Here is a 57,671-nt window from a genome sequence, read left to right on the forward strand (position 1 = left end):
GCTGGTGTCCTCTATCTCGTCATGATCCCGCTCTCCCGCCGGTCTTACTGGCGGCTGCGGCGTGAGGCAGAAGATGCGTGGGAGCCCGTGGGAGATGAACCACCCTCTGCCAGCTCCACCAACGCCTGAAGAATGGATGCGGGCGACGGCGGGCAGCCAGGAATGGACCCATAGACCCGGCTGAGCGCATGGAGGCCACCCAGCGTGGCGTATGTGTTCTTCCACAATCCACCATCATGGGCGCAGTCTCCCACAGCCACGAGGCTGCGTCCTGCGGGCATGGCCTCCCACGCACTGGCCAGATCGCCTGCGCAGGAGCGTGTTACAGAGCCGGTGACAAGGAGCCAGTCCGCATCCTCTGGATGCTGGACCCTCTGAAACCCGCTCCCTTCCAACGGGTAGGCGCTGCTTCCCAGAGACACCAGTTCCATCGCACAGCCTTCGCAGCTTCCCGCCTCAAGCGTGAACAGCCTGATGCGCCGCCCCTGCCGCCTCACGGGGCGGGGGCGCCATTTCTGTACATCCAGAAAAGCAAGCATCATGGTCAGGGGAGCTGACTGCATGGCAGATGTGATCCTCACAATGGGAACAAAACAGCAGAACCTGTAACAGAAGGTTCATGCCGGGCACTATATAGTGTCCCGGCCCAGAGTGAAGTACCCTCCCCCGCCATGCACCCACCATCCTCCTCACAGCACCCCCATCCCCGCAGAGCACTGCTCATCATCAACCCGACAGCGGGGCATCACTCTCCCCGGCGGCAGGCCGCCTTCGTGAAGCATCTGGAACAGGCCGGGCTGGACGTGCGTGTCATGGAAACCCGCTACCGAGGCCATGCTGCGGAGATCGTGAAAACCCACCTGCCAGAAACGGACCTCATCATTGCCGGTGGAGGGGATGGAACGATTGCCGAAATTGCCCACGCCATGCTGGGCCAGTCTTGCCCTCTGGCCCTCTGGCCCGTCGGATCAGCCAATGTGCTGGCACTGGAGCTGGGCGTCCCCTTCCATGACGCCGGCAACGCCACCCTGATCGCCAGCGGGCAGACCCGCACGCTCTGGCCGGGCTGGCTCACCACAGAAGGACAGGCCAGCCCAACCCTGTTCCTCCAGATGGTCGGGGTCGGCCCCGATGGCTGGGTGGTGCAGCAGCTCTCCACGGCCCTCAAGAAACGGATCGGCCGGGCCGCCTATGCCGTCACCGCCCTGCGCCTGCTGTCCACCTATCCCTTCCCCGCATTCGAGACAGACGTGGATGGCCGATGCTACCAGTCCCGCCTCACCATCATCTCCAAAGGGCGGCTTTATGGCGGTCCGTTCCGGCTGTTCCGCCACAACCACCATGAAGAGGCCGCCTTCTCCGTCTTCATGCTGCACCGGCTGCACCCGCTCTGCCTGCTGAAGCAGGCATGGGCTTTCCTCTGCCGGAACGACTGCACCACCCCGGCCTTTTCCTTCATCCGGGGACGGACCGTCACCTGCCCCGGCAGCCAGCCCGTTCCTGCCCAGAGTGATGGGGACTTCAGAGGAACAACGCCGCTCCACATCACCAGCGCACCAGCTCCCCTGACGGTCATCTGCCCGGCTAGAAATCAGCCCCCATCTGGAGAAAGAAACTTCTTCCGGCAATGTAGCCTGAATATTGGGAAAAGGCGGTATTGAAGGCCCCATCCGGCACGAAGGGCGGCCGACGGTTGAACAGGTTGCTGATGCCTCCCATCAGCTGGAACTGGTGCCACGTCCCTGACACCGTCACGTCATGCAGGATCGTTCCTCCCACGTGGGTTCGCCCGGATGTGGCCGGGTCAAGATCACGGTGCCCGTCATTCATCCTCATCCCGCTGATGAGGCGTGTCATCCAGATGAGGCTGACATGGTCATGCCGCCATGTCGTGCTGATGTAATGCTGCTCCCGTGGTCGGCCACTGCCATTCAGATAGAGCAGACGCCCCGTATAGTCCTGCCAGCTCCCGTTACGGGTCAGCTTCTGCCTGTAATTCAGAAGATACTGGGTGTTTTCATGAAGGCTCAGCTGGTCCCTGTCGCCCAGGGGCAGGCTGTAATGCAGGCTGAAATCCAGACCATCCGTCTTCAGGGCACCGACATTCTGCGGCAGGGCCTTGATGGCCGTGATCTGCCCGCTGCTGGAACGGGGCAGGATGGCACCACAGAAATCCGGCTCGCTGCCCGTGTAACATCCATCCAGAAGCGTCTGCGTGCTGAGGGTCGAGATCATGTCCCGCAGGCTGTAATGCCAGTAATCGACAGAGAGCCGCAACGCCCTGAGAGAGCGGGGCGTGATGTCCATGCCGACCGTTGCCGTACGTCCATATTCCGGCCCCAGCCGAGGATTGCCACCGGAGAGGGTCGGCAGCTGCCCGACCAGTGAAGAGGTGAAGCTGGCCGGGTTGATTCCTTCCTTCTGGCACCGTGCCTGCACCGCTCCCGCACGGCTGCCATAGCTTCCCACATGGGCGCAGGGATCGGATGCAGAAGCATAGCTCAATGTCTGGCCGCCATAGACATCATACAGCCCCGGCTGCCGGAACGAGGTGCCCAGCGTCCCCCGGAAGGCCACGTCCTGAACCGGTGCCCAGTGCAGGCCGGTCTTCCAGTTCAGCGGTGTTCCGTAATGGCTGTATGAAGAGACACGGCCCTGAAGGTCAACCGTCAGGTCCCGGGCCAGTGGCGCACGCCGCAGCAGGGGAAGCTGGATTTCTCCATAACCCTCCGAAACGGTGAACCCACCGCCCGTATAGGCCCCCGCCGCCCCTGTGGACGCCTCCTGCGCCACGAGGGCATCAGGGTGATAGCTCAGCTGCTCCCCCCTATGTTCCATGCCTGCCGCCACCCCGACCGGCCCGCCATACATCCACGGCAGGGCAAAGAGATGCGGGTTCCGCAGGCGCAGCATCGTGTCCCGCAGCTGATAGGTGGCCCGGTCCTTCTGGGTGAACCGGACATGATCCTTCGCCTGCTGGCTGTAGGGCGCAAAAGGATTCTGCAGCACGCAGCCCTGCGCCGCCTGGCATATGCCCGGGTCATAGACCACGGGACTGCGGGAATCCATCACATCCAGCTGTCTCGTCCCTGTCGTTTCCAGCAGGTTGCGGTAATTGATCATGTCCTGCGTGTGAGAGGACAGATGGCTGCGCCCGTAGGTATAGGAGAGGTCATAATCCCACCCGGCTCCCAGCTGTCCTTTCAGGCCGGGCAGGAAGGTCCATGTATCAGTGTTGATGTGATTGCGCCGTGGCCCGACATCTTCCATCCGCTTGATGATGGACGCATCCCGCTCCCACGGATTGTACGGACTGGCCGCCGGCAGCAGCCATGAAGACGGCAGTGTGGATGGCGGGACACTCCCCTGCACCGGCGCTGGCGACTGGGTCCGTTCCACGAGCGTATGGCTGTATCGCATGGTGCCATAGAGCGTCACGAACCGGGAAAACCGCTCATGGGCATCAAGAGAGGCCGTGCCGTCATCATGGCGGTTCATGATCGTGGAATAGCGGGCAAAATTGTACAGATCGTCCCTGGTGAAGCGGCGGAAGCCGCCCTGCCCGTCCGGCACCATCTTCTGCCCCGTCTGCGGATTGATGAGCACGCCGGAAGGAATGATGGACGACCCGTAACTGGGGCTGCCCGTGGCCGGATTGTCATTCTGTGGCAGGGCTGACCAGCTGCGGTCCCGGTTATAGATGGGGCCGGTCGTGCTGTAGCTGCCCGCCAGCGTGACGTTGCCCCGCCCCTCATCAAAATTCATGCCGTGATAGGCGGAGACCTCGCCACCCCGGGCATCCCCGGCCTGCGCAATGCTCCCCCGCATGGTGATGTTGCTGCCCGTGAGGTCGTGCCGCAGATGGATGTTGATGACCCCCGCCACGGCATCCGCCCCATACAGGCCGGACCCGCCATCCTTGAGAATTTCCACCTTCTCGATCTGCTGCAACGGGATGGTGTTGAGGTCTACACATTCGGACCCGGCATTGAGGGTCGCCCTGTGCCCGTCAATCAGCACAAGCACCCGCCCTTGCCCCAGATTCCGAAGGTCCGTGCAGGATGCCCCCTTGCCCCCGTTGGTCAGGCTGTTCGGCGAACCGGATGAGCCGATGGAAGGCATCCTTTGCAGATAGTCCCCCAGAGACGTCACGGCACTGCGCTGTATCTCCTTCCCCGTGATGGTCTGCACGGGATTGGGGGATGTCTTCCGCCCACCCTGAAGGTAAGACCCTGTGACCGTCAACTGCTCGATTGACTGGAAACGGGCCTGTGCTGCCTGATGTGCTGGTCCGTTGCCCCTGTTTCGAGAATGTTCTGGTGCTGAGGGAGTTTTCACCGTCCCGGCCGTCTCAGGCTCCGCCACTGGCGGTTGGGCCTGCGCGGGCAGCACCGTCAGGACCGGGCAGACCAGCCCTCCACCCAGCATGAGGGCAACGCCCTGTCTGATAAACCGCACAGCCCCTCACACAACGCATGATGAATCTTAAATCATATTTTATATGTTATAATATAACACCCTGACGGATACCAGAGCTTTTCAGGCAGGCCATCTCACAAGGCAACTCCGGCGGGCGACAGGCCCAGAGATACCAGCGCAAGCCCCAGCTGTTCCGGCTCATGCCCTTCCAGCACGGAACCCAGCACGGCCAGAAGAGGCACAAGCGGATCCCGTATCTGAACACTGGCCAACCGTCCCTCCTTCAGCACGACATGGTACCAGACATCTCCTCGGGCTCCCTCGGCCACGCCCAGCCCTTCATCAGTGCGGGGCATGGCCTGGCGCTCACTCTCCGCACCATAATCGGCGACAATACACTCCATGATTTTCAGGGCTTCCTGACTTTCTGCCAGACGCTGCCGACTGCGTGCCCAGGCATCCCCTTCATGACGCCCAGCCCCACCCATCGCCCGCGTGCGGACACCCTCATCCATGTAGCGCATGTCCAGATACCGCCCACTGGCCCGGCCAATCACCCCACCCAGCGCATAATCCCACGCCAGTTCTGTCGGCACGGTGGCTATGGTCTTCAACCGTCCATCCGACAAACGGGCCAGCTGTCTGATCTGCTCCAGCCGTGGGGCCACCCCCTGCACCACGGCCTGAACAAACGGAATCATCGCATCAACGCCACTGCTCCCCTCCAGCCTGATGCTGTCTGTCAGACGGCGGGACAGACCATGCGCCGTACAGAGGCCCGCAAGATGCTCCCGGGCATGGTCGCACAGGCTCGCCATCAGGCCAGCACCAGCCTGATGGGCCGTCTGCGCCAGATCAAACAGATGCAGCCCCAGCCGCTCCACCTCCAGCAAAATGAGCCGTCTGTCCCGCTCCCGTGGGTCTATCTGGCGATTTTCTGCCTGCTCCAGCGCCCGGACGAACGCCAGAGGATGGGCCACAAACCCACCTGCCGAAATCCGGGCCACCAGCGGCATGGCCTCCTGCGGTGTCAACCCGACCAGACGGGACAGGACACCACGATGGCCAGCCGCAATCTGCACCTCCACCTGCTGCATCACACCGTCGGCCAGCACATAATCCACACCCAGCAGGCCCGGTATGGCCGTACGGAAGGGCGCAATCCTGCACCGTGGCAAAGGCTGCCCCGTCCCCTCGCTGACAGGCAGGGGACGGGCAGACAATGGCGCCGCAAGGGACCAGCTGCCATCATCCAAAGCCGGACTGTCATCCAACGCAGACCAGGCCTCCACACCCCAGAGGTCCCTGGCCATACGCTCCCCCCACTGGGCCGCCGGGAAATACTGCGAGGCTGCCTGATAACGCCCCTGCACCACCGCTGTACTGAGCAGCAAAGGCTGCTCACCCTGTAACAGGAACAGGGCCGTGGCCCATTCCTCATCCGCCCAGAAACCCAGCAGGGACATCAGCCGGACATTCTGCTGCAACAGATGCAGCCAGCCCTCCGCCGTCACACGGTAATGAAACAGTCCGACACGCTCCCCTTCGGGCAAGACGACTGATCCTTCCGTCATGTTCAATGTCCTTTCAGGTCAGGCAAGGGAGGAACCAGCATGCCTCCCCAGACCAGCAGCGCAACGGCCAGCAGGACCAGAAGAACCAGCAGCAGAAGGAGCCCCCGCATCACCCAGCCACCACGCTGCCAAACGGCCAGAACACCCTGCGGCATGGTTTCCAGCTCCAGATGCCGGAATCCCAGCATCACACAGGCCAGCAGCCCAAGCAGGGCCGGCCAGCCCAGCAGCGGCGCCATGACAGCCAGTACGATCATGATGACGGGCAGGACCATCTGCACCGGCAGGGCAGCCACACCTCCCAGAAGCAGGCCATCACATCCCAGCCGCAGGGCCGTGGCGAGCAGGGCGCCCCCATAAAGCAGGAGAAGGCATGGCATCTGCCCTGTTCCCGCAGCCAGCACGCCCAAACCCGTCATCCATGAAAGAAGTGGAAAACTGCCCTGTCGCCCCAGAAACGTGCCTGCCAGAGCCAGCAGTCCAGCCACCACCATGAGGTGCCGCATGAAAGGGATCACGGCCAGCAACGCCATAAGAAACAGCGGAACAAAACGCAGCCCCGCATCCAGCAGGACCAGCTCTGCCCGGCTGGACACGGCACTCCCCAGCCCCGCCATCATGCACAACCCTGTCAGCGCCAGAACCTGCCCAACCTGGGCTGCACTCTCGCTGCTGGAAAACACACCCCCTCCCTGCATCACTGCAAAGCCAAGCCCCGCCAGTATCAGGCCACTCAGCCGCAGACGGGCCACCTCCCAGGCAGGCATGGCCCGCCGGGTTGCCCGGCCATCCCACCAAGCCAGCAGGACAGTCCCGGCACCATCAAAAAACAGGGCTGCCAGAGGGGGGCGCAGCAGAAGCCCCATAAACACGCAACCTGTTACCAGAAAGGGCAGATAGACGCTCATCCCTTCCCTGAAGGACGCCGTCCCCGTGATCGGTTCAGTTCTGCCCCGCAGAACAAAGAGCAGCGCCGGTACACAGGCCTCCATGGCCAGACAGACCTCCTGTCCCCACGTCATGCCGGACGAACAGCCCAACAGGGCCAGGCCACTGAGACCCAGCCCCAACCGTGCCATGAAGCTGGCCTGATCGGGCCGACGTGAAGCCCACAGGACCCAGACCACCAGAAACGGCCAGCACATCAGCCCGAACAGCACAGGAGACGCAAACAGTCCGGAAGAGAAAGACGCGGCAGCCAGCATCATCACCCTTCCTCCACCCGCAACCAGGCCAGCCGGGGCAGAAGCACAAGTGCCAGGAACACCATGACCGCCCAGAGTGCCACAGCCGTCACGAACAGCCCCCATGAAGGCAGGATGGCCGCCATCACCATGAGGCCATCCACAGCCATGATCAGCCCGCAGAACTGGGCCAGAGCCACACCACAGGCTGCTGCACACAAACCGGCCAGCACCAAACCGATGCCAAACGTCGGCACCAGTCCGAGACCTGCCCCAAAGAAAGCCAGAACAACCTGAAGGAGCAATGTCATCACGACAGGCAGCAAACCCCGCCCACTGGCAAGGAGACGCCCTTGCTGGCCAACAGCAAAATGCCGCACGAGCCCCCACAGAATCAGATTGAAAACCGGCAGCAGCAGGGCACAGAGACCTGCCAGCCCTCCCGTACCGGATGTCCCCGCAATGATGGCGCAGAACCCGCCATAAAGCGGCAGCCAGCGACCATCCCGCCCCAGCCTCAGCAGAACGAATACCAGTGCGCAGGCAAACCCGGCCATCATACGGCAAACCTCCCGGCAAGCGCCATCAACCCGGCCAGCCCCAGCAGAAGGGCCACAAACCGTCCATGCCGTCTCATGCCTGTCATCTGCCCCAGAGCTACCAGAACACTCCCCCCCACGAACCTGACAGACAGCCCGAGAACTCCCCCCGGCCCCTCCAGACCAAACAGGACAGGCAGCAGAAGATCCCCCAGAAGCAGCGACCAGCCAGCATGATACACGCCCACGATCACCTGTCGCTGATCCCGTGCCAACCGGCCAACCGGCTGGCCCCTCGCCACCATGTCATCAGCCAGTGTCTGGCGATCCGGCAGGGAGGTCGTCAGGGCCAGCGCCACGGCACAGCAGAGGGCTGTCCCAGCCAGACTGGACCCCGGTGCCGCCAGCAAAAGCTGCTGCACACCCCGCAGGCCGGTCACACCCGGAGCCGCCAGCACGATGAAGGATTCTGTCAGACAGAGGACCAGGCAGCAGCGTCCATGCATCCACCAGAGCGGCCCCGGGACAGCCCAGAAAGCGCCAGCCAGCAGAACACTCCCCATCAGCAACGGGTCCGCCAGCCATGCACCCATCACGGCACCGACATCCGGCATGACGATGGACAAACCGGCCAGACAGAGCAGCACCAGCAGCCCCAGAGCCAGCATCAGCCCATCCTCCAGCGGCAGGCCATGCCGCAGGGTCAGCCGCCAGAATGCAGCCATCCGGCCATATCTCTCCCGCAATGGTGCCACAGCCCTGCCAACCAGCAGGGCCGGAACATCCTCCCCCAGCCAGAACATTACCGGCAGGAGAAGCAGGATCACGGCCAGCTGAAGGCTCAGCTCCAGCAGAACACGAAGGCCAGAAAGCAGAACCATGCCCATCATTGCGCCAGCCCCATGACAACCAGCACACCCCCCAGAAAGACAAGCCAGAAAACTGCTTCCGGCTCCTGCACAGGGAGAAGGGACAGAATCTCCCTTGCGGAAAGACGAACACTGCGAACCTGCCGCTGCCCCCGCATCAACCACCGCCGCAGGCCCCGGGGACGGACAGGCTGTGCCTGCATGTAAGGCTGGAGACTACCCAGCATGGGGCTGCTCCCTCCATCCCGTTGCAGGCCAGCATCCGGCCCATCACGCCAGCGCCCACGGGACAGGCAGAACCAGAGAGGCAGCAGGCCCGCCCAGAACAGCGGCAGAGCCATCAGACTGCCATCACCACCGGACAGGCCATACAACCAGGCCGCCCAACCCGCACCATGGCCCGTCATCCAGCCTGCCACCATGCCACAGGCCGAAGGCAGCCCCATGGCCAGAAAGAGACCCCATATCCAGGACCGGCGGCGCTCCTCTGGCAGGACGGCCGCACCTTCACCCAGCAGCACCATGCCATCCCCACAGGCCAGCCCCATGATGGCCACCCCCAGCAAACAGCCCACCACGGTCCATCCTTCCGTACTGCTGCTCAACCCCAAAGCCGCATGAAGACCAACCCACCCTACGACAAATCCCGGCAACGGCGGAGCTGGCAACAGCAGCAGGGCCGCCCGGTGCCAGATCACAGCCAGAGACTGACAGACAAGGTCCAGCAGAAGCGCAAAAAGGGCACCCTCCACCCCAAGGTCCATGCCCTGTTGGCGTGAAATTTCCACAATGCCCAACAGAAGCACGGGCCGCACCAACCGACAGTGCCGATACAGGGAGAGCCGGTCCGGCCACGCCCCGGCCAGAAGACATACCCCCGCCAGACCGACAGCGGCCAGAACCCACCCCAGAGGATGCAGAGCAGCCAACCCATGTCCCAGCCCCAGCAGCAGGAACAGGGCGACCAGACGGGCCGCCCCATCGCTGCCGGCCCGGCCCGCAGCCCAGAGACAGACGGCCATCAACCCCACGCCCCCTGCCCCATCAGGCAGCAGACCATACCCAACCAGCGCCGGAATCCCCCAGACGGGCTGAAAAACGGTCCCTCCTCCCATGAGGGTGAGCGACACGGCCACCAGACAGGCCGCCGCCCCCACATGGTGCGAGACTGCCAGCGCCAGCATGGCCACGACCATGCCTGCCATGTGGCAGCCACCCCGCCGCCAGAGAGCCAGTGGCACGGAACGCCAGAGCCCGCTGACAAAAATGCGGACATGCCTCTCCCCACAGAGCAGCACGGCCATAAAAACCAGCAGACAGACCATGAAAGGGTCATGAAACGACATGTCCGGCTTTACCCTGCCCTTCTCCAACCTCTGGCGTCCTGCTGCCAGTATGTCAGGCGGTATCCGGCCTGTTTCATCTCTTTCCAGCGCAGACGGGCCTGCTGGACGGCGTCCCCGTCATGCCCGTTGAACAGGTCGAAAATCCTCCTGAACCCCGTCAGCGCCCCATCCCAGGCCCCATTCATGCGGAACAGGAAGGCGCCGCCATTGGGTAATTCATCACACGCTGTCAGCCAGACAGGCTGGCGGTCCGCATGACCCATCGCACGGCTGCCATGTGGCAGCCAGACACCGGCAGGCGTGGCCCACAGGGCCTCGTCCAGCATCTTGACCTGCCCGGCATCCTGACAGCGAATCACGGCACGCTCGCCAGCCTCAAGCGTCCGGTTCAGCAGGGCAGGCAGGGCGGCTTCAAAAGACGTCCGTGTCAGATGATAGAACCCCACCTGCACGTCCTGCGGCGGATACACCCTGCGCGTGACCAGCCCATCAGACGGCTCCTGCATGTCATGCCTCTTTCATGAAAAGCCCTTGCCGGTTTCCTTTCCCACAGGGGGGAAACCAGCAAGGGCCAGCCCGGACATGCCCCCCTGCGGGGACTGCCCGTCTCTCCATCCCTCAGTGCCGGGACGTTCTCTCCTGATGCAACCAGACAAACCGGTCCAGCAGCCGTACACCAAACCCACTGGCACCTTTAGGGGTAATGGCAGAAGCCTGCTCTGCCCACGCTGTGCCGGCGATATCCAGATGAGCCCAGGGTGTGTCCCCGACAAAACGCTTCAGGAATTCGGCTGCCAGAATGGAACTGCCCGGCCGTCCCCCGATATTCTTCATGTCGGCAATGTCGGAATCAATCCGGCGATTGTAAGAGGCCCCCATCGGCATGCGCCACAGGGTCTCACCGCTTTCCTCACCAGCCTGGGCCAACGCACTGGCAAGCTGGTCATCATTGCTGAACAGCCCAGCATGATCGCTGCCCAAAGCCACGACAATGGCCCCTGTCAGCGTGGCCAGATTGACCATCAGGGCCGGTTCAAAAGTCTGCCGTGTGTAGGACAGGAGATCCGCCAGAACGAGACGCCCTTCCGCATCAGTATTCAGCACCTCGATGGTCTGCCCGCTATGGCTTTTCACGATGTCACCCGGACGTTGGGCCGCCCCGGAAACCATGTTTTCCACAAGGCCGACAACACCCACGGCATTGACCGGTGCCTTCCGGCGAGCCAGAGCGCTCATCACGCCCACAACAGCGGCAGCACCGCCCATGTCCATCTTCATTTCATCCATGCCAGCAGCGGGCTTGATGGAAATGCCACCGGAATCAAAGGTCACACCCTTGCCGATGAAGGCCAGCGGCGCACTGTCAGTCCCGGCAGCCCCCCTATGCCGCATGATGACGGTGAAAGGCGGCTTCTCGCTGCCCTGCGCCACGCCCAGCAGGGCCCCAAAGCCAAGCTCTTCCATCCGGGCACGGTCCAGCACCTCGACCTCCAGCCCCAGAGATTCCAGCTCTTTGATGCGCTGTGCAAATTCCTCCGGGAAAAGGACATTGGCGGGCTCGTTGACGAGGTCTCGCGTCAGGAAAACACTTCTGCCAAGCCCTTCCAGCTCCTTCCAGCCTGCCCGGGCCTCTGCCAGCTGTCCAGCATCAGACAGGACCACATGCAGTGCCTGAAGGGCCGGTGTCCTGCTGCTTACCGTTCTGTAGCGGTCAAACCGATAGCTGCCCAGCTGGGCACCCAGGGCGATTTCCGCCGCCAGCGGCGCCTGCCCGGCTTCCAGCAGCAAGGCAGCGTCCTGCGCCTCGACACCGCTGGCCTTCAGCAGTTTCACAGCCTCACCCCCGGCACTCCGGGCCGCCGTCCCAGCACTCTGCGGCTCATCATCCGCCGGGGCGCAGCCCAGAAGGTGGAACTGCGCCACAGCCGCTGATGGAGCTGTCAGGCTGAGAGTCTGTCCGGCCTTGCCAGAGAAGTCCCGCAAGGAAACAGCACGGGACAGGGCACCGCCCAGGGCCTCATCATGCTGGCGGAACACGGCACCCTGTGCAAACTCCGCTCCATGACAGAGCAGAACAGCGGAAAGGCCATTACCATCTTCCGGGCGGGCTGCTGCTGTAAAAGAAATATCGATCATGATCATCCTGTTTCATTCTTCTGGCAGGCCCCACCTTCTGCAGGAACAGCATGGACCCTGCCCTCATCTGCAAAGAAAGCCACAGCCCCGGCCAGGACTGGCGGACCAGCCTCACATGAGCGTGACGGGATGGGACTTCCTCTTTTCAGTCCGCCCATCATAGCAGAGAAGAGGAGAAGTGACGAATGATCCATAATACGGTAACCTGTTGCCATGACTGTTTCCCCCGAGACCCTCCCACACGACCATGAGCTGCTGACGCTGGCTCTGGAAATTGCCACCGAAGCCGCCGGGATCGTAAGAGAGATCCGTGACCGTGGGTTCCAGACCGAGATCAAGGCCGATTCCTCGCCTGTCACGGAAGCAGACAAGGCATCGGAGCGCCACATCCTCGCCCGCCTGCGGGACGCCTGCCCGGCCATCCCCGCCATTGCGGAAGAGGAACATGCCGCAGGCATCCATGTCCCGGCGGGCAACAGCTACTGGCTGATTGATCCCCTTGATGGCACACGGGGGTTCGCCGCCGGAGGGGAAGATTTCACCATCAATATCGGGCTGATCCGCAACAACAGGCCCGTGCTGGGTGCCGTGGCCCTGCCCGCCAGACAGGGCGTGTATGGCGGGGGTATCGGGCAGGGAGCCTTCCAGCTGATCGGCACGCAGCGCCACCCCATCAGGACGACAGAGCCGGGACCGGATGGGCTGCGGGTTCTGACATCATCTCACCACACATCCGAGGCCCTGCTGAAAAAATGGCTGGCCGGGCGGCATGTCCAGTCCGTCACGCACATGGGGTCTGCCGCCAAGATCATCCTCATTGCCGAGGGCAAGGCTGATTTCTACCCCCGCTTCGGTCCGACCATGGAATGGGACACCGCTGCCCCGCAGGCCATCCTGGAAGCCGCAGGCGGGCACCTGCTGGACGATGCAGGCCAGACACTGCGCTACGGCAAAAAGGGCTGGCTCAACTCCCCCTTCTTCTGCACCGGCTATTCGCAGGACTGACCTTTCCCCCTCCCAACTCTCTCCCCCTCCCCGCTTCATCACCCGGTATCATCACCATGCCCCATACTGCCTCCTCCCATCACCGCACAGAACGGCTCGACCAGGACCATGATGGTATCCGGCGTGCAGCCCGGCTGCTCCGGCAGGGGGCTCTGGTCGCCTTCGGGACGGAAACGGTCTACGGGCTGGGAGGGCTGGCCACCTCACAGCGGACAGTGGAGCGTATCTTCAAGGCAAAGGGACGCCCATCCTTCAATCCCCTCATCAGTCATTTCGCTTCAGCTGATGCCGCCTTTGCCGAGGCCGACATGGCCATTCCCCTGCATGACATGGCCCGACGTCTGGCCCAGCGTTTCTGGCCCGGGCCGCTGACACTCATCCTGCCCCGCCATGCGAAGAGCCGTATTGCACAGGCGGTCACCGCAGGGTTGGAAACGCTGGCGGTCCGTGTTCCCAAAGGCCGTGCGGTGGAAGACCTGCTCCGCCTGGCCGGGACTCCCATTGCGGCTCCTTCCGCCAATCGTTCCGGCAGGGTCAGCCCTTCCACCGCACGTCACGTTCTGGACGAGCTGGAAGGCCGGATTGATGCCGTGCTGGACACGGGGCCCTGTGCCGTCGGGCTGGAAAGCACCGTGCTGGACCTCTCCGGGTCCCGCCCCATACTCCGCCGCCCCGGAGGCGTGACGCTGGAAGAGTTGCAGGAAATCTGCGGTCCCATCATTGTGGCCGACCATGCTAGCGCAGCTGATGGCACCAGCCACCCCAACGCCCCGGGGCAGCTCTCATCCCATTATGCACCGTCCCTGCCTGTCAGGCTGGATGCTACCCACGCCCAACCCGATGAGGCCTTCCTGACCTTTGGGGACACACAGGCTGAGACAGTTTCCTCCAGCCTCACCCTCAATCTCAGCCCCGATGGCAATGTGGAAGAAGCTGCCCGCCGCCTGTTTGCCAGCCTGCGCCAGCTGGACCAATCTGCCAGTCGGCAGGGACTGGCCGGCATAGCCGTGGCTCCCCTGCCGGATGCCGGGCTGGGCCGTGCCCTGAAAGACAGGCTGAAACGGGCGGCCGCTCCCCGCCCGACGGATTCTGCCGCTCCCCCAACCTGACATGGCCCGGCTCCTCCATGCAGGCAGGGGCGGGCGCCTCATAAAACCCGAAAGGCTCCTCCCCCTGCGGGAACGTTACATCCTCCAGCACCTGCTTCTGGGACTGGCCGCCCTGACGGGCGGAGCCACTGCCCTGATATGGCTGACCCAGTCGCTGCATTTCATCGGCATGATCGTCCAGCACGGTCTCTCCCTGCCAGCCTTCCTGCATCTGACCCTGCTGATGCTCCCCTCCTTCATCACCGTCATTCTGCCGGTGACCTGCTTCCTCGTCATTCTCTGGGTCTATCAGCGGCTGGACAGTGACCGGGAACTGACCATCCTCCAGGCTACCGGTCTGTCCCCTCTACGACTAGCCTGCCCCGGCCTGCTCTGCGCCGGTTTTGCCACTCTGACAGCTTATGGATTGAGCCTGTGGGGGGCACCTCTCGCCTATCATCACTTCCACCGGTATGAGCTGGAAATCCGCAACCGGGCGGCCGCCTTCCTGCTGGAAGAAGGGGTCTTCACCCCCATCTCGAAAGCCATGACCGTTTATGTCCGTGAACGCCGCAGCGATGACAGTTTTGGTGGTATCATGATTGAGGACAACCGGGTTCCGGCCAATCCCGTGACCATCCTTGCCGAGGATGGGCTGGCAGAGCCGCACGGCAATACGCTGCGCCTGATCCTGCATAACGGCTCCCGCCAGACACTCAACCGCCGGACCGGGGAACTGAGTACCCTGCTCTTCCAGCTTGAAACGCTGGATTTCGGCTCCCCACATGACCAGGCCCTCAACCCGGACGTGGCGGAACTGACCATGTCCCAGCTTTTCCACCCACAGGGCGATCTGTCCCCCCATGCACGCAACAAGCTGCTCATCGAAGGCTGGACACGCCTGACCGGCCCGCTGGCCTGCCTGTCCTACGGCATGATCGGACTGCTCTGCGTGCTGCGGGGGCGTTTCAGCCGCCATGGCAACATCATCCGGCCAACAGTGGCCATCCTGAGCGTCGTGGGGCTGATGATCCTGTCCCTGATGCTCAAGAATCTGGCGGAAAGAGACCCATCACTCGTGCCCCTGCTATGGACGGAGGTTCTGCTGCCCATTACCCTCGGGGGAGGGCTTCTGCTGTGGGATGCCACCCGCCGTTACAGGCTGTCCGCCACCCCTGTTCCCTCCCCGGCCTCCCGCTAGCCCGACACGACAGAGAGCGCTGCGCCCCCATGGTCCATTCCGGTTTCTCTTTCACTCTTGCCCGTTATGTCGGCCGCCGGTTCGTCATGACAACGTGCCTGACCCTATTGGCCCTGACCGGACTGATCTCCCTGTTTGACTTCATCGACCTCCTCCGTCGGGCTGCCGCCCATCCAGAGGCTGGCCTCATGCGCGTGCTGGAAATCACCGCCCTGCATGTGCCGTATTATGTGATCTATATCCTGCCCTTTGCCATATTGCTGGGGGGTGTGATCTGTTTCTCCCGTCTGGCCCGGTCTTCCGAACTTGTCGTAACCCGGGCGGCGGGAATATCCGCCTGGCAGGTTCTCACCAGCCCTGCGCTCTGTGCCGCGCTGATGGGACTTGCCGTCAGTGCCGGGCTGTCGCCCCTTTCCTCCTTCAGCTACGGGCTGGCGGCCCAGCTGGACAAGACATGGCTGCGGGGCCAGCACGACCATGACGGAACCCGTTTTTCCGATCTATGGATACGGGACCCCGGCAATCCGGCTGCCCATGGTGATGTCATTTTTCATATCGGCACACTCCAGCAGCAGGGCCGGACCCTGCGCGGGCAGGCCATCACCATCTTCCGGCTGGGTCATGACATGACACTCCAGCAGCGGATGGAAGTCTCCGAAGGTCTGCTTGCGGATGGCTTGTGGAGACTCCATGGCGTTCTTGTCCTTTCGGATGGCCATCCCCCACAATGGAAAAATGACAGCCTGTTCCCCTCCGGAATCACTGCGGAAACCTTAAAACAGCGCACCCTTCCGGCTGATGCCCTGTCCCTCTGGGCATTGCCCGGAGTGATTAAACTGTTGCGTCATTCCGGTTTTTCCACGATACCTTATCGTCTCCACTTTCAAGGGCTACTGGCCCTTCCTATGCTGGCCGTCACCATGACGCTTGTTTCCGCCGGTTTTTCCATGCGCCCAGCCGGGCGGGGCGGGATCATGCGCATGCTGGGCGTTGGTGTCACCGCTGGCTTTGCCCTTTTTGCTGTCTCCAAAATAGCCGAGCAGCTGGGAAAGTCTGGAGCTCTACCCCCGTTCCCTGCTGCATGGGGTCCGGCGGGTGCCGGTTTGTGTCTTGCCGCAGCCCTGCTGCTGCACTTGGAGGATGGCTGATGCCACTGTCTGATGACTTTCCATTCCGCGCTGGAAAGCCCCGGTCACTGCTTAGCCAGGCCCTTGCAGGAACAGCCCTGGGGGCCCTGCTTCAGGTCATTCCTGCCTCTGCCCAGCCCGCCCCGCAGACCACTCCCGACAGCACGGCAGCCATGGCGGGCACAGCTCCCCGGGCAAAAGCCCCGAAGAATGCCCGCACTCTGCCCTCCAGCCCGACGACGGACAGTTCAGCAGATGGGCGTGTTTCCAGCTCAGACCCGGTGACGTATCTGGCCGACCATGAAAGCTACGATAAAACCGGGCTGCTCATTCTGGAGGGGAATGTCCGCCTCTGGCAGGGCGAGCAGACCCTCCGGGCTGATACGGTCACCTACGACCGGGCAGCAGGCATCATCAGGGCCATCCATCATGTAGCCCTGACACAGCCTGACGGGACCATCGCCTACGCTGACCATGTCGAGCTGGCCCACGGCATGAAAGATGCTGTCAGCTCCTCCATGTATGTCCGCATGCCAGATGAGGCCAAACTCTCCAGCAGCGGCATGCGCCGGAGCAACAGCCGCGTGACGGATTTCGCCAACCCCGTCTATACGGCCTGTCCCGTCTGTGCGGCTCACCCCGAGCGCTCACCTGTCTGGGACATCAAGGCCCATGGCATGACGCAGGACAAGGACAACCAGAACATAGAGTTCGACCGGGCCTGGCTGCATGTCCTTGGTGTGCCGGTCTTCTATTTTCCTTATCTGCCTGTCACGGATCCCAGCTCACAACGCCACAGTGGCCTGCTGAATTTCAATGTCAAACCCCATGACCATTATCTGGGTACGGTCTTCAGCCTGCCCTATTACTGGGTCATTGACGGACATCAGGACGCCACCTTCACACCGCTGGTCTCCACCAAATCCGGCCCGCAGCTTTCCACCATCTACCGCAACCGCCTGAACAACGGTTATATCCGTTTTGAGGGCGGGGTGGCTGATGACACCCTGCGGGGACGGCCCTTCTACAACGCCTTTGGCGAGCTCAGCAACGGCGGGAAAGAACACGGCGCACAGGCCTATATCGCCAGCCGTGGCGAGTTCAATCTCTCTCCGCACTGGCGGGTTGGCTTCAATGCCAATCGTGCCACCTCAGCCAACTACATGCGCGACTACAGCCTGCCAGGCTATGGCAACGACACGCTCAATTCCAACGCCTATCTGGAAGGCTTCGGGGTCGGCTCCTATCTCCGGCTGGATACGCAGGTCTATCAGGGGCTGAACCAGGGGCTCATCAACAACAGGGACCTGCCCTATTCCCTGCCCCGCTTCACCTATGAGTTCCAGGGAGAGCCGGACCGGCTCGGCGGGCGGCTGAGCATCCACACGACCGATTTCGTGGTCCTGCGCGAGCGTGGTGCCAACGACCAGCGTGGCGAGCTTGCCCTCCAGTGGGACCGCCCATGGACCAACCGTTGGGGACAGCAATGGGTGCTGACCGCTCGTGTTGACTCCATGCTCTACCACGCCACCCGCATGCATGAGCAGCCGCTCTATGAAAATGCAGGCTCCCATGTCCGGGGGCAGGCCCAGCCGACGGTGGCTGTCAAGGTCAGCTGGCCCTTTCTCCGCTCCTTTGCCAAAGGGCATGGCACGCAGGTTCTTGAGCCCATCGTGCAGCTGATCGCCGCCCCCAATACCGGTAATGCCCTGCACAGACAGCTCCCCAATGAAGACAGCTTCGCCTACGAGTTCAACGATACGACGCTGTTCGCGCTGAACCGGTACATGGGCACCGACCGGCTTGATGGTGGCCTGCGGGCCAATGTCGGCCTGCATCAGAACTGGAGCTGGAATGGCCGCTCCATCGACATGCTGATCGGGGAGAGCTTCATCGAGCACCCCACCCGTGGTGGTCCGGCCTATCTTGCCTATTCTGGTGTCCAGCACACCTTCTCCGACCCTGTCGGACGGATCCAGATGACACCGTCGCGCTTTTTCGACCTGACAGCCCGCGGGCGCTTCAATCCCTACAGCCGGAGCTTCGATTACGGGGAAGGGCTCGTTTCTGCCGGGCTGCCTTTCCTGCGTGTGTCGGCCGGGTATGTCTATGAGCCGATAACATCATATTACTATTACTACACCCCGCATTTCAGACATCTGAACCCCACAATCCTGAACAATCCCTATCTCAGCAAGACAAGCGAGATCAGCGGGGGCGTCACGGGCCGGTGGAAACATGTCCATTTCGCCTACTACACACGGCGCAGTATTTCCCGTAAGGAATTTGTGGCGAATGGTGGGGTAATCGGCTACTCTAACGACTGTCTCACAACAAATTTCTATGTCTCCCGTCAGAACACCCGCATTGGGGGACGGCGCCCCAGACTGTCTGTCGGCTTCAGCATTTCACTCAGATCTCTCGGTACGTTCGGAAAATGATCTTGACCACGTCCTTCTGCTCCCGTCTCTCCCGCTCCACCCTTCTGCCCCTGACAGCCTGCGCCGCCCTGATGGTCGGCGGTGGCGCCGTGGCCGCCCGCCATGGGCAGGCCCCAGCCCAGAAGCAGGCAGCTGCGACCCCATCAGACCAGGCAGGTTCTCCCTCTGCCCTGACAGAAGACCAGATCATTGCGATCGTGAACGGGCAGATCCTCACACAGCGTGATGTGGAAGACCGGGCCCGGCTGTTTGCCGTTTCCACCGGGCTGCCCCTCACCCCCGAAATCATGGCACGGATGCGCAGCCAGCTCATCAACCAGCTGATTGATGAACGGCTGAAAATGCAGGAAATCCTTGGCCGACACATCAATGTCGAACCTGAGCAGATTGCCGAGGCTATCCACACCATTGAGGCCCGCAATGGCATGCCGGAAAATGCCCTGCGGAACCGCCTGAAAGCGGATGGCATCTCCCTGACGACCCTGATCGACCAGCTGCGTGTCCAGATCGGCTGGATGCAGGTTCTCCGGGAAGACCTCGGCGTTCGCAGCCGTGTGACCCCCCTCCAGATCACACAGCGTGAGCAGGCCCTTCAGAATGAAGCAGGCCGCCCGCAATATTTCATCAGTGAAATCTTCATCCCTGTCATTGATCCCCGTCATGATGAGACGGAACTCTCCTTTGTGAAGACCATCATCACACAGCTGCGCAACGGAGCTCCCTTTCCCATCGTGGCAGCCCAGTTCTCACAGGACCAGTCCGCCCTTCAGGGGGGCTCCCGCGGATGGATGCAGGAAGACAACATCGAGCCGGAAGTGCTTTCCGTCATCAGAAAAATGCCGGAAAATGCCATCTCCAACCCCATCAAGGTTCCCGGCGGTTATGCCATTGTCACTGTTCATGCCCGCCGGACCATCGGCAAGCAGATGGGGACACTCCTCAGCATGAGGCAGGCTTTCTTCCCCTTCAGCTCTGCCCTGAATCCAGCTGAACCGACAGACCAGCAGAAGCTCTCCCTCCAGAAAGCTCTTCATGCGTCCCAGACCATCAAAAGCTGCAATGAGATGGAGAGCCTGAACACCTCCCTGGGCAATACCCGCCCCAGCAATCCTGGCCTTCAGGTCATGGAGCGTCTTGCGCCACAGATGCGGCAGGTCGTGGAAAAAATCCCCACGGGGCATGTCTCCCGCCCGCTTGTGGCACCGGATGGCATTGCGCTCATCATGATCTGCTCCCGTGAAGAACGCAATCTGGCACAGCAGACACCCGGCCAGATTGCCGACCAGCTGATGAATGAACGTGTTGAGCAGGCCTCCCAGCAGCTCCAGCGTTCCCTGCGCCGCCACGCCATCATCAAGCTCCGTCCGGCCGCCAAAACCGTATTGTCCCACGGATGACACCCGAGACTGCCCTGCCCCCCCTTCCTTCCCTGCGGGAGAGCATCCGGGCGCATGGGCTGGACGCCCTCAAGACACTCGGCCAGCACTTCCTGCTGGACCCCACGCTCTGCATGCGCATTGCCGCTCTGGGCGGCAATCTGACCGACAGTCACGTCGTGGAGATCGGTCCCGGGCCGGGGGGGCTGACCCGGGCCCTGCTGCAATCCAATGCCAAAAGCGTTCATGCTGTTGAAATTGACCGACGGGCCTGGCCTCTCCTTGAAGAGCTTCAGACCCATTATCCAGACCAGCTGCACATCGTCCGCCAGGATGCGCTGAAACTGGATGCGGCCCAGCTCGCCCCCGCCCCCCGACAGATCATCGCCAATCTGCCCTATAATGTCGCCACCCCTCTTCTTGTAGGCTGGCTACGACAGGCCGGCCAATGGTCCCGCATGGCTCTGATGTTCCAGAAAGAGGTGGCTGAACGGGTCTGCGCCGCCCCCGGCACCTCCGCTTACGGGCGGCTGGCCGTTCTTTCACAATGGTGCGCTGACTGCTCCATCGCCTTGACCCTGCCACCGGGGGCCTTCTCACCACCACCCAAGGTCCACTCAGCTGTGGCGCTCATCATCCCTCATGCTGAGCAGCCTTCTCCGGCCTTGTTCAAGGCCATGGAACAGGTCACGGCAGCCGCCTTCGGGCAGCGCCGCAAGATGCTGCGGGCTGCGCTAAAACCCATCAAGGGGGCCATACTGCTGGAAGAAACCGGCATCGACCCGACCAGACGGGCAGAGACGCTCTCCATTGCCGAATTTGACAGCCTCGCCCGCTGTCATCTCCAGCAAAAGCAGAACGATACATAAACAGAAAGCCCCCCATCATTTATCTGGGGGGCTTTCTTCTTCACGGACCTATCGACAGGCTCAACCTCCCGTCTTCGCTCTGTCTTTTTCCCGCTGGGCATTTTCAGCCTCAAACATGTAATCACGAGTCAGCGGTACCGCTTCAATGCCCCGGGTAATCTGAAGCTGGAAGTTCATATGCCCCTGAATACGGAAGGCCAGCTCACTGGCCAGCAGATAAAGCTCGAACATCCGCACGAAACGGTCATCATACAGGGCCCGTATCTTTTCCCTGTTCCCATCAAAACGCTTCCGCCAGTGTGCCAGTGTCTTGGCGTAATGCAGGCGCCAGACCTCGCAATCCGTCAACCACAGACCTGTCTGCTCCAGTGCAGCCAGTGTCTCGCTCAGGGCCGGAGAATAACCGCCGGGGAAAATATATTTCGAAATCCACGGATTGGTCATGCCCGGCCCATCCATCCGCCCGATGGAATGAATGACCGCCACGCCATCCGGTTTCAGAAGCCGCTTGATGTGGTTGAAGAAGGTCTCATACTGCCGCACCCCGACATGCTCGAACATGCCGACAGACACGATACGGTCGAACTGCTTTTTCAGCGTCCGGTAATCCAGCAGCTCAAATGACACAAGATGATCCAGCTTCTCATCCTGTGCCCTCTTACGGGCCACCTGAAGCTGTTCAACGGACAGGGTAATACCCGTCACCTTTGCACCGTAATCCCGGGCAAGCGTCAGGGCCATGCCACCCCAGCCACAGCCAATATCCAGAACCTCCAGCCCCGGCTGATTCAGGTTCAGCTTGGCAGCAATGTGCCGCTTCTTGGCACGCTGAGCATCATCAAGCGACATGCCATCATGCTCGAAATAGGCGCAGGAATACTGTCTGTCCTTATCGAGAAACAGCTCATACAGGCTGCCATTGAGGTCATAATGATGAGCGACATTGCTGCGGGAACGCTTGAGCGAGTTCAGAGGGCGCAGCACACGGCTGACATAACGCAGCCTGCCGCTGATATCCTCACTCAACAGCCCTCCACGCTCCACATTGGGTATGATGACCCACAGGACGTCCTCCAGCGAACAGCCATCAGGCACGACCGTGCCGTTCATATATTCTTCACCGAAGGCAAGCGCCGGTTTGAGAGCCAGTGCCCTCTCCGCTGCGGCTGTAAGGATCCGGACAGCAGCCCTGCGCCCCGGCCTTTCTCCCTGATACTGTCGCACCGTGCCGTCGCTATAGGTCACGGACAGGCTACCAAAATAAATGAAGCGCTTCAGCAGAGCATCAAGAACCGATTTCATGCGTTATTCCATCCTGATTCGGAACGAAACAGGTCTGTTGCTACCAACCCCCTGCTTCAACTGCTTTTTCAGACTTTGGCATAGTCCAGCAATATGGCAAGCCCCCCCAGCATACTGGAAAAACGTCATCAGCTGAAAGGCGTCACTTTCTTCCCGCCCCCAAAAAGAAAAAACCCGGCAGACGCCTTGCCTGCCGGGTTCTTCTGGACGATGTCCGAAAGGAATGATCGAAGATCAGCCCTCGTGACCAGCGCCTTCAGCAACTTCGCCTTCAGCTGCCAGAGCAGCGGACTCAGCCGCAGCCTCTTCAGCAGCCTGCTCGGCATGAAGCTCACCGAGGATGTTGTCCTCTTCCTCTTCATGACCGACGGCCTCACCACGGGCCTGACGCTCGGCCTCTTCCTCAGAACGGGCCACATTGACCGTGATCTGGATGGAAACTTCCGGGTGCAGGATGATGCGGGCTTCCACAAGGCCAAGAACCTTGATCGGCTCATCCAGCACAACCTGCTGGCGGGCCACTGTCAGGCCAGCAGCCGTAGCAGCGGCAGCGATGTCACGCGGTGTCACGGAGCCATAGAGGCTGCCGCTGTCACCAGCCTGACGGATCAGCGTCACGCTCAGGCCATGCATACGCTCGGAAAGACGCTCAGCCTCTTCACGCTTGCGGATGTTCTGGGCTTCCAGCTGAGCGCGCTCGTTATCAAAACGGGCACGGTTTGCAGCCGTGGCACGCAGGGCCTTGCCCTTGGGCAGGAGGAAGTTGCGGGCATAACCCGGCTTCACGCGGACGACGTCGCCCATCTGGCCGAGATTTTCCACACGCTGAAGCAGAATCAGTGATGTCTGGGACATGTCGTGCTCCTCAGTTTACAACGTAAGGGAGCAGGGCGAGGAAGCGGGCGCGCTTGATCGCCTGCGCCAGTTCACGCTGCTTTTTGGCCGACACTGCCGTGATGCGGCTGGGAACGATCTTGCCACGCTCGGACAGGAAACGGCTCAGAAGACGCACGTCCTTGTAGTCGATCTTCGGAGCGTTCGCACCGGAGAACGGGCAGGATTTCCGACGGCGGTAGAAGGGACGACGTGCCCCAACAGCCAGACGGCGGGAGGCAGGGTTGACTGCCGGTGTCGTGTTTGTGTCTGACATGGTTTCTTACTCCGCTGCAGCCGCGTTGTGATCGCGCGTCTCTGAGGAATCGTTATGACGACGGCCGCCACGACCGCTCTCATAACGCCCACCGCTGCGAGCCCCACCACGGGACCCACGGTCACCACGATCATCCTTGCGGGACAGGATCGGGGACGGTGTCTCATCGATCTCATCAACACGGAGTGTCAGCAGACGCAGGACATCGTCATGCAGGCCCATCTGACGGCTCATCTCGTTCATGGCCTCGACCGGGGCTTCAATCCCCAGCAGGACATAATGGCCCTTGCGGTTCTTCTTGATGCGGTAAGCAAGGGTACGCAGCCCCCAGAACTCACGCTTGCGGATGGTCCCGCCGTGCTCGCCAAGAATACCGGAGATGTTCTCGACCAGGGTTTCAACCTGAGCCTGAGAGACATCGTTACGTGCAATCAGCACGGTCTCATAAAGTGGCATGAAAACTCCCTTCGGATAAGGTCAACCCGGACCAGCCCAGTGCTGGCCTGACCGCACTCCCCCAATGAAGGAGTGCCGGGTATAGCCGTTGCGCCGCCATAGCGCACGGCAGGGAAAGCGGCCTTTAAGCACAAAAACGGCCCAAAGGCAAGGAAAACCGGCAGGGCCCGAGGCCCTTACCGGCAAACCGGATCAATCATCAAGGAAGGAGCGCAGCTTGCGGCTGCGGCTCGGATGCTTGAGCTTGCGGAGCGCCTTGGCCTCAATCTGGCGGATACGCTCACGGGTCACATTGAACTGCTGGCCCACTTCCTCCAGCGTGTGATCGGTGTTCATGCCGATACCAAAGCGCATACGCAGCACACGCTCCTCACGAGGCGTCAGAGAGGCCAGAACACGGGTCGTTGCCTCACGCAGGTTCGTCTGGATGGCGGCATCCAGCGGAATGACGGCGGTCTTGTCCTCAATGAAGTCACCAAGGTGGCTGTCTTCCTCATCACCGATCGGTGTCTCAAGGGAAATCGGTTCCTTGGCGATCTTGAGGACCTTGCGGACTTTCTCCAGCGGCATACCCAGCTTCTCGGCCAGTTCTTCCGGGGCGGGCTCACGGCCAATTTCATGCAGCATCTGCCGGGATGTCCGCACCAGCTTGTTGATCGTCTCGATCATATGCACGGGGATACGGATCGTCTTGGCCTGATCGGCGATGGAGCGGGTGATGGCCTGACGTATCCACCATGTCGCATAGGTGGAGAACTTGTAGCCACGGCGATATTCGAACTTGTCTACCGCCTTCATCAGGCCGATGTTCCCTTCCTGGATCAGGTCAAGGAACTGAAGGCCACGATTGGTGTATTTCTTGGCAATGGAGATCACCAGCCGCAGATTGGCCTCAATCATCTCCTTCTTTGCCCGGGTGGAATCACGTTCCCCACGGGAAATGGTCTGATAGACCAGACGGAACTCATCCACCGGCAGGCCAGTTTCCTTGGCCAGGGCAGCCACTTCGTCCCGCATTTTCTCAAGGGCGGGGAGGTGCTTGCTTGTCAGGGTTTTCCAGCCTTTGCCGGGAAGCTGGCAGATGCCTTCGATCCAGTCCGGCGCCAGCTCCTGATGACGATACCGGTCCATGAAATCTTCACGGGGAATCTTGCATGTTTCTGCCAGACGCAGCATCCGCCCCTCAACGGCATTCAGCTTCTGCACATGAGCCTTCAGGGATTGGACCAGCTCCTCAATACGATTGTTGTGCAGGCGCATCCGCTCCACAAGAGCGACAAGCTCCGTCCGCAGCTTGTTATATTTCTTCTCGTCCGTATCGGACGGGGACCGCCCTTCCAGCAGGACCTTGAGACGCTGGCTCTGCATCTTTATCAGCTTCTGATAAAGTGGCTCGAAGGCTTCAAACAGCAGCATGATGTCCGGGCGGAGTTTTTCCTCCAGCGCAGAGAGTGACAGGCCACTCCCCTCGCTGCCACTGCCATCTCCATCACTGTCCTCAGACTCGTCATCCGGTTCGTTCTCTTCCTCGGATGTCAGGTCTTCCATATCCTCTGGCGATTCAGGGTCGCTCTGGCTGGCCTCAAGATCGATCACCTCACGCAGGAGCAGCGTCTCGTTCTTGAGCTGCTCATACCAGCCCAGGATGGACTGGAAGGTCAGCGGGCTGCGGCACAGCCCTCCGATCATCTCTCCACGCCCGGCCTCAATACGCTTGGCAATGGCAATCTCACCCTCACGGGAAAGGAGCTCCACCGCTCCCATCTCACGGAGATACATGCGGACAGGGTCATCCGTCCGGCTGGCCGCAACAGCATCGACATTACCACCATTCGCCTCGTCATCCGAGGCGTCGTCATTGCCAGAACGGTCTTCGCTACTGCCCTCTTCTTCCTCCTTGTCCACGCTTTCGACCACCTGTATCCCCATTTCGGAGAGGGCAGCCATGACATCCTCGATCTGCTCGGAAGACATCTTGTCCTGCGGGAGGATGGCATTCAGTTCATCAAACGTGATGTGACCGGCAGACCGCCCCTTGGCAATCAGCTTCTTGACGGCCGAGGACTGCACATCAAGCGGAGAACTGTCCTGCTCTGGTGCATTCCTGTCTGATCCAGAGGCTGATTTTGTGGCCATGCGTCTCTCCGTCAACTTTACTCGAAAGCCAGTAATGGGGCAGCTTGGAATTGGTTAATCCAGCCCTCCAAGTCAAGGACCGGGGCACCAGAAAGTTGCGATTGCGTGCTTTATCCCGGGCATCGGGCTCAACGTCCATCCGCCACTTCAGCCGTCTTCCGGCTCCAGCTGCGGGCTTTCTCCCCGGCGGAGGGCAAACAGCACGTTCTGCTTGGCCTGCATCGCCGCCAGTAATGTCCGCTTCGTTGCCTCATCCGATTCGGATGAAGAATTCAGAAGCTGCTCCACTGTCCGGCGCACCTCTTCTTCCACTGTTTCCTGAAGTGTCCTGAGATTTTCCAGCGCATAGAAATGCCACCAGAGCTTCATGACCGCCTGCATGCGGTCCTCATCATCCTCCACCCGCACCTGCCGGGGCATGGAACTGCTGCACAGTGCTGCCACCGCATCTGCCAGCCCCTGCCCGGCCATCCACTCCCGGCAGCTTTCCGCCGTCAGGGCACCGGTACATTCATCAGCCCAGCTCAACAGGGCCGTACGGATGTCGGCGAGAGAGCCCGACAGGGCCAGCGCATTATACTCCCGGTCAATACCCGGCAATATGTCCGGATGCTGGAGCAGGATGGCCGTGAGAATGTTCAGCCGTTCACCACTGCCCTCCTCTACGGTGCGCTCCGCTGAGACCGGAATGACAGAGGCGGTCATGCTGTCCTGCTGCCCACGCCTCCCCCATCCCGGCTTCTGACGGCGATAGCGGGCGAAGAACATATCGTTCAACGTGCTGCGATATTCACCAGCCAGCACCTTGTCCGGAATCATCCGGGCCAGGGCATTGAGTTTCTCCCGCAAGGCCGCCCGCCGCTCGGGCGTCGGGTCACGCTCCTGCGCTGTCAGCAGGCCGAACAGCTCTTCTTCCATCGGGCGGGCAGCCGCAAGACGGCGCTCCATGCCCTGTACGCCCTCCCGCCGGAGAAGGGAATCAGGGTCATCTCCACCATCCAGACGACAGAACCGCAGGCTGCGCCCGACCTTCAGCAATGGCAGGGCAACCTCGCAGGACCGCAGGGCCGCACGCTGCCCGGCGCCATCACCATCAAAACAGATGATGGGCGTGTCCGTCATCCGCCAGAGCAGCTCCAGCTGCTCATCGCCCAGAGCCGTACCCAATGGCGCCACAGCCCCGGCAAAACCTGCCTGAGCCATGGCAATGACATCCATGTACCCTTCCACCACCACGGCTTTTGCGCCCTTGTGGATGGCCTGCCGTGCCAGATCGATATTGAAGAGTGTCCGTCTTTTGGAAAAGATTTCTGTCTCTGGCCCATTCAGATATTTGGGCTGGCCATCCCCCAGAACACGCCCGCCGAAAGAGATGATCCGCCCCTTCCTGTCCCGGATCGGAAACATGACCCGGTTGAAGAACAGCTCGCCCTTGGCGTGCCCATTTTCATCGGTCCGCATCAGCCCGACCTGAACCAGCGTCGCCGCTGTAATGTTTTTCCCTTCCAGCGCCTTCAGCAGGGAGCGCCCGTCACCAGACCAGCCGAGCCCGAAACGCTCCAGCGTCTCTTCACTCAGGCCACGCTTCTGCAGGTAATCCAGCCCGGCACGACCTTCCGGCTGGTAGAGCCTGCTGCGATAGATGGCCTGGACCTCATCCATGACATCATGCAGGGTCTGCCGGACACGGGCCTTCTCGACCTGCCGCGGGTCATCAGCCGGAACCTCCATCCCGGCTTCCGACGCCAACCGCTCGACAGCCTCACGGAACCCGGCCCCCTCACTCTGCATGATGTAGCTGATCGCATCACCATGTGCGCCACAGCCAAAGCAGTGATAGTGATCATCATAGATGTAAAGCGAAGGCGTCTTTTCCCCATGAAAGGGGCAGCAGACTTTCCAGTTCCGGCCGGACCGGACCAGCTTGTTCCGCCGGCCGAACAGGGATGTAAGGGATGTCCGCTGGCGCAGTTCATCAAGAAACGCAGTGTCTATGGCCATGCACACACTGTGACACTCTCCCCCCCAAAAAGGAAGATGCTCCCGATTCCCCCTTGACGAAAGAACCCCAAACTTCAACACACGACAGGTCACACCCTCCATTCCAGAGCAGAGAGCGGGCCTTTCTTTTCATGACACGTTCCACCTTCACCGGCATTGCCTGCGGCGCCGCAGCAGGAGCATTGTGGGGACTGTCCCTCCTCGCTCCGGAGCTGATCGGCCCCTTCGCACCATTGCAGCTCGCGTCTGTCCGGTTCGTCACCTATGGGGTCATCGCCCTGCTGCTGCTCGCTCCGAAGCTGAAGACACTCCTTCCCCATCTGGGTGTTGCCGAATGGTGGGGCCTGCTGGGGCTCAGCCTGATGGGCAACATCATCTATTACAGCCTGCTCAGCACGGCCGTGCAGCTCTGTGGCGTAGCCATGCCCTCGCTGATCGTCGGTTTCATCCCTGTCACGGTGACCCTCGTGGGAGCACTGCGGCATGATTCCACCCTGCATGTCCGCCAGCTTGTCCCTTCCATGCTGCTCAGTGCAGGCGGCATTGTCTGCATCGCCTGGCAGAATTTTCACAATGCCTCTCCCCAGCATCAGGGCGGCCTCTGGGTCCAGCTGGCCGGGCTGCTCATGGCGGCCTGTGCCCTGCTCAGCTGGACAGGCTTTGTCGTCAAGAACGCCAACTGGCTGCGGCGGCTTGACCACATCACCCACAATGACTGGAACCTGCTGACGGGTCTCGTCACCGGGGCTCTCGCCCTGCTCATGCTGCCTCTGGCCTTCCTGCTGCCGCAGCATCTGCCCGCCACGGGCTGGGCGCATTTCCTCATGGTTGCCTGCGGGATGGGCCTGCTGGCCTCGGTCGTGGCCAATGCGTTCTGGAACAGCATGACACGCCTGCTGCCCCTGACGATGGTCGGGCAGATGATCCTGTTCGAGACGCTCTTCTCCCTGTTCTACGGCTTCCTCTGGGAGCAGCGTTTTCCCCGGCCTCTGGAGGCCTGCGCCATCGTTCTGGCCATCAGTGGGGTCATCTCCTGCGTCCGTGCCCACGGTCCGGCGAAGCACGGCTGAACACTCTTCCCTCTTGACGCAGGCACCATTACCTACAACACAGGCCCATATCGCATAATTAACAATTCAAGAATGAGCCTGCATGACACGTTCCATCCTCATGGGCACCGCTTATGGTGCCATGGCGGGAGCATTCTGGGGGATAACATTTCTCGCCCCGGAGCTTGTCGCCCCGTTCACGCCTTTTCAGCTGGCAACGCTGCGCTATCTGACCTTCGGGATTGTCTCCCTTCTCATCCTTCTCCCACGCCTGAAAACGCTGCTGCCACACCTTACCTTCAAGGCATTCCGGGCGCTCGTACTTCTCGCCATACTGGGCAGCGTGGGCTATTACAGCATGATGGGCGTGGCCATCCAGCTGAGCGGCGTAGCCATGCCATCCCTCATCATCGGCTTCATCCCCGTCACGGTGACACTGGCTGGCATCTGTCGCCATAATGCCGTTGTCACATTCCGCCAGCTCATCCCATCCATCCTGCTCAGCACGGCGGGCATCCTCTGCATCTCCTGGCAGAATTTCTTTGTCGGCTCCGCCCTGCATCATACCGGCCCGCTGCTACAGGCCGTCGGCCTGCTGATGGCCATCGGGTCCCTGCTGGGCTGGACACTGTTCAATGTCATCAACTCTGACTGGCTGAAAAAGCTGGATCACATCACGAGCGATGAATGGAACCTGCTGACGGGCGTCATGGCCGGTATCCTGTCGCTGGTCATTCTTCTGCCAGCCGCCTTCTTCTGGCCGGCGCACCTGCCCACGACCGGCTGGACACGCTTCATCCTCATTTCCTGCGGTGTGGGGCTGTTCTCCTCCACCATCGCCAATGCGTTCTGGAACCGCATGACCCATCTTCTGCCCCTGACGATGGTCGGGCAGATGATCCTGTTCGAAACGCTCTTCTCGCTGATCTACGGCTTCCTCTGGGAGCAGCGCCTGCCCACCATATGGGAAGCTGCTGCCTTCCTGCTCTCCGTCAGCGGCGTTCTGGCCTGTGTCCGGGCCCACAAGAACAACGAAGCCTCCCACTCCTACCACTGACACGAAAAACCCCGCCTGTTTCATCAGGCGGGGTTTTCACACTCCGGTCCGCAAAGCGGAAAAACCGTCAGCCGAGATGGGCCTTGACGAGACCGCTGGCCCGTCCGGCATCCAGTGCCGCACCGAAGCGACCTTTCAGCACACCCATCACCTTGCCCATGTCCTTCATGCCCTCGGCACCTGTTTCCTTCACGGCCTCGGCAATGGCTTCTTTCAGGGCATCTTCGGACAGTTCCGCCGGGAGATAGTTGCGGATGGTCTCGATTTCCGCCTCTTCCTTGGCGGCCAGTTCGGGCCGGTTGCCCTGATGGTACATGGCCGCAGACTCCGTGCGTGTCTTGATCATGGAACGCAGGGCCAGAAGGATATCATCCTCACTCACCTCCCCACTCTTGGCCCGGGCAGCGACATCAAGGTCCTTGATCTTTGCGGAAATGGCACGGATCTGCGCCACACGGTCAGACTGACCGGCCTTCATGGCTGCCTTGAGATCATCCATGATACGGGTACGGAGTGACATGATGGTTCTCTCTCTTAATGATGAGTTTATAAGTTCCATAAAGGAGCGTAAGAGGTACCAGCCCTGCACTATCCTGTCGATATTGCAGGAGTCCACAGGGAGCAGTCACAGATGCGGGAAAAAACTTCCCACCATCGCTTGTATTCCGGCACCCTCCCTCCATATGGGAAAAAACTTCCCATCACGCTCTGGCTGCCCTATGAAGGGACAGGCCCATCCGGGTTCAGAACAGACAGGGCACGAGGCAGAGCAGCAGACAGATGAACGTCGATTCACTCATCAAGAAAGCAGGCGGTGCGGCTGAAATCGCCCAGCTTACCGGTGTCAGCACCGAGGCCGTGCGCAAGTGGCGGCAGGCTGGTATGATACCCACAAAACACTGGCCTGCCCTGCTTCATGTGCCGGGGATCACCCTGGCCGACCTGAACGAGACGTCAGAGGAGACATCCGCCATGACCCACCCTACCGATGACATGCCCCCCAAAGGCGCAACGGCCGTCCTCGTGCTGGCGGATGGCTCCCATTTCTGGGGCCGTGGTTTCGGGGCTTTCAATGACGGTGCCGCAGGCGAGCTCTGCTTCTCCACCGGCATGACGGGCTATCAGGAAACACTGACAGACCCTTCCTTCGCCGGACAGATCATCACCTTCACCTTCCCCCATATCGGCAATGTCGGCACCAACGGGGATGATGACGAGGCCCCCACCATGGCGGCCCTCGGCCTCGTGGTGAAAGAAGATGTCACCGCCCCGGCCAGCTGGCGGTCCATCCAGCCACTGCAGGACTGGCTGAAAGCCCACGGGCGGGCCGGCATCAGCGGTGTGGACACACGGGGCATCACCCGCCTGCTGCGGGACAAAGGGCCGCAGAACGCCCTGCTTTTCTACCCGAAAGATGGCCGCTTCGACCTCGCCGCCCTGCGCCAGAAGGCTGCAGAATGGCCCGGTCTGGAAGGGATGGACCTCGTGAAGGAGGTTGCCCAGCCCGCCCGCAGCTGGACGAAAACCACATGGCACAACACCCGCCCCGAGCGGGCCGTAAAACGCCGTGTCGTGGCTCTGGATTACGGAGCAAAAGACAACATCCTCCGCAGCCTCGTTGCCGCTGGCTGTGAGGTGCATGTCCTCCCCGGCACCGCCACGGGTGAGGAGATCCTCGCCCTGAAGCCGGAAGGCGTCTTCCTCTCCAACGGTCCGGCCGACCCCGCCGCCACGGCCGTCTATGCTGTCCCGGCCATCCAGGCCGTCATGGAGGCGGACATTCCGGTCTTCGGCATCTGCCTCGGCCACCAGCTTCTGGCCCGGGCACTGGGCGGCACAACCTACAAGCTGGACCGTGGCCACCGTGGGGCCAACCAGCCGGTGAAGGACCTCACGACGGGCCGGGTGGAAATCACCAGCCAGAATCACGGCTTCGCCGTGGATGAGAAGTCCCTGCCCGATACCGTCAGGGTGACGCATGTCAGCCTGTTTGACGGCTCGAACGAAGGACTGGCTTCCACCGTGAAGGAAGCCTTCTCCGTCCAGTACCATCCGGAAGCCAGCCCCGGCCCGACCGACAGTTTCTACCTCTTCGAGCGGTTTGTCGCCGTGATGGACCGCCGCGCCGCAGCCCGCACAACCAGCAAGGCAGGAGCCTGACCCATGCCCAAACGCACAGATATCCGCTCCATCCTCATCATCGGTGCTGGCCCCATCGTCATCGGGCAGGCCTGCGAGTTCGACTATTCCGGCGCACAGGCCTGCAAGGCCCTGAAAGAGGAAGGCTACCGTGTCATCCTCCTGAACTCCAACCCGGCCACCATCATGACCGACCCCGGTCTGGCTGATGCCACCTACATCGAGCCCATCACGCCGGAATTTGTCGAGCGCATCATCCTCAAGGAGAAGCCCGACGCCGTCCTGCCGACCATGGGTGGCCAGACGGCCCTGAATGCCGCCATGGCACTGGACAAGTCCGGCTTCCTCACCAGGCACGGCGTGGAGCTGATCGGCGCACGGGCTGACGTGATCGACCGTGCCGAGGACCGCCTGAAGTTCCGTGAGGCCATGGATGCCATCGGCGTGGAAAGCCCCCGCAGTGCCATCGCCCACACGCTGGACGAGGCCCGCACGGCCCTGGAGCATATCGGCCTGCCTGCCATCATCCGTCCGTCCTTCACCATGGGCGGCTCCGGCGGTGGTATCGCCTATAACCGGGAGGAATTCTCCCAGATCGTGGCCAGCGGGCTGGATGCCTCCCCCACCACCGAGGTGCTGATCGAAGAATCCGTCATCGGCTGGAAAGAGTACGAGATGGAAGTGGTCCGTGACGTGGCGGACAACTGCATCATCGTCTGCTCCATCGAGAACATCGACCCGATGGGCGTCCATACCGGGGATTCCATCACCGTGGCCCCGGCCATGACGCTGACGGACAAGGAATACCAGCGGATGCGTGATGTCTCCATCGCCTGCCTGCGGGCCATCGGCGTGGAGACGGGTGGTTCCAACGTGCAGTTCGGCGTGAATCCGAAGGATGGCCGCATGGTCGTCATCGAGATGAACCCCCGCGTGTCCCGCTCCTCCGCCCTGGCCTCCAAGGCTACCGGCTTCCCGATCGCCAAGATCGCCGCCAAGCTGGCCGTGGGCTACACTCTGGATGAGCTGACGAACGACATCACCGGCACCATTCCGGCCAGCTTCGAGCCGACAATCGACTATGTCGTCACGAAAATTCCCCGCTTCACCTTCGAGAAATTCCCCAGCACGCCGGCCCTGCTCTCCACCTCCATGAAGTCCGTCGGTGAGGCGATGGCCGTGGGCCGCAGCTTCGCCGAATCCCTCCAGAAGGGCCTGCGCTCCATGGAGACGGGCCTGACAGGTCTGGACCCTGTGGAAGCCCCCGGCGATGGCTCCCCGGATGCCTACCGTGCCGCCCTCTCCGAGCCACGGCCGGAGCGCATCCTCATGGCCGCCCAGGCCTTCCGGGCCGGTCTCTCACTGGAGGACATTCAGGAAGCCTGCCATTTCGAGCCGTGGTTCCTCCGCCAGCTGGAAGGCATCATTGCGACGGAACGTGAGATCGAAGCGAACGGCCTGCCGGATGACGCCATCAGCCTGCGCCAGATCAAGGCCCAGGGCTTCTCCGACCAGCAGCTTGCCCGCCTGAGCGGCAAAAGCGTGAAGGACGTCGTCGCCCTGCGCACGAAGCTGGACGTGCTGCCCGTCTATCGCCGGATCGACACCTGTGCAGCCGAGTTCTCTTCTGACACGCCGTATCTGTATTCCACCTATGAAGGGGGCTTCGGCATCCCGGACTGTGAGAGCCGCCCGACGGACAAACAGAAAATCGTCATCCTCGGCGGTGGCCCCAACCGGATCGGTCAGGGCATCGAGTTCGACTACTGCTGCGTCCATGCCGCCTACGCCCTGCGTGAGGCCGGTTTCGAGACGATCATGGTCAACTGCAACCCGGAAACCGTCTCCACGGACTATGACACGTCCGACCGCCTCTATTTCGAGCCGCTGACGGCCGAGGACGTCATCAGCCTCGTGAAGAAGGAGATGACGAACGGCACCGTTCTGGGCTGCATCGTGCAGTATGGTGGGCAGACCCCGCTGAAGCTCTCCCGTGCGCTGGAGGAAGCGGGCATCACCCTGCTGGGCACCCCGGCCGATGCCATCGACCGTGCCGAGGACCGGGAACGCTTCCAGGCCATGCTGCGCAAGCTGGGCCTGCGCCAGCCCCGCAACGGCATCGCCCGCACCCCCGACGAGGCCCTGAAGATCGCCGAGGAAGTCGGCTATCCGGTCGTGGCCCGTCCCTCCTACGTGCTGGGTGGCCGTGCAATGGAGATCGTCTATGACAGGGCCGGTCTTTCCCATTACCTCAACACCGTCCTGCGTGCCGCCGGTGAGGATGTCTCCACCGGGCCGGTCCTGCTGGATCACTACCTGAATGAGGCCATCGAGGCCGACGTGGACTGCATTGCCGATGGTCATGATGTCTATGTCGCCGGGGTGATGGAGCATATCGAGGAAGCCGGAATCCACTCTGGCGACTCTGCCTGCTCCCTGCCGCCCTACACGCTCTCCCCGGCTCTGGTGACGGAGCTGAAGGCCCAGACCGAAGCCATGGCCCGTGAGCTGGGCATCCGTGGACTGATGAACGTGCAGTTCGCCATCAAGGATGACGAGGTGTTCGTTCTGGAGGTCAATCCCCGTGCCTCCCGCACGGTGCCTTTCGTGGCCAAGGCCACGGGTGTGCCGGTCGCCAAGATCGGGGCCCGGATCATGGCCGGAGCCAGACTGTCCGAGTTCCCGCTGGAAGGCCGGTCCGTCGCCCCACATGTGGCCGTCAAGGAAGCGGTCTTCCCCTTCAACCGCTTCTCCGGCGTTGATACGATCCTCGGGCCGGAAATGCGCTCCACTGGTGAGGTGATGGGGCTGGATGCCAACTTCGAGATGGCCTTTGCCAAATCCCAGCTGGCCGCAGGCGTAAAACTCCCCCGGACAGGCACCGTCTTCCTCTCCGTCCGGGAGAGCGACAAGGCCCATGTGCAGCCACTGGCCCGCAAGCTGGTGGAGATGGGCTTCACCATTCTTGCCACCCGTGGCACGGCGGACCGGCTCAAGGAAGCCGGTATTCCGGTCACCCGTGTCAACAAGGTGCTGGAAGGTCGCCCACACTGTGTGGATGCCATCCACTCCAACGAGGTGCAAATGGTCATCAACACCGCCCAGGGTGGCCAGTCCGCCCGGGACAGCTTTGACATCCGCCGCTCCGCCCTGACGATGAACGTGCCCCATTACACGACCATCGCCGGTGCCCGGGCAGCAACCTATGCCATCTCTGTCCTGAAGCAGAAGGAGCCGGATGTGGCGCCGCTGCAATCCTATTTCCACGGCGCCTTCTAAGAGAAGGCTTGCAGCACGCATGGCGTGCTGGTTATCCTGTCCGCCACAGCGTATGCCGCCCCGCCCTTTTCCGCTCCATGTGGAAGGGGGCGGGGCGGTGTGCCATTCATCTCTTTGTACCAGTGCGAGGATTCCCTCCATGCAGAAAAGCCCCATGACCGCCCAAGGACTGAAACGCCTTGAGGATGAGCTGCGCCAGCTCAAATCAGAGGAACGCCCCGCCGTCATCCGGGCCATTGCAGAAGCCCGCTCCCACGGGGACCTCTCCGAGAATGCGGAATACCACGCCGCCCGGGAGCGTCAGTCCTTCATCGAGGGGCGGGTGCTGGAGCTGGAGAGCCTGATCTCCACGGCCGAGGTGATTGACCCCACGACCCTCTCCGGCAGCCGCATCCAGTTCGGTGCCACGGTCGAGCTGGTGGATGAGGAAACCGACAAGGAAAGCACCTACCAGATCGTCGGCGCTCACGAAGCTGACATCAAGCAGCACCGCATTTCCATCTCCTCCCCCCTTGCCAAAGCCCTCATCGGGAAGGAAGCTGGGGACAGCGTTTCCGTCCCGGCACCGGGCGGGGACCGTACCTATGAAGTTCTGAAAGTGATCTACAAATAATGCCGGACTCTGCTTCCAAGACCAGCCTGACCTTCAACGACGTCAAAGACGCCCAGAAGCGCATTGCCGCCACCATTGCCCGTACGCCCACGATCAGCAATGTGGCCCTTTCCCGGCTGACGGAAGCAGAGATTATCATCAAGCTGGAAAATCTTCAGGCCATTGGCTCCTTCAAGGAGCGTGGAGCGGCCAACCGCATGGCCCTGCTCACGCCCGAGGAACGCAAACGGGGTGTCATCACCGTCTCGGCAGGCAACCATGCCCAGGGCGTAGGGCGGCAGGCCAGCCTGCTGGGCGTGGAAGCCACCATCGTCATGCCCCGTTTCACCCCCGCCACCAAGGTGGCCGCCACCCAGAGCTGGGGAGCCAGAGTCGTTCTGGCGGGCGAGAATTTCGACGAGGCCGTGAAAACGGCCGAAAAAATCCGTCAGGAAGAAGGCCAGACCCTCATCCACCCCTTCAATGATCCTGCCGTCATCGCCGGACAGGGCACCTGCGCTCTGGAAATGATTGAGGATGCGCCCGATCTGGACGCCATCGTGGTGCCGATCGGTGGAGGTGGCCTCATGGCCGGTTTCGTCACGGTACTGAAAGAACTCAGCCCGAAGACGAAGCTCTATGGCGTGCAGGTGGAAGGCTATTCCCCACTGGGAGCCTATCCTGAACCGCTCCGTTCCGTTCCCGGCGGGTCAACCATTGCCGAGGGCATCGCCGTCGTCCAGCCGGGCCATCACTGCCTGGATGTCATCGGCAGGAACCTTGATGGCGTGTTCGTCGTCAACGAACTCCAGGTCGAAAGTGCCATCACGACGCTGGCCGAAAAGGCCCGTCAGGTGGGCGAAGGGGCCGGAGCCACACCACTGGCCGCCATTCTGGCCAATCATGACCTCTTCAGAGGCAAGAAGGTGGGCTTTCCCATCTCCGGCGGCAACATCAATGCCCGCATCCTTGCCCATGTCATCCTCCGCTCCCTGCTGCGGGAAGGACGCATCCTGCGGCTGATCTTCCAGATTCCCGACCGCCCCGGCCTGCTGGCCGCCATCTCCGAGAAGATTGGCAGCTATGGTGGCAACATCATCGAGGTCTCCCATCACCGCCTCTTCGCCGCTCCTTCCGTGCAGACGGCAGAGCTGGTGGTGATGATCGAAGCCCGTGACACGGAACATGCCCTGGAAATCGAGCGGGAACTCTCCCGCCATTACCACGTCGAACGGGACTGACCCCCGGAACGTCCTCTGAAGCAGAAGGGAGTGGTCCCGCCCGTGTGAGACGGGGCCACTCCCTTTTTTGCGTTCAGGCTCCCTCTTCGTCCGGGACGAAATGAAGGGCCAGACCATTGGTGCAGTAACGCAGCCCCGTGGGCGGGGGGCCATCAGGGAAGACATGCCCCAGATGACCGTGACAGCCTGCGCAATGTATCTCCACCCGCACCATGCCGAGACTGCGGTCCTCACGCTCGCCCACCGCCCCGGGCACGGCCCGGAAGAAAGACGGCCAGCCTGATCCGCTCTCATATTTCGCCGTCGAGCTGAACAGCCTCTTCCCGCAGGCGGCACAGTCGTAATGACCGGGCCGTTTCTCACCATTCAGCGGGCTGGAACCCGGCGGCTCGGTTCCATGACCATGCAGGACATGCTTCTGCGCTTCACTGAGCGGCCCACAGCCACAGACGGCTGCTTTTTCAGATGTCTGGTCTTTCATCTCCACTCCTCTCCGGGGCACCATCCCGCCCCTCCGGCTGGACAGACAGCCCATTCTCCGCCACAAAAGACATACGAAAACCGATCATCGCATCTGTCCCGCATGTCCCTGTCACTCATTCCTGCCTGACTGATCTCATGCTGTCAGATGTGTTTTTCAAGCCCCATACCATCCCACCCGGAAAGGGATTCCCAGGCAGGCTCATGCTCCCGAAACGCACCAGCACATCCCTCGCCCTCTGCTGGCTGCTGCCTTGCCTGATGCTGACCTGCCTTGCCGACCAGCATCAGGCCCATGCCGCCCCAGACCAGGCCGGTACTCTGTGGGGATCAAACACGCCCATTCCCACCACGGAGGCTGGCATCCGCAAGGCACGGGCTGCACGGCGGAATCTTCAGCAGCTTCTGGCCCAGAAAGCCCAGCTGCTCCAGCAGAAGGAAGAAGAAACCCGCAAGGCTGAAGCCCAGGCGCATCTCAGTGCCCGTCAGCTGGCCCGCCTGCGCCAGAAGCAGGCCAGACTGGCCCGGCAGCACATGCTCGTGGAACGTCACCTCACAAAGGTTTCAGCTCAGCTGGACCAGCTCAGTACGGGCAATGACCAGCTGAAAGCCGAAGAAAACACCATTCTTCTGGATGAAGCCACACGTCTTCCTGCCCTCCAGCAGATGAACACCACGCCAGAACTCGCCCTTCTTATGCCACCAGACAATCCAACCATCAGCCCTGCAGTTCCTTTTGCCCTTCTCGCCCTGCGCCACCAGCAGAACCGGGACGCCATGGCAGACAACATCCAGCGGCAGACCCATCTCCAGAGAGAGCAGATGCGGCTGACAGACCAGAGCCGTACCATCACAGCACAGGAAACCCGCCTCCAGACCAGCCAGAACGAGGCAGAAAGCCGGGCCGAGCAGGCGGCCATAAAATCGGAACAGGCCCAGCAGGCCCTGCTGAAGCAGCAGGCTCTACTGACACAGGCCCGCCAGAGCACGGAGGCCCTGACAGCCATCATCACCGTCCTGGCCCGGCAGGAAGCTGAAACACGCCGCCGCCTGCGGGCCCAGAAGGCCCGGTTCCACAAGCTGCACCAGCGCCACAAGGAACAGGAAGTGGAGCAGCAGGACCGCAGCTTCAACCCCGGCAAAGGGCTGATGCGGGGCTCTGCACGGGCCCCTGTGCAGGGGCGCATCGTCACACGCTGGGCACAGCCTACCGAGGCTGGCCCCGCCACGGGGCTGACCTACCAGACGGCTCCTTCCGCCCCTGTGACCGCCCCCTGCACGGGCCGCCTGCTCTTCAGCGGGGCCTTCCGCTCCTTCGGCCCCATGGTGATTCTGGACTGCGGGCAGAAACAGCGACTTGTTCTGGCCGGTCTTGGCACGCTCCAGCTACAGAGCGGCCAGTCCGTCCAGCAGGGGGGCGTGATCGGCCAGATGCCCACCCGGGACCCTCTCCTCTTCGTACAGCTGCGGCAGGGAACAAAGCTCATGGATCCGGCCCATTTCTTCTGAGGCCATGCTGAGTCCTGCCGGGAGTTTCACCCGTGCCGAAAACACTGTAAGCTGCCTCCATCATGTCTCCGGGCCAGGGCCCTCTCATATTGATCGCAGCGAACCGCCTGTCTTCTAAATGTTAAGGAATAGACCGACCATGAACTTCCGCACTGGCCTTATGCTGGGTCTTGCCTGTTCAGCCATGGGTGTTGCCTCTGGTGCCTTTTTTGCCAGTCGCCCGTCACTCGTCCCCCCCGCCTGGGCGCAGGAGATCACACACAAGGACAGCAACACGCCGGCCAACAGCAGCGACAGCAACAATGCTGAAACCGTCCGTATGCTGACACTGCTGGGCACGGTGATGGACATTGCCCATTCGGAATATGTCTCTCCCCTTCCCAACAAGAAGCTCATCCGCAATGCCATTGACGGAATGATCAGCAATCTGGACCCTCACTCCTCCTTCATGGATGCCCAGCAGCTCAAGGACATGCAGGATGAGATGTCCGGCCAGTTTGGTGGGCTTGGGCTACAGGTGCAGGGCGATGCCGGGCATGTACGGGTCGTCTCCCCCATTGATGGCACACCGGCCGCCAAAGCGGGCATCCAGTCCGGCGATGTCATCACCATGGTGGACAACAAGAGCATCGCCAACCTCACGCTGGATCAGGCCGTCCGCAAGATGCGGGGCAAGCCGGGAACGCAGATCACCCTGACCATCCTGCGCCCCAAAACTGGCAAGCAGCAGAACCTGACCCTGACACGGGAGATCATCCATGTGCAGATCGTCCGTTCCGCCCTCTATGGGCAGACGGGCTATATCCGCCTGAGTGAATTTGATGATTCGCTGGAAAAGGAGATGCGCAAGGCTTACGGCAAGCTGGTCCAGTCCGTCGCCAAGACGCCCGGCAAGACACTGAACGGCCTCGTGCTGGACCTCCGCTCCGACCCCGGCGGGAAGCTGGACCAGGCCATCGCCGTGGCCCGTGACTTCATCAAGGATGGAGAGATCGTCTCCATCCGTGGCCGCCACCCCGAGGGCAACCAGCATTGGGATGGTGTCGGCAAGGACATCACCCACGGCCTGCCCATCATTGTCCTGACCAACGCCGGCTCAGCCTCTGCCAGCGAGATCGTGGCCGGTGCGCTGAAGGACCATCGCCGGGCCATCATCATGGGAGACCGGACCTTCGGCAAGGGGTCCGTCCAGACGATCATTCCCATTGCCGACCAGGGGGCCATCCGGCTGACAACCGCCCGTTATTACACACCGTCGGGCCGGTCCATCCAGGGGCTGGGCATCACGCCGGACGTGCCCGTTCTGGCCAGCCGGGATGATGACAGCCTCTTTACATACCATGAGGCCGACCTCGCCCACACCATTACCAACACGGATGGCAAACTGCCCAAGGAGGCCCCACGGACGGACCTGCCCGCTTTCGCCAAGACCGTGGAACGTCTGCCCCCTGCCAAATGGCCTGCCTTCGACCCCACGAAGCCGGAAACGGACTTCCAGCTCCAGCAGGCCCTGCATTTCATCAATGCCCAGACTGGCGGGGCTGATGCAGCCCATGAGGCCGCCCTGCTCGCCCATCCACAACTGCCGCCACAGTCCCACGACACGGCCCCTGATGAGGCCAAGGACGACAGTGCAGCAAAGACGAAGAAATAAGCCCATGTCCCTGCGTGAAACACTGGCCTACCGCCCCAATGTCGGCATCGTCCTCTTCAATGGGAAAGGCGAAATCTTCATGGCCCGCCGTGCGGACCTGCCGGGGGACATCTGGCAGTTTCCGCAGGGCGGCATTGATGAGGGCGAAGAGCCGGAACAGGCCGTCTGGCGGGAAATGAAAGAAGAGATTGGCACAAACAACGCCACCATGATCGGTAAGCGGGATGGCTGGTTTCTCTACGACCTGCCGGACCACCTTATCGGCAAGGCCCTGCACGGGAAGTATCGGGGGCAGAAACAGCAGTGGTTCCTCTTCCGCTTCACCGGCCAGGACAGCGACATCAGGTTGGACACGTTTGAGGAAATCGAGTTCACCACATGGCGCTGGGTGCCGCCGGAGGATGTCCTGAGCGGCAGGTACAATCTGGGCTTCAAGAAGGACGTCTACGAACGGCTCCTGCCCGACATTCTTGCCATCTACCGGGCGGCGTCCAGAGCCTGAGCCTTCACCAGCCGGGCGTAAAGTCCGGCCCTGGCCATGAGCTGGGCATGGGTGCCCGTCTCGACAATCTGGCCCTGATCCAGCACCACGATGTGATCGGCACTCTGCACGGTGGAAAGCCGATGCGCCACGATGAGCGTCGTCCGCCCCTGCCGAAGCTGGGCCAGAGCCTCCTGCACACGGGCTTCATTCTCTGAATCCAGCGCACTCGTGGCCTCATCCAGCAGCAGCAGGCGGGGGTTACGCAGCAGGGCACGGGCCAGCATGATGCGCTGCCTCTGTCCACCCGAGAGCCTCTGCCCACCGGGACCGATGATGGTTTCCAGCCCTTCCGGCAGATCATGCACGAAATCCAGTGCCGCCATCCGGCAGAGTGCCTCCACCTCCTCCCGTGTCGCAGAGGGGCGGCCAAGATGGATGTTCTCCCGCACGCTCATGTCGAACAGGGCCGTTTCCTGACTGACATAGGCCAGATGATCCCGCAGGCTGGCCAGCGTGAGGGACCGTATGTCCACCCCCTCCAGTGTGATCGTCCCTTCCGTCACGTCAAAAAGACGGGGGATCAGGGCCAGCATGGTAGATTTCCCCGCCCCGCTCGGCCCGACCAGAGCCACGCTCTGCCCCGGCCTCACATCCAGAGATATATTTTTCAGGGCATGATGCCCATCCTGAAAACGATAGGATACATCCCTGAACACAAGGTGCCCCGGCCCTTCCGGCAGGGGCCGGGCCTCCGGCTGTTCCTGCACGCTGGCCGGTTCATCAATCACGGCAAAGATGCGTCCAAGCCCGGCCAGTCCTTCCTGCATGGAGGTGTTGAGCGACCCCAGGGCACGCAGAGGACGTGAGGCCGCAAACAGGGCGGCAATGAAGGCCGTGAAGTCCCCCAGCGTGGCCCCGCCCGTGGCGGCACGCCAGCCCGCAAACCCCAGCACGAAAGCGATCGCCACACCACCGATGACCTCCAGCATCGGGTCCAGACGGGCACGGTTGCTGGCAATACGGAAAAACATGTCATGCAGCCTGTCGAGAGCCGAACCGATGCGGTGATGCTCATGCTCCTCCATCCGGTAGATGCGTATCTGCCGGGACAGGGAGAAGCTTTCCGTCAGCAGGGCCGAGGCTTCCCCGACCTGCTCCTGCATCCCGCCGGAGGCCCGGCGCACCCGCCGCCCGAGCTTCTGCACGGGAATGATGGCTAGGGGATACAGCACGACCGCAATCAGGCTCAGTTCCCAGTCCGTCCAGATCATGGAGGCGACAAGCCCGATGATGGTGATGACGTCCCCCAGCGCATTGACCGAACGTGTCAGGGCTTCCCTCATGGCGAGGGCATCCGTGGTGAAGCGTGCCGCCCAGCGGGCGGGAGCCTCTCTTTCAATCCGGGCCACATCCGCCTTCAGGGCATGGATGAACATGCGTTCCTGAAGACGCCGCACGACCTGAAGGACCAGTGCCTGCACGCAGACATTCTGCCCATACTGGGCCAGAGCCTTGGCCCCCGTCACGACCACAACCAGCAGGGGAATCTGATACAGGATGCGGGGATCATGTGCCGTGAACATGTCGATCGCCCGCTTGATGACAAGCGGATAGGCCGCCGTCAGCAGGGCCATGACGACCGTCAGCACGAACACGGCCAGCAGCATGAGCCGGTGCCGGGCAATGTCCTCCCGCCAGAGCCTCCGCATCAGGGGGAAGGTTGCCTCATACGCTGCCCTGTCCGCAGGGTGCCTGCCTGTCTGCTGTGTCATGCAGACCTTCTAGCAGCCCCCTCAGGAAGGGGAAAGCTGGTGGCTCACCCAGTCCCGACATGCCCCGGCATCGGGACGGCAACCCTGTGTGAGCCACCAGTGCTGCGTCTGTTTCAGCCACCGCCCCATTTCCGGCCCCGGTTTCACACCCAGAGCAATCAGGTCCCGCCCCGCCAGAGGGAAAACGGGCTGCTCCACGGTTTCCAGCCGGTGCCGCAACTCATTCCAGCTCCCATCAGGCCGTCCCAGCTCCTGCGCCTGCACCAGCCAGCTTCGCAGCAGCAGGATGGACCTGTCCTGCTGGAAAAGAACCCGCCGGATACCGTCATCATCCAGCGTGACCGCCAGTTCCGGCCCGTATCTGGCAAAAGCGGCCAGCATGTCCCGGCTCTCATTGGAGAGTTTCAGATGGGCACCGACATCCGCCATGCCCTGCCCGTCCCCTCCGCCGGGTGGATACAGGACGGCAAGACGATGCAGCGGCTCGGCAGGATCACCACAGGCCAGAAGACGCTCCAGACCAGACAGGGGCGCATGATGCGGCAGCAGCACGGCAAGGGTGCCCGTTTCCTCCATCAGTTCCAGCGTTCGCAGAAGCTGCGGGCCTGACAGGATTTTCAGCAGCTCCATCGCCACACGCTCGACTGAAAGACGGGTCATCGTCTCCCGCAGGCGGATGATGGCCTGACAGGCCTCGCCATCCGGTTCGCCACGGCCATAACGGGCAAAAAAGCGGAAAAACCGCAGGCACCGCAGGGCATCCTCCTCGATGCGCCGTGCCGCCTGCCCGACAAACCGTACCTTCCCGGCCCGGAGATCATCCAGTCCGCCGAAATAATCATGCAGCTGCCCATCCTGATCCAGCGACATGGCGTTGATCGTGAAGTCCCGCCGCTGCGCATCTTCCTCCCAGTCATCCGTCCAGGCGACGACAGCATGGCGGCCATCGGTACTGACATCACGCCGCAGGGTGGTGATTTCATAAGGGTGATGGTCAATCACCGCCGTGATGGTTCCATGCTCAAGGCCGGTCGGTATCACCTTGGCACCGACCTCTTCCAGCCGCCGCTGGGCTTCTCCCGGTGGAACCGGGCTGGCCAGGTCAAGATCATGCACGTCGCGACCACAGAGCAGGTCCCGCACACAGCCTCCCACCAGCCGGGCCTCCGGCAGGGCCTGCCAGATACGGGCCAGCCCGGCGTGACCGGACACATCGGACAGGGCTGCCAGAAGGGCGGCCGGAGATGGTGTCCTGATGGTCACACGCACAGCTCCTCAAGGTCGTCCACGGTCTCATCCGGCAGGCGGGAAAGCGGGAAGAACATCCCGTGGCTCCAGACTCCCATGCAGGGTTCACCCCCCACGCAGCCCGGAACGGCCAGAGCCGCCAGCTCGAAAAGGACCGCCCGGCTGATGCGGGCCAGAATGGGCTGCCCGCCTGCTCCGGTCCTCATGTGGATGTAGGGCACGGTCGCTCCATCAGCCGGGCGGTCCCAGTCACACAGAAGGGGATGCTCCGCATCCACACAGAAAACCTCATCCAGATTGGTCCGCAGGCACAGTGTCTGCGTCTTTTCCGAACAGCCCCTGAAATCCAGCTCCACCGCCAGAAAGGGAACGTCATCCACCTGTATGACGCCAGCCTCGGTCGGCGTCCGCAGCCAGTAACGTCCCTGGCGGTCCCGGTCGAGGCAGGAGGCGAACAGGCAGAGCATGGCCTTGCGCCGGATGGGCGTCCCCCGGTACAGCCATGTCCCGTCCCGCCGGATATGGAAAGGCAGGTGCAGGACCATCTCATCCTCGGACATCACGGCCTCATCCGGCCCCTCCAGCGGGGGCACCGGTCTCTCATAAGGCTTGATGCTCATGATCTCCTCCCTTTCCGTCCTTCCATCACGATGGACCTGCATGATGGTGTGCCACTTTCCTGCGACCCTCTCTTTTTAAAAGGGCCTCTTACATGGTAGCTTACCGCCTGCCCCAGAGTTGGGAATGATCCCGGCCTGTTAAAACCCCCCTACCCTCTGTTTCCGAATCTGTAATGACCCAGCATCCTTCTGCCTCCGGCCCGACATCCTCCCCCCAGGACAGGGCGTTCCACCATGATGACACGGTCCGTGCCTTTGATGGGCTGGCCCCCAGGCTGAAAACGCTCGTACAGGAAATTGGCCGAATCGTCCTCGGGCAGGAAACGGTCATCGAGCATGTCCTCACAACCCTGCTGGGGGGGGGCCATGCGCTGCTGCTCGGGGCGCCGGGGCTGGGGAAGACGCTGCTGGTCAATACCTGCGCCCATGTTCTGGGGTTGGAAGACAGCCGCATCCAGTTCACGCCAGACCTCATGCCCTCCGACATCACCGGGGCAGAAATCCTGGAGCAGGATGAACAGGGCAGGCGCCATTTCCGCTTCCTGCCCGGCCCCCTCTTCGGGCAGCTGGTGCTGGCGGACGAGATCAACCGCGCCAGCCCCCGCACCCAGTCCGCCCTGCTTCAGGCCATGGCGGAGGGGCACGTCACGCAGGGTGGCAAAACATGGCCCCTGCCCAAGCCATTTCATGTTCTGGCCACCCAGAACCCCATCGAGCAGGAAGGAACCTACCCCCTGCCAGAAGCCCAGCTTGACCGTTTCATGATGCGTATTCCGCTGGATTTTCCGGCACGGGAGGCCGAGCGCCGGATGCTGCTCCAGACCACAGGGGCCACGAAACGGAAGGCTGAACGCATATTTTCCACCGCAGAGCTTCTGGCCACCCAGAAACTCGTCCGCACGCTGCCGGTCGGGGAAACGGTCGTGGAAGCCATCCTGACCATTGTCCGGGGCCTGCGGCCACAGGATGAAACAGCCAGTGCCGAGGTCCGTCAGTCACTGGATTACGGCCCCGGCCCCCGTGCTGCCCAGGCCCTGATGATTGCCAGCCGGGCACGGGCCATGCTGCATGGCCGTCTCTCCCCCTCGATGGAAGATGTCCGTGTGCTGGCCGAGCCTGTTCTGGCTCACCGCCTGGGCATCAGCTTCGCCGCCCAGACGCAGGGTGTGGATGCCCGGCAGCTCATTGCCGCCCAGCTGAAGCGCCTCGGCTAGGCCGGGCTCCCAGGCGGTTCCCAGAGTACGGACATGGCCAGCTCACCCTCCTTCTTCCAGCGGTTTTTTGGCACTCGCAAAGGGCGTGATGCCGCCCCGCAGCCTGTCTCCCTGCCGGAGCTGGTTCTCTCAGCCCGAGGGCTGGCAAAGCAGCTGCGCAATGGCCCTCACGGCAACCGCAGAGCCGGGGACGGACATGAATTCTGGCAGTTCCGTCCCCATCAGCCAACAGAACCAGCCTCCCTGATCGACTGGAAACAGTCTGCCCGCTCGCCGGAACCAAACCTGCTCTGGGTTCGGGAGCGGGAGCAGCATGCCCCCCGGCCACTTTTCATCTGGGTTGACCCCTCTGCCTCCATGCGCTGGCGATCTGCCAACAGCCTGCCCAGCAAACATGACACCGCTCTGGCTGATGCCCTGGCCCTTGGCCAGGCAGCCCTGCTGGGCGGTGAGGATGTGGGCATTCCTGGCTTCCGGTCCCGTTTTTCCGGTCATCAGGCCTTGCCCCGTCTCGCCCATGCTCTCATGCAGCTTCCTCCCCGTGACGATACTGGCAGGGATGCGGTCCTGCCCAGCCTGACAGCTGTTCCCCCTCATGCAGCTCTGCTGCTCGTCAGTGACTTCCTTTGGAAAGAGGCCACCGTGCAGCATTGCCTGGCGCCGCTGGCCACCCATCCCGGCCACATCGCCCTGCTGGCCGTGCTGGACCCACAGGAGCATCGCCTGCCCTTCAGCGGGTCTGTCCAGTTTACCAGCTGCGAGGCTGAACCGGACCTGACACTCCCGGCCACGGAGAACCTGCATGAGGCCTATCAGGCCCGATTGACCGAACATTTCAGCCAGCTTGAAAAGATCGGAAAGGGACAGGCGCCCTTCTTCCGCCTCCATGTCACCGACCATCCTGCCCTGCCTGTCCTGGCGGACTGCCACACCTTCCTGCGGGGGCGGGCATGATCCTTCTCTCCCCTTACCTGCTGCTGTTCCTGCTCCTCCTGCCTGCCCTGTGGTGGCTGGTCCGGGCCATTCCTCCCCACCCCCGGCAACAGCGTTTCCCCTCTCTCATCCTGCTCCGCAGGCTCTCGCCTGTCCGGCAGGATGCCGCACGCACGCCGCTCTGGCTCCTGCTCCTGCGCATGGTTGCCTTGGCCCTGCTCGTTCTGGCCTTTGCCCGGCCACTCCATCTCCCCGGACAGGACCAGCAGACCCCGCAGAAACTGGTTCTCATTCTGGATGATGACTGGGCGGCTACCCCACACTGGGATGACCGCAGAAAAAATGCCCTCGCTCTGGGAGAAGCCACACTCCGCTCCGGCGGGCGGGTGACCCTGCTGCTGAACACGCCAGAGGCGGACGGCCACATGCCTCGCCCCTTCCAGCCCGGTGACCGCACTGCCCTGCAACAGTTTCTTGCCGGTCTGTCCCCCCACACATGGCCTGGGGACCGGCAGACCCTCGCCCGCCAGCTTCAGGCGCTCGCCCCGGACCTGCATGGAGCAACGGTCATCGCACTTTCCAATGGCCTGGCACAGCCGGGGGATGAGGCCCTGCGTGCCGCCCTTCAGCCTGCCCACCGGACCGAAGATGTACGCTGGCCCCGCTGCGACCTCATCCGTCTTTCCATCCGGCAGGAAAGCCAGCTAACAGCACAGGCGGAAACACTCCCCGACTGCCCGGAGCAGACACGCCGCCTGCTGGGCATGACGCTGGAAAAAGACGGACATTTCGCCGTCCTGGCCGATACGCCACTTCCCACCGGAACCTGGCGTACCCTGCCTGACCCGGACCATTTCGATGCCTTCAGCCTGCCATCCGTTTCCGGTCCGGCGGGCATGGTGCTTCTACCCGGCAGGACGGACCAGCACCGGGTTGGCCTTCTGCACATCAATGGTGATGATGCACCGCTGACAGGTAGCGGCTTCTACCTGACCCGTGCCCTGCAGGCTGTCATCCCCTATCAGGAGGGCACTGTGGACAGTCTCCTGCCCCGCCACCCGGACATCATCATCGCCACGGATGGCACACTCTCCGATGCGGGGCTGAGCGACATACTCGGCTGGGTCCGCAAAGGAGGCATCCTGATCCGCTTCGCAGGGCCGGAACTGGCCCGCCAGAGCCAGCAGACCATGAAAGACGATGACGCTGCTCTTCTGCCCGTGCCCCTCCTCTCCGGCATGAGGCAACTGGGGGGCCCCATGTCGTGGGGCAGCCCGCAGAAACTGGCTCCCTTCCCGGCAGACACCCCTTTCGCCGGGCTGACCATCCCCGAAGACGCCACCGTATCCCGTCAGCTTCTGGCCCAGCCCACGGATGACCTGTCCCGGCATGTCTGGGCCACGCTGACCGATGGCACCCCCCTCGTAACTGCCCGGCAGGAAGGCGGCGGCCTGATCGTCTTCTTCCACATCACCCCGACGGCAGACTGGTCCAGCCTGCCACTCTCCGGCCTTTTCCCCCAGATGATGGAACGTCTCATCACCCGTACTCCCATCATGCAGACAAAGACAGGCACCAATCACACCACCTCGGACGCCCTGGCGCCATGGCGGGTCCTGACTCTCGACAAGACCCTCGTACCGCCATCCCCCGCCATCCGCCCTCTGCCCAGCACGACAGAACAGCCTGTCGATGCCCTCCATCAGGCCGGATTCTACGGAGGGGCTGCCCAGCATCACCCACTCAATCTGGCAGACCATCAGCCCCCTATGGCAGATGAAGCCGCTCTCGGTCCGATCAGGGCAGCAGGGCAGGCCACGCCAGAACAGCCCCTCTGGCCACCCCTCATGCTGCTGGCCCTCGGGCTGATCCTGCTGGACCTCTACCTCTCCCTCGGTCGGGCCGGACTGTTCCGCATGGCCCGCAACGCCACTCTTTCCCTGGGAGCCGGGCTGCTCATCGTGACGCAGTTGCAGGCCGCTACGACGGGGCAACCAGCCTCGGCCCCGCAGGCTCCTGTTCCTCCTGCGGCTCTGGCCATCCGTCTGGCCCATATCCAGACCGGTAACGCAGACACGGATGAGGCAGTCCAACAGGGGCTTGAAGGGCTGACGCACTTCCTCAACCAGCGCAGCACCACACATCTGGACAGTCCCGTAGGGGTCGTGCCGGGACAGGATGATCTGGCCTTCTATCCTCTCCTCTACTGGCCTGTCATACCCGGCACCCATCTGGATCCAGCCGGGAAAACAGCGCTTGCCCATTACCTCCAGCACAATGGCATGATCCTGATTGATGAGATGGGCGCAGGCAGCGCCATGGACGGTACGGATGGCCAGGCTACCCGCACCGCCCTCAGACAGGCCATGGAGGGACTGCCCATCCCACCGCTTGCCAGACTGACCGACCAGCACACCCTCTCCCATACCTTCTATCTGCTGCACGATTTTCCCGGTCGCATTGCTGGACAGCCCGTCTATGTCGCCCGGCAGGGAAACAATGATGACAGCGAAACCGTAAGCCCTGTCATCATCGGCAATGCAGACTGGGCCCATGCCTGGGCCATTGACCAGAATGGGGAGCACCCTTTCGCCGTCATTCCTGATGGCGAAAATCAGCGGACACTGGCCTACCGCTTTGGTTTCAACACCATCATCTATGCCCTTACCGGCAACTACAAGAACGACCAGCGCCATTATCCAGAGATGCTGAAACGTCTCAGGAACGGGGATGATGACAGCCCTGATGACGCTGATGAAAGTGAGGCTCCATGACGGACGCCCTGTCTTCCATCATCTGGGCACCATTCCTGCCCCCTTGGCTGCTTGCAGCACTGGCGGGCCTATGCCTGCTCCCTGGTCTCTATGGTGCCCTGCGCGGAAGGCGGGATGTCCTCTGGCGGGTGGGTGCCATCCTGCTGGGGCTGCTCTGGCTGGCCAACCCCCGGCAGATACACCCCCACATGCAGACCCAGCCACAGGATGCCCTCCTCGTGGTGGATGTTTCCCCTTCCATGGACATCGGGCAACGGAAAGCTCTTGTCCAGCAGGCTCGTGCCCAACTGCTGCGCCAGGGCCGGGCACTGCATGACCTGACAATCCATGAGCTGGAAGTTTCTGGCGGGCATGGCCAGGGCACACGCCTTTTCGACGCCATGGACCATGCCGCCCTCTCCCTGAACAATCCGGCAGGCATCTTCCTGCTCACGGACGGAATGGATCACGACATTCCCGACCAGCTTCCCCCGTCCCTCAAGGACATGACAGGCCGCATCATTCCCCTGCATCTCCTGCTTTCCGCCAGAGGGGAGGAAACGGACCGGCGGCTGCGGGTTCTCAGTGCCCCCCCTTATGTCATCATCGGCCAGACGGCCCATATCCGTGTTCAGGTCGATGATCTGGGAACGCCTGGCGGGCAGCCTGTCGATATTCTGGACCATGGCCCTGACGGCCAGACGAACATCCTCGCCCATACGAAGAGCGGCCAGCCCGTGGAGCTGGATGTCCCCGTCACCCATGCCGGGCTTACCCTGAAGGAGCTCACGGCCTCCCCCCTGCCGGGTGAAGCTTCCCTGCGGAACAACAGTACCATCATCCAGCTTCAGGGCGTGCGGGACAGGTTGCGTGTCCTGCTTGTTTCCGGTGTACCCAATCAGGGGGCCCGTGTCTGGCGCACCCTGCTGAAGGCCGATCCATCTGTTGATCTGGTCCACTTCACCATTCTGCGATCCCCCGATACGGAAGATGATACCCCCCTCTCCGACCTCGCCCTGATCCCTTTCCCCACGCATGAGCTTTTTGCCCAAAAGATCAACAGCTTCGACCTCATCATTCTGGATGGCTTCCGCAACCAGAACATTCTGCCGGAGAGTTATCTGGAAAATATTGCCCGCTATGTCCGCAAGGGTGGTGGGCTGCTTGTGGTTGGTGGGCCGGAAATGACACAGCCGGGCACGTTGCAGGATACACCTGTCGGCGCCATCCTCCCTGCCCATGTCCCCTCTGAACAGGGTATCATGACACAGCCCTTCTCCCCCAGACGGACCGCCCTCGGGCTGTCCCATCCCGTCACGCAGGCCCTGCCGGAACAGGGCCCCTGGGGCAAAGAATGGGGCCCATGGTACAGGGCACTCCGTACGGACCAGACGCAGGGCCGTACCCTTCTGGCCACACCTTCAGGGGCACCGCTGCTGGTGCTGGACCAGAAGGGACAGGGGCGTGTGGCCATGCTTCTCTCAGACCAGATCTGGCTCTGGTCCCGTGGAGAAAAAGGTGGAGGACCACAGGCCGAACTGCTGCGCCGCCTCTCACACTGGCTGATGAAGGAGCCGGAACTGGAAGAAAACCAGCTGGACGCCCATATCGAGCAGGGGCAGCTGCATGTCAGCCGCACCAGTCTGGCTCCTCTGGCCAATGTTCAGGCTGACATCATCGACCCGGATGGCCATCATGCTGTCCTTCCCCTCTCCCCCGTGCCGGGGCGTGACGGTATCTGGACAGGCAGCCTGCCCCTGCCATCACGGCCTGAGCAGAATGGCCGGATATGGACCGTCCAGCAGGGCGGGCTGAGCACGACCGTGGCCCTGCCTGAAACCAACCCGCTGGAAGACCAGGACCTGCGCAGTACCGCCACAAGGATGGCCTCCCTCGTGAGCCGCTCCGGTGGTGGCCTGTTCTGGCTCGGAACAGGGACCATCCCGGAGATCAGACAGGTCGCCGAAGGCCATCCCCTGCATGGAACAGGCTGGGCAGGGCTGCCCCTGCATCAGTCGGCCCTTGCAGCGGGCGGATCCAGCACGGCTTTTCTGCCAGGATGGCTGGCCCTCATCCTCATTCTTGCCATGATGGGCCTTGGCTGGTGGCGTGAAGGACGGTAAAACGGCAGCAGGCCATGCTGTGGTGCCGTCACCCTGTGAAATTGACAGGCCCTGCCACTGCCTGACATGATGCCTGCGGCCTGTCCCCCGTAGCTGGTAGAAAAGAAAGCACTGTTCCCGATCATGCGTCCATTGAGTTCATTCCTGCCCCGTCTCGCTTTCGCCATCGGTCTTTCGGCTGCCTCCGTTGTGGTTCTGCCACACCGGGCCCATGCCCAGTCCGCCGATGAAGCCGAGGCCGAGCAGGAAGCCATGGACGCCCAGAAACAGGCCGAGGCCCGCAAGGATGCACGACGTGCAGCGCCACCTTCGGCCCTGCCCGGCGCAGAGACGGACAGCGGCGACAACAGCCATGCCCGGATGGACATCAACCCGACAGCCGCCCTGTTTGATGCCATCAACCGTGGGTCACTCATCGGCGCCAAAGAGGCCCTCAGCCGTGGTGCTGACATCAATGCCCGCAACGTGCTGGAGCAGACGCCTCTGGACCTTGCCATAGACCTTGGCCGCAATGACATCATGTTCCAGCTGCTTTCCCTGCGGACCTACAACCCCGATGGCAAGCTCATCACCAGCGCCACGCATGATGAGAGCAGCAACCATATTACCGTCAATGGCCAGGCCAGCCTTGCCGCACGTGCTCCTGCGCCTGTTGTGGAAAATCCGGGCCAGCCCGTCCCCTCGGTCGGCTTTCTGGGCTTCGGGGGGCCGGCAGCCCCTCCGGCACGGACTGGAACAGCCCATGCCCCACAGCGCAGGCCCCACGCTATCGTGCATCACACATCCCATCCGCAGAAAGCTCCAGCCCCTCGGACTGCGCCCTGAGCCTCTTCCTTTGTTTTCACAAAGCATGACTGATCATGAAAAAAGCCCTTCCCGTGGTCTAACGGAAAGGGCTTTTTTCATGGCAGCTGCCGGATGGTCACGATGAAGCCATTAGCGGCAGAGCGCTATAATAGATGATGGAAATGCCCGCCAGACAGATGAGAAAAATCAGCAGGTCCCAACAGAAACAGACAAAAGCGGACTTCTTCTGCGGGCGCATGATGATGAAATGAAACAGAATGGCAAAAACCAAAGCTATGACGGCAATGACCAGCCCGGTATGTGTCTCCAGAAAATCCATGCGTCGTCCCTCCCCTTCACATCTCTGAAAAGCCGTTTTTCAGGCAGTTCGGCGCAGCAGATGTGTCTCCTGCCGCAATGTATCAATGGACAGGAACTGCCCGTCCCGTTCAAAATACCAGAAGGTCCAGCCATTGCAGGAGGCCGCATTGGTCAGCAGGGCCCCCAGCTTGTGAATGGATCCCCGATGCTGGCCGGATACCAGCGTTCCATCCGGTGAGACACGAGCCTTCAACCGCTTCTGGCGATCATATACCACCGTACCGGCAGGCAGGCTGCCATTCTCCACGAAAGACCCGAATGGAATGCGGGGCATCTCCCGTTTGGCCGGAGTGATCTCCAGCTGGTCTGCTGGCAGAACTTCCACCCGCTCCAGCCGGGCTTCTGCTGCCTTGATGTAATCCGGATGCCTCTCAATGGCGAGATAACGGCGCCCCAGCTTTTTGGCCACGGCTGGGGTAGTCCCTGTCCCGCAGAACGGGTCCAGCACCACATCATCTTCTACCGTTGCGGCCAGCAGGGTCCGGTGCAACAGACTTTCCGGCTTCTGGGTCGGGTGCAGCTTCAGCCCGTGATCATTCTTCAGCCGTTCATTCCCCGTGCAGAGAGGCAGGTACCAGTCCGACCGCATCTGAAGGTCCTCATTGAGTGCCTTCATCGCCTGATAGTTGAAACGGTATTTGCTCTCCGGCCCCCGGGCAGCCCAGATCAGCGTTTCATGGGCATTGGTAAAGCGACGCCCCCGGAAGTTGGGCATGGGGTTCGACTTGCGCCAGATGATGTCATTAAGAATCCAGAACCCCAGGTCCTGCATGATCGCACCAAGACGGAAAATATTGTGATAGGAGCCGATCACCCAGATGGTTCCGTCCTTGTGCAGCAGACGGCGTGCCTCACCCAACCAGGCACGGGTAAATTCATCATAAGCCTCATAGCCCGTGAATTTGTCCCAGTCATCATCCACGCCATCCACCACGCTCTCATCCGGGCGACGAAGCTCTCCCCGCAACTGAAGGTTGTAGGGAGGGTCAGCAAACACGCAGTTCACGCTGGCATCCGGAAGTGTCTTCATCACCTCCACACATTCCCCGCGTAAAATCCTGTTCAGGGGCATATCCGCTTTCATGCTGCGTGAACCTTTGCTGCGATCATCTGTCTCACAGGGGCAAAACTGCGCCTGTGATGGAGGGTTATCCCCTCTTCTTTCAGTCCCGTCAGATGATGTGCCGTGCCATAACCAGCATTCCGGTCCCAACCATAATTACCATGGCGCATGGCGAGACGGGTCATCAGCCTGTCCCGCACGACCTTCGCCAGGATGGAAGCTGCCGCAATGGACAAACTCCGGCTGTCACCCTTGACGACCGTCTCCACACGGCAAGGCAGGGATGGTGCCCTGTTGCCATCAATCAGGGCAACGGCGGGCCATTCTCCCAACGCCTCGGCCAGACGGACCATGGCCCGCCGCATGGCCAGATGGCAGGCCTGACCAATATTCAGCCGATCAATCTCCGGGACGGATGCCGCACCAAGAGCCGCACAGACCGTATCATCCTCCAGCAGAGCGGCATAAGCCTTCTCCCGGCGGCGGGCCGTCAGCTTTTTTGAGTCATCCAGCAGTCCGGACAGCAGAGGAGATGGTGGCGCACGGAACACAACCGCAGCCGCCACGACCGGCCCAGCCAGAGGGCCACGGCCGACCTCGTCCACACCGGCTACAAGCCCGTCATACTGTTCTTCCAGGCTGTAATCCGGCATCGGGTCCTTCTTCCACTCGCCTCACACGGCACATCATCAACGTGAGGCCGATTCTGAATCACTCCGAGTCGAAAGGAAAGACCTTTTTTGAAATAAAATGAGTCAATAGGAAAAATTATGCCCTGCTGGCCGGACAGACAGAAGCCGTCTGGCCGTCAGAGCTCCACATGCCCGTTCTGGTCCGGACTTCCATCAGAAGATGCCCCGGACCCTCCATCACCATGAGACGCCTGACCATCCTGCCGGGGAAGCTCACGAGGGGACGAAGCAACCGGTTTTTCTGCCTGTTTCAGCTTCAGGAGCGGTTCAAAACCCGGTGGAGGATTGGAGAGAAGAATTCCGGCTTCCAGGAAGCCCAGGAAAAGGCAGGCAGCAAACAGCACCACCCCACGGCGCAGCACTTTCATGCGGCACCAGAAATAACCCGGCAAGAACAGCCACCACCAGAAAGAAGGAGGTTTCACCCCAGCCCGGGCCAAGGTCTGGCGGTCCTTTATCAGCGTCAGAAACAGGATGACGTAAATACAGACACCCGTTACCGGCCGGTCCGGCGTGACCGCCCAATGTGTCCGCTGCCCGACAACGAGAAGAAGAAGGTCAACCAGCCCGGGAACCAGCATCAACCAGGCCCAGACGGACGACACCGCTCCCGCCACTCCTTCGTCCCGTGTGGATGACCGCCCACCCACGGTGACAAACAGCCGCACACCGGCGGAAGGCGACACAAGCCCAGCCTTGCTGGCCGGACGCCACTCATTCCCGAAACCCGGATGCCAGACGAGGGTTTGCGGCCGAATATGACGATGAATGATCAGCCGCACCATCTCGCTCTGCGATACTGGCCCAACCTCCCGACCATCCCGTTCGTAATACCAGTGCATGAACCCTCTCCGGCCTCCTGTTCCCTGCTTCAGCCACGCTTCCTGAAGAAGAGGCGTCCGATCACCAGCCCAACAAGGGAAACGATCCCCAGGGCAACGAAAGGACGCTCCTGAATGAAAGCGGCTACAGCCTCCAGGCGGCTTTCATTGGCATCGTAGAGATCCGCAAATTCATGTTTGGCACGACCACCCAGCTGGTCAATCTTCCCACCGGCCTGCATGGCAGCATCACCAGAAATCGCACCGACCGTGTCCTTCAGCCGACCTTTGGCTTCCTGCACGAAACCCTCGGCCTTCATCGACGTTGTATCAACCATTCCATCACTCCCAATCAGCGCCATGCATTTCCATGCACCGTTTCACCTGTGGGCCCCAGTGCACTGCATGACGGGGCCACCCCGCAGATATGTAACCCTCATGGATTTTCTTCAAGAGGGGGACAGCCGTCCTCCCCCCTCAGGAGGAAGGTATTTTTGTGACTGCCGAATGTTTAGGTGCAATTCTGGCCAAGCATCTTTAATATGCGCCGGACTTTCTGACATAATGTCGATGACGTGCATGTCATGCACCGTTTCCCCAGCCTACAGGAGTGCCCTGCGACCATGAGCGCCGCCCCAGCTTCAGAAACCCGGCAGCCCGGCAGGGGGAAAAAATGGTGGATCATCGGGGCTGCCCTGGTCGCCATCCTGCTTTTCCTTGTCCTGCGTCCTCATGCCGGTGGTGGGCAGACCACCATGGCCCATGGCGACGTCGCCCAGGCCGTAGCCGTGGAGGCTGCCCACCGGGCCGATGTGCCGGTCATTCTCCAGCTGCTCGGTACGGTTGTCCCCATCACCAACGTCACCATCACACCCCGTGTCAGCGGGCACATACTGGCGGTCTATTATCAGGAAGGGCAGCACGTCCACCGTGGGGATGAGCTGGAACTGATCGACCCCCGCCCCTATGAGGCCACGCTGCACCAGTACATGGGCACCCTGGCCGCCGACCGTGCGCAGCTGGCCAAGGCCCGTGTGGACAATGCCCGCTACCAGAAGCTGATAAAGCAGAACTCCACATCGGCCATGCTGGCACAGGACCAGGCCTTCACCGTCCAGCAGCTTGAAGGGCAGGTCGCTTTTGACGAGGCCAATGTCCGCAATGCCGCACTGAATGTCCTGTACTGTCACATCGTCGCCCCGGTGGATGGCCGGGTGGGTATCCGTGCCCTGGATGCCGGCAACTATGTCACGGTCGGGCAATCCGGCGGGCTGACAACCCTGACCCAGATGCAGCCCATTTCCATCATCTTCACCCTGCCGCAGAACAGCCTGCCGGATGTGCAGGACCAGCTGAACAGCCATCCCAGCCTGACCGTAGAAGCCTGGAGCAGCGACAACACCCGCCGCCTCGCTACCGGGACGGTCAATGCGCTGGACAGCCAGATTGATACGGCTACGGGGACCGTACGCCTGCGCGGCATCTTCCCCAACGAAACGGAGCGGCTTTTCCCCAATGAGTTCGTCAATGCCCATCTCCTCGTCCAGACACTGAAAGACGCC

General features: G+C 61.9%; 49 protein-coding genes (2 of these 49 cut by a window edge). 24 read left to right on the forward strand and 25 right to left on the reverse strand.

What is annotated here, in order from left to right:
* Positions 1–129 carry the 3' end of a phosphatidylcholine/phosphatidylserine synthase gene (locus tag CO583_RS05905; protein WP_081562888.1) on the forward strand. The gene continues 738 nt to the left of window position 1, outside the view, so 129 of the gene's 867 nt are visible here — the last part of the coding sequence; its start codon lies off the left edge, out of view; it ends in the stop codon at positions 127–129.
* On the opposite strand, the gene CO583_RS05910 is transcribed toward CO583_RS05905, so the two are convergent.
* Positions 45–563: an NADH-quinone oxidoreductase subunit B family protein gene (locus CO583_RS05910; protein ID WP_043557909.1), complete on the reverse strand. Its 519-nt coding sequence runs from the start codon at positions 561–563 to the stop codon at positions 45–47. The two genes, CO583_RS05905 and CO583_RS05910, sit on opposite strands and share 85 nt — an antisense overlap.
* Positions 564–671: 108 nt before the next feature.
* Here CO583_RS05910 and CO583_RS05915 point away from each other — a divergent pair, with 108 nt between their 5' ends.
* The gene (locus tag CO583_RS05915; RefSeq protein ID WP_248630607.1) at positions 672–1,661 is read left to right on the forward strand and encodes a diacylglycerol kinase family protein; all 990 of its coding nucleotides are present in this window, start codon (positions 672–674) and stop codon (positions 1,659–1,661) included.
* Here the strand turns inward: CO583_RS05915 and CO583_RS05920 are convergent.
* From CO583_RS05920 to CO583_RS05955, 8 genes are all read right to left on the reverse strand, one after another.
* Positions 1,585–4,458 (reverse strand): TonB-dependent receptor domain-containing protein, encoded by a 2,874-nt coding sequence (locus CO583_RS05920; RefSeq protein ID WP_249103262.1) that lies wholly within the window; start codon positions 4,456–4,458, stop codon positions 1,585–1,587. The genes CO583_RS05915 and CO583_RS05920 overlap by 77 nt on opposite strands.
* Positions 4,459–4,553: 95 nt before the next feature.
* The gene (locus CO583_RS05925; protein WP_086431244.1) at positions 4,554–5,993 is read right to left on the reverse strand and encodes a hypothetical protein; all 1,440 of its coding nucleotides are present in this window, start codon (positions 5,991–5,993) and stop codon (positions 4,554–4,556) included.
* Between the two features lie 2 nt (positions 5,994–5,995).
* Positions 5,996–7,201: a hypothetical protein gene (locus CO583_RS05930; RefSeq protein WP_249103265.1), complete on the reverse strand. Its 1,206-nt coding sequence runs from the start codon at positions 7,199–7,201 to the stop codon at positions 5,996–5,998.
* Positions 7,201–7,737 (reverse strand): hypothetical protein, encoded by a 537-nt coding sequence (locus tag CO583_RS05935; RefSeq protein ID WP_043557906.1) that lies wholly within the window; start codon positions 7,735–7,737, stop codon positions 7,201–7,203. Before CO583_RS05935 ends, CO583_RS05930 begins: the two co-directional genes overlap by 1 nt.
* Positions 7,734–8,597 (reverse strand): hypothetical protein, encoded by an 864-nt coding sequence (locus CO583_RS05940; protein WP_248630610.1) that lies wholly within the window; start codon positions 8,595–8,597, stop codon positions 7,734–7,736. Before CO583_RS05940 ends, CO583_RS05935 begins: the two co-directional genes overlap by 4 nt.
* Before the next feature lie 5 nt (positions 8,598–8,602).
* Complete coding sequence (locus CO583_RS05945) at positions 8,603–9,931, reverse strand: hypothetical protein (protein WP_103791287.1); 1,329 nt, start codon at positions 9,929–9,931, stop codon at positions 8,603–8,605.
* An 8-nt stretch (positions 9,932–9,939) separates the two neighbouring features.
* On the reverse strand, positions 9,940–10,437 hold the full coding sequence (locus CO583_RS05950) for a DNA polymerase III subunit chi (RefSeq protein WP_052348873.1): 498 nt from the start codon (positions 10,435–10,437) through the stop codon (positions 9,940–9,942).
* 112 nt (positions 10,438–10,549) lie between these two features.
* Positions 10,550–12,067 carry a leucyl aminopeptidase gene (locus CO583_RS05955; protein ID WP_248630611.1) on the reverse strand — a complete coding sequence of 506 codons (1,518 nt, stop codon included), beginning with the start codon at positions 12,065–12,067 and terminating at the stop codon, positions 10,550–10,552.
* A gap of 213 nt (positions 12,068–12,280) precedes the next feature.
* Here CO583_RS05955 and CO583_RS05960 point away from each other — a divergent pair, with 213 nt between their 5' ends.
* Genes CO583_RS05960 through rsmA form a run of 7 tightly spaced genes read left to right on the forward strand, consistent with a single transcriptional unit; the run spans position 12,281 to position 21,174 of the window.
* On the forward strand, positions 12,281–13,072 hold the full coding sequence (locus CO583_RS05960; protein WP_043557903.1) for a 3'(2'),5'-bisphosphate nucleotidase CysQ: 792 nt from the start codon (positions 12,281–12,283) through the stop codon (positions 13,070–13,072).
* A gap of 56 nt (positions 13,073–13,128) precedes the next feature.
* Entirely contained in the window at positions 13,129–14,181 is a 1,053-nt protein-coding gene (locus CO583_RS05965) for an L-threonylcarbamoyladenylate synthase (protein ID WP_249103268.1), read from the forward strand.
* A 1-nt stretch (position 14,182) separates the two neighbouring features.
* Positions 14,183–15,361: an LptF/LptG family permease gene (locus CO583_RS05970; RefSeq protein WP_248630613.1), complete on the forward strand. Its 1,179-nt coding sequence runs from the start codon at positions 14,183–14,185 to the stop codon at positions 15,359–15,361.
* A 29-nt stretch (positions 15,362–15,390) separates the two neighbouring features.
* On the forward strand, positions 15,391–16,509 hold the full coding sequence (gene lptG, locus CO583_RS05975; protein ID WP_081562877.1) for an LPS export ABC transporter permease LptG: 1,119 nt from the start codon (positions 15,391–15,393) through the stop codon (positions 16,507–16,509).
* Positions 16,509–18,929, forward strand: coding sequence for an LPS-assembly protein LptD (locus tag CO583_RS05980; protein ID WP_103765207.1), 2,421 nt, complete (start codon positions 16,509–16,511; stop codon positions 18,927–18,929). The genes lptG and CO583_RS05980 overlap by 1 nt, the downstream gene beginning before the upstream one ends.
* Positions 18,926–20,326 (forward strand): peptidylprolyl isomerase, encoded by a 1,401-nt coding sequence (locus CO583_RS05985; RefSeq protein WP_043557899.1) that lies wholly within the window; start codon positions 18,926–18,928, stop codon positions 20,324–20,326. The genes CO583_RS05980 and CO583_RS05985 overlap by 4 nt, the downstream gene beginning before the upstream one ends.
* Positions 20,323–21,174, forward strand: a complete 852-nt coding sequence (rsmA, locus tag CO583_RS05990; protein ID WP_248630614.1) for a 16S rRNA (adenine(1518)-N(6)/adenine(1519)-N(6))-dimethyltransferase RsmA — start codon at positions 20,323–20,325, stop codon at positions 21,172–21,174. The genes CO583_RS05985 and rsmA overlap by 4 nt, the downstream gene beginning before the upstream one ends.
* 60 nt (positions 21,175–21,234) lie before the next feature.
* On the opposite strand, the gene CO583_RS05995 is transcribed toward rsmA, so the two are convergent.
* The 6 genes from CO583_RS05995 to dnaG all read right to left on the reverse strand — a co-directional run bounded on the left by CO583_RS05995 (position 21,235) and on the right by dnaG (position 28,219).
* Positions 21,235–22,476, reverse strand: coding sequence for a cyclopropane-fatty-acyl-phospholipid synthase family protein (locus tag CO583_RS05995; protein WP_043557898.1), 1,242 nt, complete (start codon positions 22,474–22,476; stop codon positions 21,235–21,237).
* Positions 22,477–22,710: 234 nt separating this feature from the next.
* Positions 22,711–23,331, reverse strand: coding sequence for a 50S ribosomal protein L9 (rplI, locus tag CO583_RS06000; protein ID WP_043557897.1), 621 nt, complete (start codon positions 23,329–23,331; stop codon positions 22,711–22,713).
* A 10-nt stretch (positions 23,332–23,341) separates the two neighbouring features.
* Positions 23,342–23,626 (reverse strand): 30S ribosomal protein S18, encoded by a 285-nt coding sequence (gene rpsR / locus CO583_RS06005; protein WP_043557896.1) that lies wholly within the window; start codon positions 23,624–23,626, stop codon positions 23,342–23,344.
* 6 nt (positions 23,627–23,632) lie between these two features.
* On the reverse strand, positions 23,633–24,082 hold the full coding sequence (rpsF, locus tag CO583_RS06010; protein ID WP_043557894.1) for a 30S ribosomal protein S6: 450 nt from the start codon (positions 24,080–24,082) through the stop codon (positions 23,633–23,635).
* Between the two features lie 192 nt (positions 24,083–24,274).
* Complete coding sequence (rpoD, locus tag CO583_RS06015) at positions 24,275–26,218, reverse strand: RNA polymerase sigma factor RpoD (protein ID WP_043557893.1); 1,944 nt, start codon at positions 26,216–26,218, stop codon at positions 24,275–24,277.
* Positions 26,219–26,365: 147 nt separating this feature from the next.
* On the reverse strand, positions 26,366–28,219 hold the full coding sequence (gene dnaG / locus CO583_RS06020) for a DNA primase (protein WP_081562872.1): 1,854 nt from the start codon (positions 28,217–28,219) through the stop codon (positions 26,366–26,368).
* Between the two features lie 131 nt (positions 28,220–28,350).
* Between dnaG and CO583_RS06025 the strand changes: the two genes are divergently transcribed.
* On the forward strand, positions 28,351–29,289 hold the full coding sequence (locus CO583_RS06025; RefSeq protein ID WP_248630616.1) for a DMT family transporter: 939 nt from the start codon (positions 28,351–28,353) through the stop codon (positions 29,287–29,289).
* 82 nt (positions 29,290–29,371) lie between these two features.
* The gene (locus CO583_RS06030) at positions 29,372–30,325 is read left to right on the forward strand and encodes a DMT family transporter (protein WP_081562871.1); all 954 of its coding nucleotides are present in this window, start codon (positions 29,372–29,374) and stop codon (positions 30,323–30,325) included.
* A gap of 67 nt (positions 30,326–30,392) precedes the next feature.
* Here the strand turns inward: CO583_RS06030 and CO583_RS06035 are convergent, their stop codons facing one another.
* A complete protein-coding gene (locus CO583_RS06035; protein WP_043557888.1) occupies positions 30,393–30,845 on the reverse strand; it encodes a GatB/YqeY domain-containing protein in 453 nt (150 codons plus the stop codon).
* A gap of 260 nt (positions 30,846–31,105) precedes the next feature.
* Between CO583_RS06035 and carA the strand changes: the two genes are divergently transcribed.
* From carA to CO583_RS06055, 4 genes are all read left to right on the forward strand, one after another.
* Complete coding sequence (gene carA, locus CO583_RS06040; RefSeq protein ID WP_086431254.1) at positions 31,106–32,485, forward strand: glutamine-hydrolyzing carbamoyl-phosphate synthase small subunit; 1,380 nt, start codon at positions 31,106–31,108, stop codon at positions 32,483–32,485.
* A 3-nt stretch (positions 32,486–32,488) separates the two neighbouring features.
* Positions 32,489–35,743 (forward strand): carbamoyl-phosphate synthase large subunit, encoded by a 3,255-nt coding sequence (gene carB / locus CO583_RS06045; RefSeq protein ID WP_081562870.1) that lies wholly within the window; start codon positions 32,489–32,491, stop codon positions 35,741–35,743.
* A 139-nt stretch (positions 35,744–35,882) separates the two neighbouring features.
* Positions 35,883–36,356 carry a transcription elongation factor GreA gene (greA, locus tag CO583_RS06050; protein WP_043557883.1) on the forward strand — a complete coding sequence of 158 codons (474 nt, stop codon included), beginning with the start codon at positions 35,883–35,885 and terminating at the stop codon, positions 36,354–36,356.
* Positions 36,356–37,576: a threonine ammonia-lyase gene (locus tag CO583_RS06055; RefSeq protein ID WP_043557881.1), complete on the forward strand. Its 1,221-nt coding sequence runs from the start codon at positions 36,356–36,358 to the stop codon at positions 37,574–37,576. Before greA ends, CO583_RS06055 begins: the two co-directional genes overlap by 1 nt.
* Before the next feature lie 73 nt (positions 37,577–37,649).
* On the opposite strand, the gene msrB is transcribed toward CO583_RS06055, so the two are convergent.
* Positions 37,650–38,057: a peptide-methionine (R)-S-oxide reductase MsrB gene (gene msrB, locus CO583_RS06060; protein WP_043557880.1), complete on the reverse strand. Its 408-nt coding sequence runs from the start codon at positions 38,055–38,057 to the stop codon at positions 37,650–37,652.
* A gap of 203 nt (positions 38,058–38,260) precedes the next feature.
* Between msrB and CO583_RS06065 the strand changes: the two genes are divergently transcribed.
* The 3 genes from CO583_RS06065 (at position 38,261) to CO583_RS06075 (ending at position 41,721) form a co-directional block, all read left to right on the forward strand.
* Positions 38,261–39,565, forward strand: coding sequence for a murein hydrolase activator EnvC (locus CO583_RS06065; RefSeq protein ID WP_248630617.1), 1,305 nt, complete (start codon positions 38,261–38,263; stop codon positions 39,563–39,565).
* A 139-nt stretch (positions 39,566–39,704) separates the two neighbouring features.
* On the forward strand, positions 39,705–41,219 hold the full coding sequence (locus CO583_RS06070; RefSeq protein ID WP_081562867.1) for a S41 family peptidase: 1,515 nt from the start codon (positions 39,705–39,707) through the stop codon (positions 41,217–41,219).
* Positions 41,220–41,223: 4 nt separating this feature from the next.
* Positions 41,224–41,721: an RNA pyrophosphohydrolase gene (locus CO583_RS06075; RefSeq protein WP_043557878.1), complete on the forward strand. Its 498-nt coding sequence runs from the start codon at positions 41,224–41,226 to the stop codon at positions 41,719–41,721.
* Here CO583_RS06075 and CO583_RS06080 read toward each other — a convergent pair.
* Genes CO583_RS06080 through CO583_RS06090 form a run of 3 tightly spaced genes read right to left on the reverse strand, consistent with a single transcriptional unit; the run spans position 41,697 to position 45,283 of the window.
* A complete protein-coding gene (locus CO583_RS06080) occupies positions 41,697–43,475 on the reverse strand; it encodes an ABC transporter ATP-binding protein (RefSeq protein WP_248630618.1) in 1,779 nt (592 codons plus the stop codon). The genes CO583_RS06075 and CO583_RS06080 overlap by 25 nt on opposite strands.
* A gap of 21 nt (positions 43,476–43,496) precedes the next feature.
* The gene (locus CO583_RS06085; protein ID WP_248630619.1) at positions 43,497–44,738 is read right to left on the reverse strand and encodes a CCA tRNA nucleotidyltransferase; all 1,242 of its coding nucleotides are present in this window, start codon (positions 44,736–44,738) and stop codon (positions 43,497–43,499) included.
* Positions 44,735–45,283 (reverse strand): DUF1285 domain-containing protein, encoded by a 549-nt coding sequence (locus CO583_RS06090; protein ID WP_086442113.1) that lies wholly within the window; start codon positions 45,281–45,283, stop codon positions 44,735–44,737. The genes CO583_RS06085 and CO583_RS06090 overlap by 4 nt, the downstream gene beginning before the upstream one ends.
* Before the next feature lie 233 nt (positions 45,284–45,516).
* Between CO583_RS06090 and CO583_RS06095 the strand changes: the two genes are divergently transcribed.
* The 5 genes from CO583_RS06095 (at position 45,517) to CO583_RS06115 (ending at position 53,191) form a co-directional block, all read left to right on the forward strand.
* Positions 45,517–46,557 carry a MoxR family ATPase gene (locus CO583_RS06095; RefSeq protein ID WP_052348866.1) on the forward strand — a complete coding sequence of 347 codons (1,041 nt, stop codon included), beginning with the start codon at positions 45,517–45,519 and terminating at the stop codon, positions 46,555–46,557.
* 33 nt (positions 46,558–46,590) lie between these two features.
* Positions 46,591–47,511 carry a DUF58 domain-containing protein gene (locus CO583_RS06100; protein ID WP_248630620.1) on the forward strand — a complete coding sequence of 307 codons (921 nt, stop codon included), beginning with the start codon at positions 46,591–46,593 and terminating at the stop codon, positions 47,509–47,511.
* The gene (locus tag CO583_RS06105; RefSeq protein ID WP_248630621.1) at positions 47,508–50,264 is read left to right on the forward strand and encodes a DUF4159 domain-containing protein; all 2,757 of its coding nucleotides are present in this window, start codon (positions 47,508–47,510) and stop codon (positions 50,262–50,264) included. Before CO583_RS06100 ends, CO583_RS06105 begins: the two co-directional genes overlap by 4 nt.
* Positions 50,261–52,366 carry a glutamine amidotransferase gene (locus CO583_RS06110; RefSeq protein WP_154981246.1) on the forward strand — a complete coding sequence of 702 codons (2,106 nt, stop codon included), beginning with the start codon at positions 50,261–50,263 and terminating at the stop codon, positions 52,364–52,366. The genes CO583_RS06105 and CO583_RS06110 overlap by 4 nt, the downstream gene beginning before the upstream one ends.
* A gap of 123 nt (positions 52,367–52,489) precedes the next feature.
* Positions 52,490–53,191 (forward strand): ankyrin repeat domain-containing protein, encoded by a 702-nt coding sequence (locus tag CO583_RS06115; RefSeq protein WP_248630622.1) that lies wholly within the window; start codon positions 52,490–52,492, stop codon positions 53,189–53,191.
* Between the two features lie 97 nt (positions 53,192–53,288).
* On the opposite strand, the gene CO583_RS06120 is transcribed toward CO583_RS06115, so the two are convergent.
* The 5 genes from CO583_RS06120 to CO583_RS06140 form a co-directional block, all read right to left on the reverse strand.
* Entirely contained in the window at positions 53,289–53,492 is a 204-nt protein-coding gene (locus tag CO583_RS06120) for a hypothetical protein (RefSeq protein ID WP_043557871.1), read from the reverse strand.
* A 39-nt stretch (positions 53,493–53,531) separates the two neighbouring features.
* The gene (locus CO583_RS06125; protein ID WP_043557870.1) at positions 53,532–54,617 is read right to left on the reverse strand and encodes a DNA methyltransferase; all 1,086 of its coding nucleotides are present in this window, start codon (positions 54,615–54,617) and stop codon (positions 53,532–53,534) included.
* Positions 54,614–55,249, reverse strand: a complete 636-nt coding sequence (locus CO583_RS06130; protein ID WP_081562861.1) for a ribonuclease HII — start codon at positions 55,247–55,249, stop codon at positions 54,614–54,616. The genes CO583_RS06125 and CO583_RS06130 overlap by 4 nt, the downstream gene beginning before the upstream one ends.
* A gap of 155 nt (positions 55,250–55,404) precedes the next feature.
* Positions 55,405–56,130, reverse strand: a complete 726-nt coding sequence (locus tag CO583_RS06135) for a DUF4339 domain-containing protein (protein WP_248630623.1) — start codon at positions 56,128–56,130, stop codon at positions 55,405–55,407.
* 29 nt (positions 56,131–56,159) lie between these two features.
* A complete protein-coding gene (locus CO583_RS06140) occupies positions 56,160–56,471 on the reverse strand; it encodes a CsbD family protein (RefSeq protein WP_227449673.1) in 312 nt (103 codons plus the stop codon).
* Between the two features lie 261 nt (positions 56,472–56,732).
* On the opposite strand from CO583_RS06140, the gene CO583_RS06145 reads away from it, so the two are divergent.
* Positions 56,733–57,671, forward strand: the 5' portion of a protein-coding gene (locus tag CO583_RS06145; protein WP_248630624.1) for an efflux RND transporter periplasmic adaptor subunit. 258 nt of this gene lie beyond the right edge of the window; 939 of the gene's 1,197 nt are visible here — the first part of the coding sequence; it begins with the start codon at positions 56,733–56,735; its stop codon lies beyond the right edge, outside the window.

The sequence above is a fragment of the Parasaccharibacter sp. TMW2.1882 genome (assembly GCF_023337635.1).
Lineage (GTDB): Bacteria > Pseudomonadota > Alphaproteobacteria > Acetobacterales > Acetobacteraceae > Bombella > Bombella apis.

Bases quoted from the DNA above. Each gene is read 5' to 3' on its own strand.
- CO583_RS06090 (WP_086442113.1), bottom strand. From the start codon at position 45,283: ATGTCCGAGGATGAGATGGTCCTGCACCTGCCTTTCCATATCCGGCGG.
- CO583_RS06035 (WP_043557888.1), bottom strand. From the start codon at position 30,845: ATGTCACTCCGTACCCGTATCATGGATGATCTCAAGGCAGCCATGAAG.
- CO583_RS06105 (WP_248630621.1), top strand. From the start codon at position 47,508: ATGATCCTTCTCTCCCCTTACCTGCTGCTGTTCCTGCTCCTCCTGCCT.
- CO583_RS06135 (WP_248630623.1), bottom strand. From the start codon at position 56,130: ATGCACTGGTATTACGAACGGGATGGTCGGGAGGTTGGGCCAGTATCG.
- CO583_RS06130 (WP_081562861.1), bottom strand. From the start codon at position 55,249: ATGCCGGATTACAGCCTGGAAGAACAGTATGACGGGCTTGTAGCCGGT.
- CO583_RS05955 (WP_248630611.1), bottom strand. From the start codon at position 12,067: ATGATCGATATTTCTTTTACAGCAGCAGCCCGCCCGGAAGATGGTAAT.
- carB (WP_081562870.1), top strand. From the start codon at position 32,489: ATGCCCAAACGCACAGATATCCGCTCCATCCTCATCATCGGTGCTGGC.
- CO583_RS05945 (WP_103791287.1), bottom strand. From the start codon at position 9,931: ATGTCGTTTCATGACCCTTTCATGGTCTGTCTGCTGGTTTTTATGGCC.
- CO583_RS06075 (WP_043557878.1), top strand. From the start codon at position 41,224: ATGTCCCTGCGTGAAACACTGGCCTACCGCCCCAATGTCGGCATCGTC.
- CO583_RS05925 (WP_086431244.1), bottom strand. From the start codon at position 5,993: ATGACGGAAGGATCAGTCGTCTTGCCCGAAGGGGAGCGTGTCGGACTG.
- CO583_RS06025 (WP_248630616.1), top strand. From the start codon at position 28,351: ATGACACGTTCCACCTTCACCGGCATTGCCTGCGGCGCCGCAGCAGGA.
- CO583_RS06100 (WP_248630620.1), top strand. From the start codon at position 46,591: ATGGCCAGCTCACCCTCCTTCTTCCAGCGGTTTTTTGGCACTCGCAAA.
- msrB (WP_043557880.1), bottom strand. From the start codon at position 38,057: ATGAAAGACCAGACATCTGAAAAAGCAGCCGTCTGTGGCTGTGGGCCG.
- rpsR (WP_043557896.1), bottom strand. From the start codon at position 23,626: ATGTCAGACACAAACACGACACCGGCAGTCAACCCTGCCTCCCGCCGT.
- CO583_RS05950 (WP_052348873.1), bottom strand. From the start codon at position 10,437: ATGCAGGAGCCGTCTGATGGGCTGGTCACGCGCAGGGTGTATCCGCCG.
- CO583_RS06095 (WP_052348866.1), top strand. From the start codon at position 45,517: ATGACCCAGCATCCTTCTGCCTCCGGCCCGACATCCTCCCCCCAGGAC.
- CO583_RS05970 (WP_248630613.1), top strand. From the start codon at position 14,183: ATGGCCCGGCTCCTCCATGCAGGCAGGGGCGGGCGCCTCATAAAACCC.
- CO583_RS05910 (WP_043557909.1), bottom strand. From the start codon at position 563: ATGCAGTCAGCTCCCCTGACCATGATGCTTGCTTTTCTGGATGTACAG.
- CO583_RS06070 (WP_081562867.1), top strand. From the start codon at position 39,705: ATGAACTTCCGCACTGGCCTTATGCTGGGTCTTGCCTGTTCAGCCATG.
- CO583_RS06055 (WP_043557881.1), top strand. From the start codon at position 36,356: ATGCCGGACTCTGCTTCCAAGACCAGCCTGACCTTCAACGACGTCAAA.
- CO583_RS06030 (WP_081562871.1), top strand. From the start codon at position 29,372: ATGACACGTTCCATCCTCATGGGCACCGCTTATGGTGCCATGGCGGGA.
- rpsF (WP_043557894.1), bottom strand. From the start codon at position 24,082: ATGCCACTTTATGAGACCGTGCTGATTGCACGTAACGATGTCTCTCAG.
- greA (WP_043557883.1), top strand. From the start codon at position 35,883: ATGCAGAAAAGCCCCATGACCGCCCAAGGACTGAAACGCCTTGAGGAT.
- rsmA (WP_248630614.1), top strand. From the start codon at position 20,323: ATGACACCCGAGACTGCCCTGCCCCCCCTTCCTTCCCTGCGGGAGAGC.
- CO583_RS06140 (WP_227449673.1), bottom strand. From the start codon at position 56,471: ATGGCGCTGATTGGGAGTGATGGAATGGTTGATACAACGTCGATGAAG.
- CO583_RS05935 (WP_043557906.1), bottom strand. From the start codon at position 7,737: ATGATGGCCGGGTTTGCCTGCGCACTGGTATTCGTTCTGCTGAGGCTG.
- rpoD (WP_043557893.1), bottom strand. From the start codon at position 26,218: ATGGCCACAAAATCAGCCTCTGGATCAGACAGGAATGCACCAGAGCAG.
- CO583_RS05965 (WP_249103268.1), top strand. From the start codon at position 13,129: ATGCCCCATACTGCCTCCTCCCATCACCGCACAGAACGGCTCGACCAG.
- CO583_RS06110 (WP_154981246.1), top strand. From the start codon at position 50,261: ATGACGGACGCCCTGTCTTCCATCATCTGGGCACCATTCCTGCCCCCT.
- lptG (WP_081562877.1), top strand. From the start codon at position 15,391: ATGGTCCATTCCGGTTTCTCTTTCACTCTTGCCCGTTATGTCGGCCGC.
- CO583_RS05995 (WP_043557898.1), bottom strand. From the start codon at position 22,476: ATGAAATCGGTTCTTGATGCTCTGCTGAAGCGCTTCATTTATTTTGGT.
- rplI (WP_043557897.1), bottom strand. From the start codon at position 23,331: ATGTCCCAGACATCACTGATTCTGCTTCAGCGTGTGGAAAATCTCGGC.
- CO583_RS05980 (WP_103765207.1), top strand. From the start codon at position 16,509: ATGCCACTGTCTGATGACTTTCCATTCCGCGCTGGAAAGCCCCGGTCA.
- dnaG (WP_081562872.1), bottom strand. From the start codon at position 28,219: ATGGCCATAGACACTGCGTTTCTTGATGAACTGCGCCAGCGGACATCC.
- CO583_RS06115 (WP_248630622.1), top strand. From the start codon at position 52,490: ATGCGTCCATTGAGTTCATTCCTGCCCCGTCTCGCTTTCGCCATCGGT.
- carA (WP_086431254.1), top strand. From the start codon at position 31,106: ATGAACGTCGATTCACTCATCAAGAAAGCAGGCGGTGCGGCTGAAATC.
- CO583_RS05985 (WP_043557899.1), top strand. From the start codon at position 18,926: ATGATCTTGACCACGTCCTTCTGCTCCCGTCTCTCCCGCTCCACCCTT.
- CO583_RS05940 (WP_248630610.1), bottom strand. From the start codon at position 8,597: ATGGTTCTGCTTTCTGGCCTTCGTGTTCTGCTGGAGCTGAGCCTTCAG.
- CO583_RS06080 (WP_248630618.1), bottom strand. From the start codon at position 43,475: ATGACACAGCAGACAGGCAGGCACCCTGCGGACAGGGCAGCGTATGAG.
- CO583_RS06065 (WP_248630617.1), top strand. From the start codon at position 38,261: ATGCTCCCGAAACGCACCAGCACATCCCTCGCCCTCTGCTGGCTGCTG.
- CO583_RS06120 (WP_043557871.1), bottom strand. From the start codon at position 53,492: ATGGATTTTCTGGAGACACATACCGGGCTGGTCATTGCCGTCATAGCT.
- CO583_RS05930 (WP_249103265.1), bottom strand. From the start codon at position 7,201: ATGATGCTGGCTGCCGCGTCTTTCTCTTCCGGACTGTTTGCGTCTCCT.
- CO583_RS06125 (WP_043557870.1), bottom strand. From the start codon at position 54,617: ATGAAAGCGGATATGCCCCTGAACAGGATTTTACGCGGGGAATGTGTG.
- CO583_RS05960 (WP_043557903.1), top strand. From the start codon at position 12,281: ATGACTGTTTCCCCCGAGACCCTCCCACACGACCATGAGCTGCTGACG.
- CO583_RS05915 (WP_248630607.1), top strand. From the start codon at position 672: ATGCACCCACCATCCTCCTCACAGCACCCCCATCCCCGCAGAGCACTG.